Origin of the sequence: Solirubrobacter phytolaccae, assembly GCF_027587195.1 — a bacterium.
In the GTDB taxonomy this organism is placed as follows: domain Bacteria; phylum Actinomycetota; class Thermoleophilia; order Solirubrobacterales; family Solirubrobacteraceae; genus Solirubrobacter; species Solirubrobacter phytolaccae.
Genome location: NZ_JAPDDP010000042.1, coordinates 1 through 57,671 on the forward strand (window position 1 = coordinate 1; position 57,671 = coordinate 57,671).

The 57,671-nt window shown below is 72.1% G+C and carries 47 protein-coding genes (1 of these 47 running past the window's edge); 22 read left to right on the forward strand and 25 right to left on the reverse strand.

Features of this window, described 5'->3' with window-relative positions:
* Positions 1-1,516 (forward strand): LuxR family transcriptional regulator (locus OJ997_RS21100; protein WP_270027212.1); only part of this gene is annotated, 1,516 nt, incomplete at its 5' end.
* Here the strand turns inward: OJ997_RS21100 and OJ997_RS21105 are convergent.
* Positions 1,484-2,032 (reverse strand): RNA polymerase sigma factor, encoded by a 549-nt coding sequence (locus OJ997_RS21105; RefSeq protein ID WP_270027213.1) that lies wholly within the window; start codon positions 2,030-2,032, stop codon positions 1,484-1,486. The genes OJ997_RS21100 and OJ997_RS21105 overlap by 33 nt on opposite strands.
* Positions 2,033-2,174: 142 nt before the next feature.
* Here OJ997_RS21105 and OJ997_RS21110 point away from each other — a divergent pair, with 142 nt between their 5' ends.
* From OJ997_RS21110 to OJ997_RS21135, 6 genes are all read left to right on the forward strand, one after another.
* Positions 2,175-2,540, forward strand: coding sequence for a hypothetical protein (locus tag OJ997_RS21110; protein ID WP_270027214.1), 366 nt, complete (start codon positions 2,175-2,177; stop codon positions 2,538-2,540).
* 198 nt (positions 2,541-2,738) lie between these two features.
* Complete coding sequence (locus OJ997_RS21115; protein WP_270027215.1) at positions 2,739-6,881, forward strand: ThuA domain-containing protein; 4,143 nt, start codon at positions 2,739-2,741, stop codon at positions 6,879-6,881.
* A gap of 103 nt (positions 6,882-6,984) precedes the next feature.
* Positions 6,985-7,851 (forward strand): helix-turn-helix transcriptional regulator, encoded by an 867-nt coding sequence (locus OJ997_RS21120; RefSeq protein ID WP_270027216.1) that lies wholly within the window; start codon positions 6,985-6,987, stop codon positions 7,849-7,851.
* Between the two features lie 50 nt (positions 7,852-7,901).
* Positions 7,902-8,888, forward strand: coding sequence for an SDR family oxidoreductase (locus OJ997_RS21125; RefSeq protein ID WP_270027217.1), 987 nt, complete (start codon positions 7,902-7,904; stop codon positions 8,886-8,888).
* A 52-nt stretch (positions 8,889-8,940) separates the two neighbouring features.
* Positions 8,941-9,933, forward strand: a complete 993-nt coding sequence (locus OJ997_RS21130; protein WP_270027218.1) for an SPFH domain-containing protein — start codon at positions 8,941-8,943, stop codon at positions 9,931-9,933.
* Complete coding sequence (locus OJ997_RS21135; protein ID WP_270027219.1) at positions 9,930-10,811, forward strand: NAD(+)/NADH kinase; 882 nt, start codon at positions 9,930-9,932, stop codon at positions 10,809-10,811. Before OJ997_RS21130 ends, OJ997_RS21135 begins: the two co-directional genes overlap by 4 nt.
* A 55-nt stretch (positions 10,812-10,866) precedes the next feature.
* Here OJ997_RS21135 and OJ997_RS21140 read toward each other — a convergent pair whose 3' ends face one another.
* Genes OJ997_RS21140 through OJ997_RS21150 form a run of 3 tightly spaced genes read right to left on the reverse strand, consistent with a single transcriptional unit; the run spans position 10,867 to position 13,905 of the window.
* Entirely contained in the window at positions 10,867-12,099 is a 1,233-nt protein-coding gene (locus OJ997_RS21140) for a hypothetical protein (RefSeq protein WP_270027220.1), read from the reverse strand.
* Positions 12,092-12,766, reverse strand: a complete 675-nt coding sequence (locus OJ997_RS21145) for a hypothetical protein (protein WP_270027221.1) — start codon at positions 12,764-12,766, stop codon at positions 12,092-12,094. Before OJ997_RS21145 ends, OJ997_RS21140 begins: the two co-directional genes overlap by 8 nt.
* Complete coding sequence (locus tag OJ997_RS21150; RefSeq protein ID WP_270027222.1) at positions 12,763-13,905, reverse strand: hypothetical protein; 1,143 nt, start codon at positions 13,903-13,905, stop codon at positions 12,763-12,765. The genes OJ997_RS21145 and OJ997_RS21150 overlap by 4 nt, the downstream gene beginning before the upstream one ends.
* A 94-nt stretch (positions 13,906-13,999) precedes the next feature.
* On the opposite strand from OJ997_RS21150, the gene OJ997_RS21155 reads away from it, so the two are divergent.
* Positions 14,000-14,701 (forward strand): DMP19 family protein, encoded by a 702-nt coding sequence (locus tag OJ997_RS21155; RefSeq protein ID WP_270027223.1) that lies wholly within the window; start codon positions 14,000-14,002, stop codon positions 14,699-14,701.
* Here the strand turns inward: OJ997_RS21155 and OJ997_RS21160 are convergent.
* On the reverse strand, positions 14,691-15,083 hold the full coding sequence (locus OJ997_RS21160) for a RidA family protein (RefSeq protein ID WP_270027224.1): 393 nt from the start codon (positions 15,081-15,083) through the stop codon (positions 14,691-14,693). The two genes, OJ997_RS21155 and OJ997_RS21160, sit on opposite strands and share 11 nt — an antisense overlap.
* A gap of 21 nt (positions 15,084-15,104) precedes the next feature.
* Entirely contained in the window at positions 15,105-15,902 is a 798-nt protein-coding gene (locus OJ997_RS21165; RefSeq protein WP_270027225.1) for a DUF427 domain-containing protein, read from the reverse strand.
* A gap of 38 nt (positions 15,903-15,940) precedes the next feature.
* Here OJ997_RS21165 and OJ997_RS21170 point away from each other — a divergent pair, with 38 nt between their 5' ends.
* The 3 genes from OJ997_RS21170 to OJ997_RS21180 are packed head-to-tail and all read left to right on the forward strand — an operon-like array spanning position 15,941 to position 21,896.
* Complete coding sequence (locus OJ997_RS21170) at positions 15,941-17,290, forward strand: nitroreductase family protein (protein ID WP_270027226.1); 1,350 nt, start codon at positions 15,941-15,943, stop codon at positions 17,288-17,290.
* Positions 17,291-17,341: 51 nt separating this feature from the next.
* Positions 17,342-18,925 (forward strand): alkaline phosphatase PhoX, encoded by a 1,584-nt coding sequence (locus tag OJ997_RS21175; RefSeq protein ID WP_270027227.1) that lies wholly within the window; start codon positions 17,342-17,344, stop codon positions 18,923-18,925.
* A 4-nt stretch (positions 18,926-18,929) separates the two neighbouring features.
* Positions 18,930-21,896, forward strand: coding sequence for an AfsR/SARP family transcriptional regulator (locus OJ997_RS21180; RefSeq protein WP_270027228.1), 2,967 nt, complete (start codon positions 18,930-18,932; stop codon positions 21,894-21,896).
* On the opposite strand, the gene OJ997_RS21185 is transcribed toward OJ997_RS21180, so the two are convergent.
* On the reverse strand, positions 21,870-22,640 hold the full coding sequence (locus OJ997_RS21185) for an ABC transporter permease (protein WP_270027229.1): 771 nt from the start codon (positions 22,638-22,640) through the stop codon (positions 21,870-21,872). The genes OJ997_RS21180 and OJ997_RS21185 overlap by 27 nt on opposite strands.
* Positions 22,637-23,599 (reverse strand): ATP-binding cassette domain-containing protein, encoded by a 963-nt coding sequence (locus OJ997_RS21190; RefSeq protein ID WP_270027230.1) that lies wholly within the window; start codon positions 23,597-23,599, stop codon positions 22,637-22,639. Before OJ997_RS21190 ends, OJ997_RS21185 begins: the two co-directional genes overlap by 4 nt.
* Positions 23,600-23,743: 144 nt before the next feature.
* On the opposite strand from OJ997_RS21190, the gene OJ997_RS21195 reads away from it, so the two are divergent.
* The 3 genes from OJ997_RS21195 to OJ997_RS37705 are packed head-to-tail and all read left to right on the forward strand — an operon-like array spanning position 23,744 to position 26,989.
* Entirely contained in the window at positions 23,744-24,085 is a 342-nt protein-coding gene (locus OJ997_RS21195) for a VOC family protein (RefSeq protein WP_270027231.1), read from the forward strand.
* Between the two features lie 60 nt (positions 24,086-24,145).
* Entirely contained in the window at positions 24,146-26,638 is a 2,493-nt protein-coding gene (locus OJ997_RS21200) for an ATP-dependent helicase (protein WP_270027232.1), read from the forward strand.
* An 18-nt stretch (positions 26,639-26,656) separates the two neighbouring features.
* On the forward strand, positions 26,657-26,989 hold the full coding sequence (locus tag OJ997_RS37705) for a TraR/DksA family transcriptional regulator (protein WP_270027233.1): 333 nt from the start codon (positions 26,657-26,659) through the stop codon (positions 26,987-26,989).
* Between the two features lies 1 nt (position 26,990).
* Here the strand turns inward: OJ997_RS37705 and OJ997_RS21210 are convergent, their stop codons facing one another.
* Entirely contained in the window at positions 26,991-27,455 is a 465-nt protein-coding gene (locus tag OJ997_RS21210) for a hypothetical protein (RefSeq protein ID WP_270027234.1), read from the reverse strand.
* A gap of 54 nt (positions 27,456-27,509) precedes the next feature.
* Positions 27,510-28,061, reverse strand: a complete 552-nt coding sequence (locus OJ997_RS21215; protein WP_270027235.1) for a helix-turn-helix domain-containing protein — start codon at positions 28,059-28,061, stop codon at positions 27,510-27,512.
* Between the two features lie 31 nt (positions 28,062-28,092).
* Here OJ997_RS21215 and OJ997_RS21220 point away from each other — a divergent pair, with 31 nt between their 5' ends.
* Positions 28,093-28,611 carry a GNAT family N-acetyltransferase gene (locus OJ997_RS21220; protein ID WP_270027236.1) on the forward strand — a complete coding sequence of 173 codons (519 nt, stop codon included), beginning with the start codon at positions 28,093-28,095 and terminating at the stop codon, positions 28,609-28,611.
* Here OJ997_RS21220 and OJ997_RS21225 read toward each other — a convergent pair.
* Genes OJ997_RS21225 through OJ997_RS21235 form a run of 3 tightly spaced genes read right to left on the reverse strand, consistent with a single transcriptional unit; the run spans position 28,579 to position 30,706 of the window.
* The gene (locus OJ997_RS21225; RefSeq protein ID WP_270027237.1) at positions 28,579-29,325 is read right to left on the reverse strand and encodes an FkbM family methyltransferase; all 747 of its coding nucleotides are present in this window, start codon (positions 29,323-29,325) and stop codon (positions 28,579-28,581) included. The two genes, OJ997_RS21220 and OJ997_RS21225, sit on opposite strands and share 33 nt — an antisense overlap.
* Positions 29,322-30,185 carry a beta-1,6-N-acetylglucosaminyltransferase gene (locus tag OJ997_RS21230; protein WP_270027238.1) on the reverse strand — a complete coding sequence of 288 codons (864 nt, stop codon included), beginning with the start codon at positions 30,183-30,185 and terminating at the stop codon, positions 29,322-29,324. Before OJ997_RS21230 ends, OJ997_RS21225 begins: the two co-directional genes overlap by 4 nt.
* Entirely contained in the window at positions 30,182-30,706 is a 525-nt protein-coding gene (locus OJ997_RS21235) for a GNAT family N-acetyltransferase (protein WP_270027239.1), read from the reverse strand. Before OJ997_RS21235 ends, OJ997_RS21230 begins: the two co-directional genes overlap by 4 nt.
* A gap of 117 nt (positions 30,707-30,823) precedes the next feature.
* On the opposite strand from OJ997_RS21235, the gene OJ997_RS21240 reads away from it, so the two are divergent.
* A complete protein-coding gene (locus OJ997_RS21240; RefSeq protein WP_270027240.1) occupies positions 30,824-32,233 on the forward strand; it encodes a PKD domain-containing protein in 1,410 nt (469 codons plus the stop codon).
* A 232-nt stretch (positions 32,234-32,465) separates the two neighbouring features.
* Here the strand turns inward: OJ997_RS21240 and OJ997_RS21245 are convergent, their stop codons facing one another.
* Genes OJ997_RS21245 through OJ997_RS21255 form a run of 3 tightly spaced genes read right to left on the reverse strand, consistent with a single transcriptional unit; the run spans position 32,466 to position 35,043 of the window.
* On the reverse strand, positions 32,466-33,356 hold the full coding sequence (locus tag OJ997_RS21245; protein WP_270027241.1) for an ADP-ribosylglycohydrolase family protein: 891 nt from the start codon (positions 33,354-33,356) through the stop codon (positions 32,466-32,468).
* Complete coding sequence (locus OJ997_RS21250) at positions 33,353-34,126, reverse strand: ABC transporter permease (RefSeq protein ID WP_270027242.1); 774 nt, start codon at positions 34,124-34,126, stop codon at positions 33,353-33,355. Before OJ997_RS21250 ends, OJ997_RS21245 begins: the two co-directional genes overlap by 4 nt.
* Complete coding sequence (locus tag OJ997_RS21255) at positions 34,123-35,043, reverse strand: ATP-binding cassette domain-containing protein (RefSeq protein WP_270027243.1); 921 nt, start codon at positions 35,041-35,043, stop codon at positions 34,123-34,125. The genes OJ997_RS21250 and OJ997_RS21255 overlap by 4 nt, the downstream gene beginning before the upstream one ends.
* A 34-nt stretch (positions 35,044-35,077) precedes the next feature.
* Here OJ997_RS21255 and OJ997_RS21260 point away from each other — a divergent pair, with 34 nt between their 5' ends.
* Positions 35,078-35,839 carry a TetR/AcrR family transcriptional regulator gene (locus tag OJ997_RS21260; RefSeq protein ID WP_270027244.1) on the forward strand — a complete coding sequence of 254 codons (762 nt, stop codon included), beginning with the start codon at positions 35,078-35,080 and terminating at the stop codon, positions 35,837-35,839.
* Positions 35,840-35,944: 105 nt separating this feature from the next.
* Entirely contained in the window at positions 35,945-43,996 is an 8,052-nt protein-coding gene (locus OJ997_RS21265; protein WP_270027245.1) for a ThuA domain-containing protein, read from the forward strand.
* Between the two features lie 148 nt (positions 43,997-44,144).
* Here OJ997_RS21265 and OJ997_RS21270 read toward each other — a convergent pair whose 3' ends face one another.
* The 4 genes from OJ997_RS21270 to OJ997_RS21285 are packed head-to-tail and all read right to left on the reverse strand — an operon-like array spanning position 44,145 to position 47,344.
* Entirely contained in the window at positions 44,145-45,119 is a 975-nt protein-coding gene (locus tag OJ997_RS21270; protein WP_270027246.1) for an esterase/lipase family protein, read from the reverse strand.
* The gene (locus OJ997_RS21275; RefSeq protein WP_270027247.1) at positions 45,116-45,523 is read right to left on the reverse strand and encodes a PaaI family thioesterase; all 408 of its coding nucleotides are present in this window, start codon (positions 45,521-45,523) and stop codon (positions 45,116-45,118) included. The genes OJ997_RS21270 and OJ997_RS21275 overlap by 4 nt, the downstream gene beginning before the upstream one ends.
* Complete coding sequence (gene mgrA, locus OJ997_RS21280) at positions 45,520-46,545, reverse strand: L-glyceraldehyde 3-phosphate reductase (RefSeq protein WP_270027248.1); 1,026 nt, start codon at positions 46,543-46,545, stop codon at positions 45,520-45,522. The genes OJ997_RS21275 and mgrA overlap by 4 nt, the downstream gene beginning before the upstream one ends.
* Positions 46,526-47,344: a DNA-3-methyladenine glycosylase family protein gene (locus OJ997_RS21285; protein WP_270027249.1), complete on the reverse strand. Its 819-nt coding sequence runs from the start codon at positions 47,342-47,344 to the stop codon at positions 46,526-46,528. The genes mgrA and OJ997_RS21285 overlap by 20 nt, the downstream gene beginning before the upstream one ends.
* A 12-nt stretch (positions 47,345-47,356) precedes the next feature.
* On the opposite strand from OJ997_RS21285, the gene OJ997_RS21290 reads away from it, so the two are divergent.
* Positions 47,357-48,598: an acyl-CoA dehydrogenase family protein gene (locus OJ997_RS21290; RefSeq protein ID WP_270027250.1), complete on the forward strand. Its 1,242-nt coding sequence runs from the start codon at positions 47,357-47,359 to the stop codon at positions 48,596-48,598.
* Positions 48,599-49,270, forward strand: a complete 672-nt coding sequence (locus OJ997_RS21295; RefSeq protein WP_270027251.1) for a YceH family protein — start codon at positions 48,599-48,601, stop codon at positions 49,268-49,270.
* A 138-nt stretch (positions 49,271-49,408) separates the two neighbouring features.
* Here OJ997_RS21295 and OJ997_RS21300 read toward each other — a convergent pair whose 3' ends face one another.
* Genes OJ997_RS21300 through OJ997_RS21310 form a run of 3 tightly spaced genes read right to left on the reverse strand, consistent with a single transcriptional unit; the run spans position 49,409 to position 51,756 of the window.
* Positions 49,409-50,140, reverse strand: a complete 732-nt coding sequence (locus OJ997_RS21300) for a hypothetical protein (RefSeq protein ID WP_270027252.1) — start codon at positions 50,138-50,140, stop codon at positions 49,409-49,411.
* Positions 50,141-50,143: 3 nt separating this feature from the next.
* Complete coding sequence (locus OJ997_RS21305) at positions 50,144-51,514, reverse strand: UTP--glucose-1-phosphate uridylyltransferase (protein ID WP_270027253.1); 1,371 nt, start codon at positions 51,512-51,514, stop codon at positions 50,144-50,146.
* Entirely contained in the window at positions 51,511-51,756 is a 246-nt protein-coding gene (locus OJ997_RS21310) for a DUF188 domain-containing protein (RefSeq protein WP_270027254.1), read from the reverse strand. The genes OJ997_RS21305 and OJ997_RS21310 overlap by 4 nt, the downstream gene beginning before the upstream one ends.
* Positions 51,757-51,817: 61 nt before the next feature.
* Between OJ997_RS21310 and OJ997_RS21315 the strand changes: the two genes are divergently transcribed.
* On the forward strand, positions 51,818-52,528 hold the full coding sequence (locus OJ997_RS21315) for a hypothetical protein (RefSeq protein WP_270027255.1): 711 nt from the start codon (positions 51,818-51,820) through the stop codon (positions 52,526-52,528).
* Here OJ997_RS21315 and OJ997_RS21320 read toward each other — a convergent pair.
* Both OJ997_RS21320 and mobA read right to left on the reverse strand, forming a co-directional pair.
* Positions 52,506-53,486: an NAD(P)/FAD-dependent oxidoreductase gene (locus OJ997_RS21320; protein ID WP_270027256.1), complete on the reverse strand. Its 981-nt coding sequence runs from the start codon at positions 53,484-53,486 to the stop codon at positions 52,506-52,508. The genes OJ997_RS21315 and OJ997_RS21320 overlap by 23 nt on opposite strands.
* On the reverse strand, positions 53,483-54,019 hold the full coding sequence (mobA, locus tag OJ997_RS21325) for a molybdenum cofactor guanylyltransferase (protein WP_308213581.1): 537 nt from the start codon (positions 54,017-54,019) through the stop codon (positions 53,483-53,485). Before mobA ends, OJ997_RS21320 begins: the two co-directional genes overlap by 4 nt.
* A gap of 77 nt (positions 54,020-54,096) precedes the next feature.
* On the opposite strand from mobA, the gene OJ997_RS21330 reads away from it, so the two are divergent.
* Positions 54,097-57,671 carry the 5' portion of an OmpL47-type beta-barrel domain-containing protein gene (locus OJ997_RS21330; RefSeq protein ID WP_270027257.1) on the forward strand. 253 nt of this gene lie beyond the right edge of the window, so 3,575 of the gene's 3,828 nt are visible here — the first part of the coding sequence; the start codon lies at positions 54,097-54,099; the stop codon falls past the right edge of the window.

Below are 57,671 nucleotides of genomic sequence, written 5' to 3' on the forward strand. Positions count from 1 at the left end.
GGCCTTAATCTTCGCCGAGGCACCCCGAGGGTTGCGCGGGGCCGGCCCGGGACCGCTCGAGGGTGCCGACCGGGACGATCCGGCAGCCGCGGCCGGCCGCGAGCCAGGACGGCTCGACGACGCCGACGCGGCGCGCGGCGCGCCCGGGGCCGCGCCGGGACCGCTCGACGACGCCGACGCCGCGCTCGTCGAGCAGCTCGAAGTGGAGTTGATCGGCTCGGCGTACATCTCGATCGCCGCGCGCAAGCTGCTCGCGCCGCGGCTCGCCGCGCTGCCGACGCCGCCGGAGGTGCCCGCGACGTACTTCGACCGCTTCCGGCTGACCGGGCTCGCGTTCGACGCGTTCGCGGCGGGGCGGCCCGCGGACGAGGTGGCGGAGCTCGCGACGCGCGGGCTCGCGTACGGGGCGATGGCCACCGACCCGACCGCGGGCGGGCACGCGTTCGTCTCCGGCGCGATCGCGCTGATGTTCGCGGAGCGCTACGACGAGGCGGATCGCCTGTACTCGGGCGCGCTGGAGGACGCGCGTCGGCGCGGCTCCGGGATCGCGTTCGCGACCGCTTCGAGCCTGCGCTCGCTCGTCGCGTTCCGGCGCGGGCGGCTCTCGGACGCGCTGGCCGACGCGTCCGCCGCGCTCGAGCTGGCGCGGGACGTGCACGGCTCGCAGGGCTTCCTCGCGGCGGCGCTCGGGACGCTCGTCTACACCGCGCTCGACCAGGGCACGGTCGACGCGGACCTGGAGGCGTTCGCGGATCGCTTCGTCCGCGAGCAGGCCGCCGACAACCTCCCGTACAGCCACGCGATGCACGCCCGCGCCTGCCTGCGCGTGCATCGCGGCGAGCTCGAGGCCGCCTACCAGGAGCTGCTGGCGACCGGGCGCCGGGAGCTGGAGTGGGGCGCGCGCAACCCTGCGGTGACGCCGTGGCGCTCGAGCGCCGCGCTCGTCGCGCACACGCTGGGCGATACCCGGTCCGCGCGGGAGCTGGCGTTCGAGGAGGTCGAGCTGGCGCGGGCGTTCGGCGCGCCGCGCGCGCTCGGGGTGGCGCTGCGCGCGGCGGGCCTCGTCGCCGAGCAGGAGCAGGGCCTCTCGCTGCTGGCCGAGGCCGTCGCGGTGCTCGCGCGCTCACTCGGCGCGCTCGAGCACGCCCGCGCGCTGATCGACCACGGCCTGGCCCTGCACGCGGTCGGCGCGCATCCGCAGGCGGAGCCGCGGCTGGCCGACGGCCACGCGCTGGCGATCCGCTGCGGCGCGCCCGCGCTCGCCGCCCGCGCCGGCGTCACGGCCCCGTCCGTCCCGACCGTGCCGTCGGCGCTCGGCGTGCTCACCCCCTCCGAAGCGCGGGTCGCGCGGATGGCCGCCGAGGGCATGACCAACCGCGACATCGCGCAGGCGCTGTTCGTGACGCAGAAGACGGTCGAGATGCACCTCGGCAGTGTCTACCGCAAGCTCGGGGTGCGCTCGCGCCGGGAGCTGCCAACGGCTCTAGAGCGCGGCAGCGGGGATGGCGAGCTGTAGGGCGCGACGGGCGCGGTGCAGCAGCTGCGCGACGGCGTTCGCGTTCATGCCGAGGCGGTCGCCGACCTCGTCGTAGGAGAGCTCACCCAGCTCGCGCAGGACGAAGGCCTGGCGCTGGCGCTCGGGGACGGAGGCGAGTGCGCCGTAGACCGCGTCGCGGGTCACGCCGTCCAGCGCGGCCTGCTCGGGACCGGAGCGCGGGTCCGGGCGTTCGACGGGGACGCCGGCGTCCTGGAGCGCGTCCAGCGAGGGCTCGTCACGGCGCCGGCGCTGCAGGTCGAAGCACGCGTTGCGGGCGGCCGCGAACACGTAGAAGCGCAGCCGGCTCGCGTCACCGCCGGTGTCGACGCCGCGCCGGGCGAGGTTGAGGAACGTGTCCTGCAGGGCGTCGGCGGCGTCGTGCTCGTTGCCGAGCATCCGGACGCAGTACGCGTACACGCGGTCGCCGTGCTCCGCGAAGAGGCGGGCGAGCGCGTCGTGGTCCAAGGGCTGAGCTTCCGTGCGGTCGGTGAACACGAAGCGAATGGTCCGCCCGCAGCGCCGCGCGGTCATGAGGAGCCGGTCCTCATCTTTGACCCCAGGGATCCTGGGGCACCCTGGGGTGAGGCGTAAGCACTCGAGCCCGGAGCCCGTCTTGCTCCATGGGATGATCGCCACCGTGGACACCGCACTGCCCGGGCCTGAGCGCGAGGTGCTCGCGCTGCTCGCCGAGAGCGGGCTCGGCTACGACGGCATCGCCGAGCTGCTCGGGGTCACGCGGCTCGACGTCGCCACCCTGGCCGCCACCGCGCGGCTCCGGCTCGCGCGCGCCACCCCGGTGCCCGAGGCGTGCCGCGCGCAACTCCCCCACCTCGCGAGCCGCATCGACGACGAGCGGATCGACCAGCCGGCGCATCCCGACGGCTGCGCCAGCTGCGCCGCCGCGCTCGCGGCCATGCGCGCGGCGGACGCGGCCTACCGGGCCGACCGACCGCCGCTGATGCCCGACGCGGTCCGGCATCGCCTGAACGGCTTGTCATATTGACAGACAATCCCTGTCTCCGTTAGTTTCGCGTTTCCTACAACTAATCCGGGACGAACGGTCCGGGTAGGGAACCGAGGGGGAGAGGGAATGAGACGGAGATGCGCGGGCCTGGCGTTGCTGGGCCTTGCTTTCGCGCTGCCTGAAACGGCAGCGGCAGCAGCAGCACCACAGCCGGCCGCGGCGCCGAAGGTGCTCGTCGTGACGAGCACCAGCGACGCGCTGACGACCGCCGGCCTGGACGCGATCAACCAGGCGTCGTCCGGCGACGCCTTCACCGTGACGGCGCCGGCGCCGGCCGCGGTGGGCGCGCAGTTCACGCCTGAGGCCTTGGAGACGTATCGCGCGGTCGTGTTCCTGAACACGGGGCAGACGAGCCCGCTGACCGACGCCCAGAAGGCGAACTTCGAGGCGTACTTCCGCAAGGGCGGCGGCTTCGTCGGCATCGGGTCGGCGATCGAGACGGACACGTCCTGGTCGTTCCTGACGAACGTGCTCGGCACGCGTTCGTCGTCGCGCACGATCGCCCAGTCCGGCACGGTGAAGGTGTTCGACCGCGTTCATGACGCGAGCAAGAACCTCCCGTCCTACTGGGATCGCACGGACCATTGGTACAACCTCGCAACGAACGTCCGCGGCGTCTCACACGTGCTGGCGAGCGTCGTCGAGGACCCGTTCGGCCCGCAGCCGCAGGGCCAGACGCTGGACGGCATCGAGGGCGGCACGATGGGCTCCCAGCACCCGGTCTCCTTCTGCAAGGACTACCAGGGCGGCCGCTCGTTCTACACCGCGCTCGGCAACACGCCGGCCGCGTTCGACGCCACGCTGACCACGCACCTGAAGGGCGCGATCAGCTGGGCGACGGGCACGAGCGACCCGGTCTACAGCGACTGCGGCGCGACCGTCCTGCGCAACTACCAGCAGACGAAGATCGGCTCGCCGCCGAACCTGCAGGAGCCGGTCGGCTTCGACCAGCTGCCGGACGGCCGCGTCCTCCAGACCGACCGCCTCGGCTCGCTGCGCCTGCACGACGCCACCACCGGCGTCACCAAGGTGATCGCCAACTTCAACGACCCGGCGCTCCCGCTCACGCAGCGGATCTACTCGGCGGGCGAGGACGGCCTGTACGGCCCGGCGGTCGACGCGAACTTCGCAACGAACAAGTGGGTCTACCTCTTCTACTCGCCGCAGACGGTCACCGACGTCAAGCTCTCCACGGGCCAGATCGTCACGCAGACCACGCCGAACACGACGCCGCCGGACTTCGCGGAGTCCAAGACGGCCTGGGATCCCTACGTCGGCTACCACCAGCTCAGCCGCTTCAAGTTCGTCGAGGACGCCAACGGCCCGCGACTCGACCTGACGACGGAGCAGCAGATCATCCGCGTGCCGATGAACCGGCAGGAGTGCTGCCACGTCGCGGGTGACATCGACTTCGACAAGCATGGGAACCTGTGGTTCGTCACGGGCGACGACACGCCGGCCGGCGGCATCAACGCCAACCCCGGCTACGGCCCGTTCAACAGCCAGAAGACCGACGAGCAGCAGACCGTGCGCGTCACCGGCGCGACGGCCGGCACGTTCACGCTGACCTTCAACGGCCAGACGACGGCACCGATCGCCTACAACGCGGCCGGCCCGGCCATCGACGCGGCGCTCGAGGCGCTGCCGAACATCGAGGCCGACGAGATCCAGGTGAGCCCGCTGCCGACGCAGCAGGCGGCGAACACCGTGAACACGACGACCATCACCGTGTTCTTCCGCCGCGGCAAGCAGCAGACCGACCAGCCGCAGATCACCGCCGACGGCGCCGCCCTGACGGCCGGCACCGTCGCGACGGCCACCACACGGCAGGGCAACTGGTACCAGCGGCTGACCGGCGACTCGCGCCGCAGCGCGCTCAACACCAACGACCTGCGCGGCAAGGTGCTGCGCATCAAGGTCAAGGACACGATCGGCGCCGCGGACGCCAACAAGGCGGACTTCACCGGCAGCGGCACCGGCGCGTACACGATCCCGGCCGGCAACCTGTACCCGCTCGTCGCGGGCGCGCCGCAGGACAGGACGCGCGCCGAGGTCTACGCGATGGGCTTCCGCAACCCGTTCCGGATCCAGGTCGACGAGAACGACGTCGCGTACGTGAGCGACTACTCGCCCGACGCGCAGACGCCGCAGCGCGGGCGTGGCCCGGGCGGCACGGGCCGCTACGAGATCGTGCGCAAGCCGTCCAACTACGGCTGGCCCACGTGCTATAAGCGCGACCTCGCGTACTACGAGTGGAACTACCACGAGTTCGCGCCCGGCACGATCACCGCCGGCGTGCCCGCGCAGGACCCGCCGCGGCTGCACCAGTGCGACGGCCCGACGCAGCGCAACGACTCGCTGTGGAACATCGAGGGCGGTCCGACGGTCGAGCCCGGCCTGCGTGAGGTCCCGCCCGTCACCAACCCGGACATCTGGTACTCGTACCGCGACAACAACACCGCGTCGCCGCTCGGCACCCCGTGCCTGGCGAACTACGCCCCGACGCCGGGCCCGATCGCGCCCGGCTCGACCACCGAATGCCCGCGGCTGTTCCCGGAGCTCTACACCGGTGGCGTCGGCCCGCACGGCATGACGAAGTACAACTACGAAGCGAGCAACCCGAACCCGAAGAAGTTCCCGCCGTACTACGACGACTCGGTGATCATCGGCGAGTGGACGCAGGACACCCTGCGGGAGATCAAGCTCGACGACCAGAACCGGATCCAGAAGATCAACGGCTTCCTGGACTGCGGCAGCCGGGCCAACACCGCGTCGGGCACGTTCCAGTTCGAGTGCGACAACCCGATGGACATGCAGTGGGGCGCGGACGGCGCGTTCTACCTGCTGACGTACGGCAACGGCTTCAACGTCATCAGCCCGGACGCCGGCATGTACAAGTGGGAGTACGTGAAGGGCAAGCGGCCGCCGAAGGCCGTGCTTACCACGGACAAGACCGACGGCGCCTCGCCGCTGACGGTCAACTTCTCCAGCGCCGGCTCGCTGGACGAGGACCCGGGCGACTCGCTCCGGTACGAGTGGGACTTCGGTGACGGCTCAGCGATCTCGACCGAGCCCAACCCGGCGCACACCTACACGCAGCGCGGCCGCTTCACGGCCAAGCTGACGGTGATCGACTCCTCGGGCGAGCGCACGTCGACGAGCACGCTCATCACGAGCGGCAACACCACGGCGACGATCAAGGTCGAGGCGCCGCTCGACGGGGGCCTGTTCTCGTTCGGCGACGAGCTGCAGTACAAGGTCACGGTCACCGATCCGGAAGAGCCGTCGATCGACTGCAAGGACGTCGTGGTCAAGTACGTCCTCGGTCACGACACGCACGGTCACGAGCTGGTCAGCCGCAACGGCTGCACCGGCTTCCTCAAGACCGACGAGAACGACCAGGCGCACGGCGGCAACGTGTTCGGCGTGATCAGCGCCGAGTACGAGGACAAGGGCTCCACGGGCGGCGTCCCGTCGCTGAAGGCGGTCAGCCAGGTGCAGGTCCGCCAGAAGCGCCAGGAGGTCGAGCACGTCGTCAGCCAGTCCGGCACGACGACGGCCGCGAACACCGACAGCGGCGTGAGCGGGCTCCACCGCAACAGCCTGGCCTCGGGCGACTGGATCCAGCTCAACGGCCCGTTCAACCTGCACCAGATCGACTCGGTCACCGTCCGCTACACGGACAACGCGGGTGGCCGCACGGTCGGGTCGCCACTGGGCGCGATCGAGGTGCGGACGGGCTCGCAGACGGGTCCGATCGTCACCACGCTCCCGTTGACGTCGACGGGTGGCACTGCGGCCTGGAACAGCCTCACCTTCCCGATCTCGGTGTCGGGCAAGAACGAGCTGTTCCTGGTGTTCCGCAACGTCACCGGCGGCGTCGCGGCCGGGCAGGCGATGTTCCTGCTCAACTGGGTGCACTTCAATGGCAACGGCGTCACCGTTCAGAAGGTGGAGACGCCGGGCGCGGCGGGCGGCAACGTTCCGGCGACCCTTTCGTTGTCGCTCGGCGCGCCGGCCACGTTCGGGGCGTTCGTCCCGGGCGTCGCCAAGACGTACGAGGCGAGCACGTATGCCGACGTGATCTCGACGGCCGGTGACGCGACGTTGAGCGTCTCCGACCCCGGCCACCTCGCCAACGGGACGTTCACCCTGCCGCAGCCGCTGCAGGTCGCGTTCTCGAAGTCGGCGTGGACCGCACCGGTGTCCAACGACCGCGTGAACATCACGTTCAAGCAGCCGATCGCGGCGACGGACGCGCTCCGCACCGGGTCGTACTCGAGGACGCTGACGTTCACCCTGTCCACCACGAACCCGTGAGCTGAGCGGTCGCGGCGGCCCCTTAGTTGGGGTCGCCGCGACCGTCGCGGGTGTGAGTGGCAGGGGCACCTTGCGCCGGAAGGCATGGGCTAGCTTCCAAGGCATGGATGACGGCAACCGCCTCGGTGAGTTCCTCCGGGCCCGACGTGAGCGGGTCCTGCCCGGCGACGTCGGCCTGCGTGAGGACGACGGTACGCGGCGGGTGCCCGGGCTGCGCCGCGAAGAGCTCGCGCAGCTCGCCGGCGTGAGCACGAACTACGTCGTCCGGCTCGAGCAGGGCCGCGACCGGCATCCCTCGCCCTCGGTGTTGGACGCGCTGGCCAAGGCGCTGCAGCTCGACGAGGCCGCGACCGCGCACCTGCACCAGCTCGGCACGCCCGCCGCGGAGCGTCCGCGCGCTCGTGGCCGCGCGCCGCGCGAGGACGCGGTCGCACCCGGCGTCCAGTTGCTGCTCGAGCGCCTGGCGGACCAGCCCGTCTCCGTCATGAACCGCTTCGGCGACATCCTCGCGACGACGCCGCTCGCCGCCGCGCTGATGCCCGGCCTCACGACGGGCACCAACGCCTACCGCGCGACCTTCCTGGACCCCGCCGTGCGTGAGCTGTTCGGCGACGGCTGGGACCGGATCGCCCGCAGCGTCGTCGCCGGGCTGCGCGCGGTGAGCGCCGACGCCGCCGGCGATCCGCGCCTGGTCGCGCTGGTCGGCGAGCTCGCGCTCGAGAGCGACGTCTTCCGGCGGCTGTGGGCTCGCCATGACGTGCGCCCGCGCGTCGGGCGCGGCACGACCGTGCTTCAGCACCCGCAGGTCGGCGCCGTCGAGCTCGGCTGGGAGAAGCTGGAGATCAGCGGCTCGCCCGGCCAGACCCTCGTGATCCATCACGCCGAGCCCGGGAGCGCGTCCGAGCACGCGCTCGCGCTGCTCGCCTCGCTGGCGGCCAAGGCGCCGCCGCACACGCACGTTTCCGCCTGAGCTTCGCGCTCAGCCCTCCGCAACGACCCATCTCGAAGGGAGAACCTCCCATGTCCACCGTGCTCCTCACCGGGGGCTCCGGCTTCCTCGGCCTGCACACCACCATCCAGCTGCTCGAGCGCGGGTACGACGTCCGCGCGACCGTGCGGTCGGCCAAGCGCGCGGAGCGGGTCCGCGCCACGCTCGGCGATCCCGCGCGCCTGCAGCTCGTCATCGCCGACCTGCTGTCCGACGACGGCTGGGCGGAGGCGGCCGCCGGCGCCGACTATGTCCTCCATACCGCTTCGCCGTTCCCGGCGGGCGCGCCCGACCACGAGGACGACCTGATCGTCCCCGCGCGCGACGGCACCCTGCGCGTGCTGCGCGCGGCGCTCGACGCCGGCGTGCGCCGGGTCGTGGTCACGTCGTCGTTCGCGGCGGTCGGCTACGGCCGCGAGCCCGGCGACCACGTGTTCACCGAGGCCGACTGGACGGACCCGACCGCGGACATCGGCGCCTACATCAAGTCCAAGGCGATCGCGGAGCGCGCGGCGTGGGACTTCGCGCGTGAGACCGGGCTCGAGCTGGCGGTGGTCAACCCCGTCGGGATATTCGGGCCGGTGCTCGGCAGCGACCGCTCGGCCTCGATCGGGATGGTCTCCGGGCTGCTCGACGGGACGTTCGCGAGCGGGATGCCACGGCTGGCGTTCTCCGTCGTCGACGTGCGCGACGCCGCCGACCTGCACCTGCGCGCGATGACCGACCCGGCGGCCGCGGGTGAGCGCTTCATCGCCGCGAGTGGGGACGGCGTGTGGCTCGCCGACCTCGCGCGGATCCTGCGCGAGCGGCTCGGAGCGGACGTCCCGACGGCCGAGATCCCCGACGACGTGCTGCGCGAGGCGGCGAAGACGAACCCGGCGCTCGACTCGATCGCGCGGGAGGTCGGCAACTTCCGCCACCTGAGCGCGGAGAAGGCGCGCCGCGTGCTCGGCTGGGCGCCGCGTCCGCTCGAGGAGACCGTCGTCGACACGGCCGAGAGCCTGAATAGGTCAACCTGACCAAAACCTTGCTATCGTCCTTCTGGTCAAGCAGACCAGAAGGACGTCCACAATGGCTGAGATCAAGCGCTACCCATTCATCCGCCACCTCCGCGCCGAGCCGACCAACCACGTGCTCGGCTACCGCAACGGCACGCTGCGCCGTGAGGGCGCGGGCCAGGCGTTCTGGTTCCGCGCGATCAACACCGCGATCGCGGAGGTGCCGATCGACGACCGCGAGCTGCCGTTTCTGTTCCACGTGCGCAGCACGGACTTCCAGGAGCTGATCGTGCAGGGCGTGATCACCTTCCGGGTCGTCGATCCGCAGCGGGTCGCGCGCCGGATCGACTTCGCCGTCGACCTGAACACCGGGCGCTGGACGCAGACGCCGCTCGAGCAGCTCGCCGGGCTCGTCATGCAGCTCGCGCAGCAGTTCGTGATCGACGAACTGGTCAAGCGCGACGTGCGCCAGATCCTCGCCGACGGCGTCGCGCCGATCCGGGCGCACATCGCCGCGGGGCTCGCGGCGGAGGTCGCGCTGCAGGAGCTCGGCATCGAGGTCGTGGCGGTGCGCGTGGCCGCGGTCGCGCCGACGGCCGAGCTGGAGAAGGCGCTGCAGCAGCCCACGCGTGAGGCGATCCAGCAGGACGCCGACCAGGCCACGTTCCAGCGGCGCGCGCAGGCGGTGCAGAAGGAGCGGGCGATCGCCGAGAACGAGTTGCAGAACCGGATCGAGCTCGCCCGGCGCGAGGAGGAGCTCGTCGGCCGTGAGGGCGCGAACCAGCGCAAGCGGGCGGAGGAGCAGGCGGCCGCGGCGATGGTCGAGGCGACCGCCGCCGACGAGCGGCACGCGTTGGCCGCGGCGCGCAAGGCGACGACGATCGACGCGGTCCAGGGCGCGCAGCTGCGGATCGACGCCGAGCGCGCGAAGGTCGACGCGGCGATGCCGCCCGACGTCCTGCTCGCGCTCGCCCTGCGTGAGCTGGCCGAGAACCTCGGCAAGATCGAGCACCTGACGATCACGCCCGACATGCTCACCCCGGTCCTGGCGAAGCTGAACCGATGAGCCTCGTCCCGCGCTGCGTCCTGGTCGAGCGTCCGACCGAGTTCCGCGACTTGCTCGCGCGTCACGGCACGCGCGAGCAGGCGCGGTTCTTCCTGGGTCAGCGCGGCCTGGACATCGCCGAGGTCGAGGAGCGCCACCTGCGCTACGAGGAGACGCGGGCGCGCGTGCTCGGGGCGGTGCCGCCGAGCTGGCGCAGCGCGACCGTGGCGCGCGAGGACCTCGACCGCTTCCTGTTCGCGGAGGACGACGTGATCGTCGTGCTCGGGCAGGACGGGCTGGTCGCGAACGTCTCCAAGTACCTGGGCGGGCAGCCGGTCATTGGTTTGAATCCGGAGCCGGAGCGGTTCCCGGGCGTGCTCGTGACCCATCGTCCGGACGCGCTCGCGGATCTCTGCGCCGACCTGGCGGCGGGCCGCGCCGCGATCGAGCCGCGCACGATGGTCCGCGCGGCACTCGACGACGGCCAGGAGCTGCGCGCTTTGAACGAGGTGTTCCTCGGCCACCGCACGCACCAGTCGGCGCGGTACGCGCTCACGGTGGGGGATGTGAGCGAGCACCAGTCCTCGTCGGGCCTCATCGTCGCCACGGGAACGGGCGCGACCGGCTGGGCGAAGAGCATCAACCAGGGCCGGCTCGCGCTGCCGGCGCCGGTCGCGCCGGAGCTCGCGTGGTTCGTCCGCGAGGCCTGGGAGAGCCCGACGACCGGCGCGTCCCTGACCGCGGGCGTGCTGGCGAGCGGGGCCGCGCTGACGGTGACGAGCGAGATCGAGGGCGTCGTGTTCGGCGACGGCATCGAGGCCGACCACCTCGCGCTCGACTGGGGCCAGCGCGTGACAATCGGCGCGGCCGACCAGCGCCTCGCCCTCGTGCGCGGCTAGCGCGAGCACGCTGGCCGCGGCCGGCGACGGCGTGGGCGGCCGACGCCGCGCCGGGCTACTCGCGCTCCACGCGGTCGCGGACGACTTCGGTCGGCAGGTCCGAGACGAGCGCGCCGAACGCCGTGCGGGCCCAGACGGTGTCGCGCTCCAGGTACGGGCGGCCGCCGTCGTCGAGCACGTCCGGGGCGTGCTTGGCGCGCAGGTCGCGGCGGCAGGCCTTGCACACCGGGAGCTTCGGGCTCGCGCCCCAGCGGCCCGTGTCGACGCTGCGGCCGTGCGTGGGGTTGAGCGCGCACAGCGGCGCCGGGTCCGTGATCGGGCGGCCGTGGGTGAGCGCGCGGGCGTGGCCGAGCGCGGTCTGGGCGAGGTCCTCGAGCACGAGCGCGCCGACCAGGTCCGCGTCCGTCGCGTCCTCGTCGGCGAGCAAGCGGCCGGCGGTGTCGCGTGCGTCCAACGCCCGTTGGTACTGCTCCTGCGCGCGGGCCTCGCGCGGCACGGGCTCCGCGTCGAGCTGATCCGCAAGGTCTGTCAGCTCGCGCTCCACGGTCTGGCGCAGCTCCCGGCGGCGGGCGCCGTGCGCGGCCTCGAAGACGTGGTCGGGAAGGACGAGCGGGCCGCTACCCGGGCGGGCCCCGCGCCGGCGGCGGAGCGTCAGCACCAGCAGGCCGACGACCACGATGATGGCCAGCGAGATGAACGGCGCGAGCCCGACCCCGTCGCCGTCATCGTCCGCGCGCTCGGTGCCGCCGCTCGTCGCCGGCCGGGACGGCGCGGAGTCCTGGTCCTGCCGGTCGCGCAGCGCCTCCGCCTCCTTGAAGACGTCCGGGTCTGCCAGCGCGTCGAGGAAGCGGTTGAGCGTGGTCGCGATCCGCTCGTCGTACTCGCGATCCTCCGCGAGTAGCGCGACGGTCGCCGCGGCGCGGACCGGGTCCTCCTCGGCCGTCGGCGTCGGGGTGTCCGCGTAGAGGATGTTGTCGTGGACGGTCACGATCGCCGCGTCGTCGCGGCCCGTGCGGCGGCGCAGCACGGTCAGCAGCTGGCGCGGCTTGCCGTCCACCGAGTCGCCCGAGACGAGCGGGACGAGCGCGACCAGCACGGGCGGCTTGGTGTTCGCCAGCCGCGCCGCCAGGTCGGTGCGCTCCTGGTCGGTGAGCGCCGACCGCAGGGACGGGTCCACGTGCAGCGGGCCCTGGCCCAGCCCGGTCGCGGCGGCGCCGATCTCCTGCGCGGCGGCCGTCGCCGGCAGCAACGCGAGCAGCACGAGGGCGAGCAGCAGCCGCCTAGGCACGGCGGAAATCCCGGAAGAGGAACGAGCCGGCCCAGCAGACGGCGCCGGTGAACAGGCCCGCGATCGCGCAGGCGAGGACGATGAGCCAGTCCGGCGTGCCGTCGTCGCCGATGTCGTCCAGGTAGTCGTCGGGGCGGTTCTCGGGGAGCGGGTCGAGCGGCTCGGTCGGACGGTCACGTTGATAGGAATAGCCGTCGTCCTCCGCGGTCGCGGCGATCTGGAACACGCCCCGCAGCCGCGGGACGATCGTCGTGGGCCCGTCCTCGCCGGTCGCGCCGTACTCGAGCTCGAACGGCACGTCGACGTTCCGGCTGAGGTTGACCTTCAAGAGCTCGAAGTTGCCGCGCTGGTCGACGCCGATCAGCAGCCGCTTGACCTTCGGCAGCCGGTCGTTGAGCGCCCACAGCATGCGGTCGGCCTCGCCGCCGCTCTCGTCCGCCTCGACCGACGGCATCACGACGACCTTGACGTCGAACGGCAGATAGGCGTCGCGCAGCGCGGTGAGGATGAGCGTCCGGTCGCGCTCCGGGATCAGGAAGTCCAGCTCCGGATGCACGTACAGGGGAGCGGCCTTCAGGCCCGTCGCCGCGCGGTCCAGCCGGTCCTCCGCGCGAGCAGGCGCCGCGAGCAGCAGCATCGCGAGCAGCGTGATCAGCGCCGCCCTCACCGCCGGTCCTCCGCGAGCGCGCGGCGCATGTCGCGCCGCAACGTGCCGAAGCCCGTGCGCGCCCAGACCGTGTCGCGCTGCCAGTACGGCCGGTCGCCGTCCCACGCCGACTCGGGTGCGCGACCCGCGGCGACCGCCTGCGCACACCGCTTGCAGGCCGGCACCTCGACCATCGCGCGGTCGCTTTGCCAACGCGTCGGCTTCGCCCAGCCGCTGTGGCGCGGGTCGAAGAAGCAGCGCTCGCGCTCCTTCCCCGCCAACGCCTCGCGCCCCCGTTGGGCGAGCACGAGCGCGCCGAGGTCGTCGATCGGCTTGCCCTGGCGATCGAGCGCCATCGACGCTGCGACCTCGAGATCCACCGCACGCTCGTCCGGCGCTCGCTTGCGCGCGATCTCGCGCGCCAGCTTGGCGTGTGTGTCCACCGCCCGCGTGCGGGTGTCCGCGGCGGGCGTCGCGTGCTTGCCGCGCCGCCCGCGTGCGCGGCGACGGCGGTAGCGCCGCTCCAGCCCGGTCGCCGACAACGCCACGCCGGCGAAGAACGCGCCGAGGATCGAGAACCCGAGCGCGGCCGAGGACGTGCGCTCGTCGTCCTCCTCCGGCTCGCGGTACGGGGTCGGCACCGGGCCGCCCTCGTCGGGCGGGATCACGGCGCGCTCGGAGCGGGGCATGCGCGCCTCGCCGCGGGCCAGCGCGAGCGCGTACCGGAGCTTGTCGATCCCCGGGTCGTCGCGGTCGTAGTCGTTGTACGTGGCCTGCTCGATGTCGTGATCGCGCATCGGCAGCTGCACCCCGTACGCGCTCAGGTAGACCAGCGAGCCGCGGTCGTCGCTGACCACGTAGAGCCCGTCGCGGCCGAGGCCGTCGCGCAGCAGCGCGAGCCGGTCGTCGCCGTAGATGGTCTCGCTGCTCAGGTCGGGTGCGACGACGACGAACGTGGGGAACGGCATCCGCTCGACGTCGCGGAGGAGCGCCTCGCGGTCGGCGTCGTCGATCCGGCGCGAGACCGAGTCGCTGACGTACACCGGCGACTCCTTCAGCGCGGCGACGAACAGGTCGGTGCGATCCGCGGCGAGCGCGTTCCCGCCGCCGGAGCACACGAGCGCGAGCGCGATCGCGGGCACGACGAGACGGCGGGGCACCCCGACACTATGCCCACGACGAACCACCCAAAACCCGGCTGCCTGGACAACTGGCCGATGAGCATCGGCTGAACGCCGTGCCAGACTCGCGCCGATGAAACGCGCGCTCGTGCTCCTGGTCCTCCTGGCCGCCCTGGGTGGGTGCGGCGGCATCCCCGAGCCGGCCGTCGAGGAAGGCGCGGCCGCCGAGGCCTCGGGCTGGCCGGCCGAGATGACGCCCGAGCCCGGGTTCGATCCCGACGATCCCGCTCTGGACACGATCCCCGACGACGGCGCGCACGGCGAGGAGATCACGCGCAAGGCGGGCACGCGCAAGGACTTCAAGGTCCCGCCCGCGGCGGTGGCAGGGCTCGACAACGGCCCGCTCGTGCGCGCCGTCGTCACCCGCCCGTTCTACGAGCTGGACCCCGAGGACGCCGTCGACCGCCTGAACGCGGCGCAGCTCGCCGTGTACGCGTTCTACTACGCCGACTTCGAGATCCTCAACGGCGGCTTCACGCAGTTCTGGTCCAACCCCTCGGGCGCCGTGGCCGCGGACCTGCAGTCGGCGGCGGAGCGCGTCGGCTCGCCCGAGTTCGCCGCGATCTTCCGCGACGCCGCCGCGCTCTGGCCCGGCGGGAAGATCCCGCGCGACGCCGAGCAGCGCGGCGCGCTGGTCGACCAGCTCGACGCCACGAAGGTCGCGGAGCTCGACGAGATCTACGCCGCGACGCAGTACCGGCGCAACACCGCGCTGGCCAACGTCCTCGGGCCGTTCATCCGCGCGAACACGGACCAGTTCGTCGCTAGTCGGTGACGGCGACCGCCTCGATCTCGATCCGGTAGCCGGGCTCGAACAGGATCGAGACGCCGATCAGCGACGCGGGCACGCGCGGGACGTCCTCGACCGCGGCGAGGCCCGCGCCGAGCTCGCCCAGCTGGTCCGGCGTCCAGTCGGTGACGTACATCGTCAGCTTCACGAGGTCCGCGGCGGTCGCGCCCGCGGCCTCGACGGCAGCGACGACGTTGCGCAGCGCCCGCTCGGCCTGGGCGGCGAGCCCACCCTCGACGAGCTGGAGGTCGTCGTCGGAGCCGACCTGGCCCGCGATGTGGATGATCCGCCGGCCCGTGGCGACCGACACGTGGTGGTAGAAGGGCGTCGTCTGACGGCCCGGGACGTTGAGGAGTTCGACGCTCATGAGGCTCCCATGTATACGCGGCTAGAGGTCGAACTCGTCGCGCATGGCGTCGGCCACCGCGCCCCGCGGTGCGCCGCGCAGCTCGCCGTCGACGAACACGTCCACGCGCTCGTCCCAGAAGGCGACCAGCCCGGCGATCACCGTCAGGTCGGGCAGCGGCGTCTCGTAGCTCCAGGCGATGTCCGCGTGCGCGCCGGCCGACCAGTAGGACGCCTCGCCCTTGTACGGGCAGTAGCTGTGCCGCGCGCTCGGCTGGAGCGGGAGGCGCACGTCCTCGCGCGGGAGGTAGAAGCGCGTGGGTACGAGCGTCTCGAACAGCAGTCGCGCGCGCGTGGACTCGGCGAGCACGGTGCCGTCGAGCGCGATCCGGACGGGGCGCGCGCTCACGCGGACGTCCACGCGTGCGAACGGGTCGCGCGGGTGGCCGTGGATCGGCTCGTCCTCCTCGCGCCAGGCGTCGAAGGCGTCGAAGTCGAGCAGGACGTAGCCGTCGAGGTCGGGATCGGTGAGCCGGAAGCCCGCGTGCTCGCGGCCGCCGAGCGTGAGCGGCTCCCCCGGTGCCGTGTGCGCCGCGAACGGGATGCCGGGGTGGAGCAGGCCGTCCGGGACGTCGGCCGAGCCGGGCGCGATCGCCACCGCCAGCGCGAGGTCCGCCGCGGGGACGGCGTAGGACGGCACGACGCGACGCGGCTCCCAGACGAGCAGCGCGTCGGTGCTGTCGACGACCGTGGCCCCGTCGAGCTCGGCCCGCACGCGCTTGGCGGTCGGCTCGTGGCGGAGGCCCGCTTCGAACAGCAGATCACGGGTGCGGATGCTCATGGTCGTCAGGACGGTACGCCGTGCGCCACTATTCCCGCATGGTCTCGGGCGATGTGGCGCGGCTCTATCACGCGCTGACCTCCTACAAGGCGGGCGACGACTTCCCGGCCCCGCCGGCGGATCACCCGCTCGTGCTCCAGGACCTCGTCGCGAACGACTTCGCGACCTGGCCGTACCCGTACAAGCGCTATCCGGCCGATCTCCCCCGGGTCGAGCTCACCCGCACACTGGACGAGGACCCGCTGGCGCGCCTGCTGTTCCTCTCGGCCGGCGTCGTCCGCACCGCTGAGCGCGAAGGCCGCCCGCGGCAGCTGTTCCGCGCCGCGGGGTCGGCGGGCGGGCGCTTCCCGCTCGAGCTCTACGTGTCCGGGGCCGACGGCGTCCGCTGGTACGACCCGGAGGCGCACGCGCTGGTGCGGATCGCTCCGGCGGCGGGCGGCGAGGCGACGACGGTGATCCTCACCGGCGTCCCGTGGCGGACCGCCTGGCGCTACGCCGAACGCGGCTTCCGGCACCTGTACTGGGACGCAGGAACGATGCTCGCCCAGACGCTCGCGCTCGCCCCCGGCGCACGGCTCCACACGCGCTTCGACGACGCCGCGGTCACGCGCCTGGTGGGCGCGGACGGCGTGCACGAGTTCCCGCTCGCGCTCGTCACGCTCGAGGACGGCGCACCGCGGCTGGATCCGGGTGGCGCCGCCGCGACCGGCGCGGTGGACCACACACCGCGTGAGCTGCCGCTGATCACGCAGACCCAGCGCGCGGGCGACGGCACGGGCGCGCTCGGCGAGCCGTGGCCCGCGGCGCCCCCGCTCCCGACCGACGACCTGGAGGGCGTGATCCTCAAGCGCGGCTCCACGCGCCGGATGGACGCGAGCGCGACGGTGTCGAAGGCGCATTTCGAGGCCGCGCTCGAGTACGCGCTCACAAGCGTGCGCGAGCCGCATTTCATCGCCGTCCACGGCGTCGACGACGTCGAGCCGGGCCTCTACCGCTGGCCCGACCTCGCGCAGCCGCTCCGCACCGGCGACCTGCGCGAGGAGCTCCTGCGCCTGTGCTGGGACCAGGACCTCGGGCGCGACGCGGCGTTCGTGGTGATGGGCGCGACGCACCTGGACCGCCTCGACGAACGCGCCTACCGCGACGCCCAGCTCGACGCCGGCCTCGTCGAAGGCCGGCTGCACCTTGCGGCCTACGCGCTCGGGTTCGGCGCGAGCGGCATGACGTTCGTCGACACGCTGTTCCCGGACACGGTCGGCGAGCCGCTGGCGGCGCTGCTGTTCACGTGTGTCGGCGTGCCGACCTACCGCAGCAAGGGCGGCGGTGGCCCGGGAGCGCCGGTGTCCGTCGTCGTCCCGGCGGCCGGCCTCACCCTGCCGACCCCTTAGACCGGAAGATCGCCCTTTGCGGGCCGGCGCACTCACCTGTAGACATTGCGCATGCTCACCCGCCGCCGACTGATCCAGTCAGGGCTGACCACTGCCGCGGCGGTGTCGTTCGGTCCCGCGTTCTGGCGCGACGCGTTCGCCGCGCCGCCGGCCACGCTCGCTCCCTACGGGCCGTACGGTCCGCTGCAGCCGGCCGACGCCAACGGGCTGCAGCTTCCGCCCGGCTTCAGCTCGCGCGTGATCGCCCAGTCCGGCCAGCCCGTCGCGAGCACCGGGTACGTGTTCCCGATCTATCCCGACGGCGCGGCCACGATCCGGATGCCGTCCGACGGCGGTTGGATCCTCGCGATCAACTCGGAGGTCCCCGGCGGCGCGGGCGGCGCGTCGGCGATCCGCTTCGACGCGCGCGGCGGGATCACGAACGCCTACCGGATCCTCGGCGGGACGAGCACGAACTGCGCGGGCGGCGGGACGCCGTGGGGCACATGGCTCTCGTGCGAAGAGGTCCCGCGCGGGATGGTCTGGGAGTGCGACGTGACCACGAACGCGCCGACCGCGCACCCCGCGCTGGGCGTCTTCCAGCACGAGGCGGCGTGCGTGGACCCCGTGCGCCAGCAGGTGTATCTGAGCGAGGACGTCGACGGTGGTGGGCTCTATCGCTTCACGCCGGCCGCGTACCCGGACCTCAGCGCGGGGGTGCTCGAGATCGCGTGCGCGGGCGTCGGCACCGGCGTGGTCTGGAAGGTGCTGCCCGACCCGACGTTCCTGGGCGCGACCCCGACCCGCAGCCAGCACGCGGACTCGATCAAGTTCCGCCGCGGCGAGGGCATCTGGTACGACACCGGCCGCGTGTACTTGACGACGACGACCGACGAGACCGTCCACGTCTACGACACGAACGCCGCCACCGTCGAGGTGCTCTACCGCGCGGGCGACCTGCCGGGCACGCCGCTGAAGGGCATCGACAACATCCTCGCCACCAGGTCCGGCGATCTGATGGTCGCCGAGGACTCCTACGACAACGACCCCGACGCGATGGACGTCTGCCTCCTCACGCAGGCCAACCAGGTGTCGCGGTTCCTGAAGATCACGGGCGACGCCCACTTCAAGCCAGTGCAGTCCGAGGTCGTCTCGATCGCGTTCAACCCCGACGGCACGCGCATGTACGTCGCGTCACAGCGCCACAACTCCGTGGGCATCCTCTACGAGATCAGCGGTCCGTTCCGCGCCGACCAGGCGACGGTCTGGACCCCGCCGCCCACGCCGACGCCACCCACGCCTCCGGCGCCGCCCGCCCCGCCGACGCCGGGGGTCCCGATCGGCCTGGACATCGCCAAGCGGGTGAGCGAGAAGAGCTTCATCCGCAGCGGGCTCGCGGTCGGCTTCTCGCTCGAGAAGGCCGCGTCCGTGCGCATCCGGGTGACCGCGAAGATCGGCAACCGCACGAAGACGCTCGCCTCGACGACGCGGAGCGCCAAGGCGGGCCGGAACGTGCTCCGGGTCAAGGCCTCCAAGAGCGGCGCCAAGCTGCTCAAGGGCCGCCGCCGGGACGTGAAGGCGACGGTCGAGATCCGCGTCACCACGCCGGGCGCGCCGGTTCGCACCTTCAAGCGGACCGTCACCGTGCGACAGTAGGGGCATGCGCGTAGGCCTGCTCGGGCCCCTGGAGATCGAACACGAGGGAGCGCCGGTGGCCGTCGGTGGTGGACGCCTGCGCGCGCTGCTCGCCCGCCTTGCGCTGGACGCCGGCCGGCCCGTGACCGTCGGCGCGCTCGTCGACGCGCTGTGGGAGGACGACCTCCCGGCCGACCAGGTGCACGCGCTCCAGTCGCTCGTGTCGCGGCTGCGGCGGGCGCTCGGCGACCCCGCGCTCGTCTCGCCCGCACCCGGCGGCTACCGGCTGGAGGACACGCAGACCGACGTCCAGGAGTTCGAGCGCGAGCCCCAGCACGGGCTGCGGTTGTGGCGCGGCCCGGCACTCGCGGACCTGCGCGAGTACCGCTTCGCGCAGCAGGCCGCCGCGCGGCTGGAGGAGCAGCGGGTCACCGCGCTGATCGAGACGGGCGACGTCACCGCGCTCGAGGCGCTGCACGGCGAGCACCCGCTGCACGAGCGGCTCGCGGCGCGGCTGATCGGCGCGCTGTTCGCAACCGGCCGCCAGGCCGACGCGCTCGCCGTCTACGAGCGCACGCGCCGCCGCCTGGACGAGGAGCTCGGCGTGTTGCCCTCGCCCGAGCTGCAGCAGGCGCACCTGGCCGTGCTCCAGGCCGAGCCGACGGCCGCGAAGCGCACGAACCTGCCGGCGCCGGTCACGAGCTTCGTCGGGCGTGAGCGCGAGCTGGCGCAGATCGACGAGCTGCTGCAGCGCTCCCGGCTCGTGACGCTGCTCGGGCCGGGCGGCGCGGGCAAGACGCGGCTCGCGCGGGAGTCCGTGGCTCGCCACGTGGACGACGTCGAGGACGGCGTCTGGCAGGTCGAGCTCGCGCCCGTCACCGCCGACTCGGAGATCGTCCCCGCCACGCTCGGCGCGCTCGGCCTGCGTGAGGCGGTGCTCCCGGGCATGGCGCCGCGCGACACGCTTCGGCACCTGCTCGGCGTGCTCGCCGAGCGCGACGCGATCATCATCCTCGACAACTGCGAGCACGTGATCGCGGCCGCGGCCGACCTCGCCGACCAGCTGCTCGCGGGCTGCCCGCGGCTGAAGATCGTGGCCACCTCACGGGAGGCGCTCGCGATCGACGGTGAGGCGCTCGTCGCCGTCCCGCCACTCCCCGAGACCCCGGCACTGACGCTGTTCACCGACCGCGCGACCGCGGCCCGGCCGGGCTTCGTGGTCGACGACGCCGCGCGCGAGATCTGCCGCCGCCTCGACGGCCTGCCGCTCGCGCTCGAGCTCGCCGCCGCGCGCCTGCGCACGCTCACCGCGCGCGAGCTGGCCGAGCGCCTGGACGACCGCTTCCGCCTGCTCACCGGCGGCAGCCGCACCGCGCTCCCGCGCCACCGCACGCTGCGCGCGGTCGTCGACTGGAGCTGGGAGCTGCTCGACGAGCCCGAGCGCGTGCTCGCCCGCCGGCTCGCGATCTTCACCGCCGGCGCGACCGTCGCGTCCGCCAGCGCGGTCTACGGCGACGACGCGTTCGACGGCCTCGCCGCGCTCGCCGAGCGCTCGCTGCTGCAGGTGATCCCCGACGCCGAGCCGACGCGCTACCGGATGCTCGAGACGATCCGCGAGTACGGCCTGGAGAAGCTCGAGGAGGCGGGCGAGCTCGACGCCACCCGCGCCGCGCACGCGCGCTACTTCGCCGATCTGGTCGCGGAGGCCGAGCCGAAGCTCCGCGGGCACGAGCAGGCCCGCTGGTACGCGCTCCTGGACGCCGAGCGCGAGCACATCATCGCCGCGCTGCGTCACTTCGGCGAGGTCGAGGACGCACGGTCCGGGGTTCGGCTCGCCGTCCAGCTGTTCTGGCTGTGGCTCCTGTCGGGCAGCCAGCACGAGGCCAAGACGTGGACCTCGTTCGCGGTCGCGATCCCGGGCGAGGCCGACCCCGCCGACCGCACGATCGCCGAAGGCGTGCTGCAGCTCGCCGAGCTTGAGGACCACCCCTACCAGGAGGACGCGCAGGCGCTCATCCGCGCGATGTACGACCGCGTCGGGGAGCTGGAAGACGCCGACCGGCCGCTGGTGGCGCTCGCCAAGGTCGTGCTCGAGCTGTTCGCCGGCGTGGAGGAGAACACGCAGGAGCAGGCGGCGCGCGAGCATCCGGACCCGTGGGTGCGCGCCGTCGTGCGGCTGTTCCTCGCCGGCAAGGCCGAGAACGACGGCGAGATCGAGGCGATGGGCGAGCACCTGGCGACCGCGCGGGTGCAGCTGACCGAGCTCGGCGACTCGTTCGCGCTCGGCATGGCGCTGTTCCTCGAGAGCGGCCGGCTGATGCTGCTGGCACGGCTGGACGAGGCCGAGCAGACGCTCGAGCAGGTGCGCGAGGCGTTCTCGGCGCTCAACCCGGACGCCCTGGCGGGCATGCTCGACATGCGGATCTCGGACTTCCGTCTGCGGGCCGGCAACCTCGACGGCGCGCGCGAGTACGCGCTCCGCTCACGTCACCGGCGGGACATCGGCCGCGACGACCTCGCGTTCGTCCAGGCGCTGCAGGCCCGGATCGAGTGGATCGCGGGGAACCTGGACGCGGCGGAGGCGGTGCTGGCCGACGCGCTCTCGCGCCTGGAGCACCTCCCGCCGGCGATGCCGGGCACCCACGGCCACGCGCTGGTGCACGCGGTGGCGGCGTCGCTCGCCGCTGAGCAGGGGGACTTCGAGCGCGCCGGGGCCTACCTGGCGATCGCGCACGCGGCGGCGGTCAACACGAAGGACATGCCGATGCACGCGGCGGTCGCGGTCAGCGCGGCGGCGGTCGCGGCGGCGCAGGGGGATCGCGACGGCGCCGCCGAGCTGCTGGCGGCGGCGACGGCGATCCGCGGCGTGGACGATCCCACCAACCCGGAGATCACCCGCCTCGCGCTCACGCCGCCTCCGCCGCCGACCCGTGCGGTCGGGCTGGAGCAGCTGGCCGCGTTCGCCTCACGCCCGGCGCCCGTAACCCCGTAGCGCGAGCGGGACGAAGATCACCAGCAGCGCCGCCATCGAGACGAAGGTCCAGAGGAGGTGGTTGCCCATCGGCTGGTCGAGCAGGAGCGCGCGCAGCGTGCCGATCAGGTGCGTGAGCGGGTTGATGTCGGTGAAGGACTGCAGCCAGCCCGGCATCGTGTCGACCGGGACGAACGTGCTCGTGCCGAACGTCAGCGGGAACATGATCAGGAAGACGATGCCCTGCACGGCGCCCGGGGTGCGGGCGATCGTGCCGATGAACACCGACGCCCAGGCCAGGCAGAGCGCGAACGCGATCACGATCCCGCAGGCGGCGAGCACCTCGAGCGGGCCGGTCGCGGCGCGGAAGCCGAGGATGTAGCCGAAGCCGATCGTCACCACGCACAGGAGCGTGAAGCGCACGATGTCCGCCAACACCGCGCCGATCAAGGGTGCGGAGCGGGAGATGGGGAGGCTGCGGAAGCGGTCGAAGACGCCCTTCTCGATATCGGTGTTGAGGTTCACGCCGATCGCGACCGCGCCGAACGCGACCGTCTGCGCGAGCACGCCGGGCAGCAGGAACTGCAGGTAGTCCTGCTGGGAGCCGCCGGCGATCGCGCCGCCGAAGATGTACGTGAACAGCGCGAGGAAGATCATCGGCTGCACGGTCACGTCGATCAGCGCCTCGGGGTTGCGCAGCACCCCGATCAGGTTGCGCTTGGCCAGCACGAGGCTGTGCCGGGGGAGTGCGAGTGCCGCGCTCATGCGTGCACCTCCTGGGTGATGGCGGCCGCTTCGGTGCGGCCGGTCAGGGTGAAGAAGACCTCGTCGAGGCTGGGCAGGTGGAGCGAGAGCTCGGTGACCGCGATGCCGGCCTCGTTGAGGCGGTAGACCGCGTCGCCGAGCACCTCGTCGCCGCTGACGGGGACGGAGACGACGCCGCGGTCGGTGCGCTCGGCGCGCGTGCCGGCGAGGTCGCTGATCAGCGCCTCGGCGTCGTCGAGGCGGGTCGGGTCGGTCGGGCGCACGGTCAGGCGCTGGCCGCCGACGACGCGCTTGAGCCCGTCGGGCGTGTCGTGGGCGATCACGGCGCCCTTGTCGATCACGGTGATCTCGTCGGCGAGCGCGTCGGCCTCTTCCAGGTACTGCGTGGTGAGCAGGACGGTCGAGCCGTCGTGGACGAGAGAGCGCACGACGCCCCACATGTCCTCGCGCTTGCTCGGGTCCAGGCCCGTGGTCGGCTCGTCGAGGAAGATCACGGACGGGCGGCCGACGAGGCTGGCCGCGAGGTCCAGCCGGCGGCGCATGCCGCCCGAGTACGTCTTGGCGGGGCGCTTGGCGGCGTCCGTGAGGTCGAACCAGGCGAGCAGCTCCTTCGCGCGGGCGCGCGCCTGCTTGCCGCTGAGGTTCAGCAGCTGGCCGATCATCACGAGGTTCTGCTCGCCGGTGAGCAGCTCGTCCACGGACGCGTACTGGCCGGTGAGGCCGATCGTCTCACGGACCTTGCCCGGCTCGCGGGCGACGTCGATCCCGTTGATGCGGGAGGTTCCCTCGTCCGCCTGGATGAGGGTGGCGAGGATGCGGACAGCGGTCGTCTTGCCCGCCCCGTTGGGGCCGAGCACGCCGAGCACGCTGCCGCGGCGGGCAGCGAGGCTGACGCCGTCGAGCGCCTGGGTATCTCCGAAGCGCTTGCGCAGCCCTTCGGCTTCGATTGCGTAGTCCATGCCACCAGCATCGGCGTGGGCGCTCGCAGCGTCCGCGCAGATCGCTCGCAGCCGTGCGCGCGGCTGTGAGCGGGCGTAATCCGGTACGCGAGCGACGGCCGTACCCCTGGGGAAAACGACTGGGAGGTTCCGATGATCAAGGGAGTGGCAGCCGTCTGGCTGCCCGTCACCGACATGTCGCGCGCCGTGGCGTTCTACGGCGAGACGCTCGGCCTGGACGTGACCGAGCACGACGGCGACTGGAGCGAGGTCGACGCCAACGGCCTGCGGATCGGCCTGAACAGCAGCGAGTCCCCGGCGGGTGACGGCGGCGCGGCCGTCGCGTTCCAGCCGGACGGCGACATCGAGGGCGAGGTCGAACGGCTCAAGGGTGCCGGCGTCGAGTTCCCGACCGACATCTCCGACCACCCGTGGGGCCGGATCGTGACGTTCAAGGATCCCGACGGCAACGACCTGCAGCTCTACTCGCCGCCGAACCAGGGGTAACCTGACCGCGCTCTAATGGAGCGCGGTCTGTTGTCCTGGCGTCGTGAGGCGCCGCCCCAGTTGCCTGCGCGCGGCGTTCGCGTCGTGCGCTGGGAGGCGGCGCCCGAGCGGTTCGCCGGGACCGAGCCGGTCGCGCTGCTGGGCGTGCGGCTGGAGACGCTCGCCGACGTCCGGCGTCTGCACGAGACGTTTTTGGTGTCGGCGCTGCGGAGCGGCGTGCCGGTGCTCGTCGAGTGCGACGTGACGCCGGACGAGTTGGAGGACGCGGCGTTCGTGGAGCCCGGCTTCGAGCACGCGCACACGCTCGAGCGGCTGCGCTGGCTGTACGCGCGGGCGATCGACGGCGATCCGCGCTTCGCCGGGGCTTCGGGGATCGCGCCGCACCGTCCGCTGGACGCGTCGCAGCTGGCGGCGGCGCGGGCGCCCGGCGGCGTCGTGCAGGTGATCGCGCCCGCCGGCTCCGGCAAGACGACGGTCCTGGTCGAGCGGGTGCGCGAGCTGCTGGCCCGCGGCGCCGACGCCGAGCGGGTCCTGTGCATGACCTTCAACGACCCGGCGGCGGCGGAGCTGCGCGAGCGGCTGGGCGCGGCCGGAGCCGGGCGGGTGGCGGCGCGCACGTTCCACTCGGTCGGGCGCCGGATCATCGCCGAGGCGGGGATGTTGGAGGGGCGCGAGCTCCACCACGGCTGGACCGTGCCGCAGTGGGCGCGGTTCGCCCGCCAGGCCGCGGCGGAGGTCGGTGGCGCGGTGCCCGAGCCGGCCGAGCTGCCGGGGCTGATCAGCGCGATCCGGCTCGGCGAGCTGATGAGCCCGGACGAGTGGGAGGCGGCGTGCCCGCAGGACGAGCCCAGCCGCGTGGTCGCGCGCGCGTACGCGCTCGTGGAGCGCGAGAAGGCCCGCGGGCGGCTCTACGACTTCGACGACATGATCGTCCACGCCGTGCGCCTGCTGCGCGCCAACCGCGGGGTGCGGCAGCGCTGGCAGGCCGCGTTCGAGCACGTGCTGGTCGACGAGTACCAGGACATCGAGCCCGCGCAGGAGTTGCTCGTGCGGATGCTCGCCGCGCCGCACGACGAGCTGTTCGTGGTCGGCGACGAGGACCAGACGCTGTACGGCTGGCGGCGCGCGAGCGTGAAGACGATGCTCGAGCTCTCGACGGCCTTCCCGGCCTTGACGCGGGTGGCTCTGCGCCACAACTACCGCTGCACGCCGGAGGTGGTGCGGGCGAGCGCCGCGCTGATCGCCCGCAACCGCCGGCGGTTCGCGAAGCCGATCGAGCCGGCGCCCGGGCGCGAGGACGGGGGTGAGCGCGCGATCCGCGTCGCCCGTTACCCCGAGTCCACGCCGGGCGCGGCGCCGCGGCTGCTCGCGCGTAAGCTCGCCGCGTACGGGCGTGGCGAGATCGTCGTGCTGGGGCGCACGATCAATGCCCTCCGGCCGTTCGCGCTCGCCGCGGCGGACGCGGGCGTGCGGATCGCCGGGCCGGAGGAGCTGTTCGAGTCCGCGGGCGCGCAGGAGACGCTCGAGGCGTACTTCGCGGTGCTGGCCGCGCCGCGCGCGGCGACCGAGGTGGACGTGCGCGTGATCCTGCGCCGGCCTTCCCGCGGGTTCGGGCTGGACGCGGCGGCGCGCGTGGTGGGTGCGCTGGCGCGGGGCGTGTCGTTGCCGGCGGCGGTCGAGCAGCTTCCGGACGAGGGCTGGAAGGTCACGCGCGCGGCCGAGCAGCTGGCGGCGCTCGTCACTCGCCGCGACGCCGCCGCGGTCATCCGCCAGCTCCGCGCCGACGGCCTGGATCGCTACTTCGACGAGGTCGCCCGCGCGTCGGCGCGGCCGGACCGCGACGACCGCAAGGTGCTCGACGAGGCCGAGGAGGAGGCGCGTGGCCAGTCGGTGGCGGACTACGCGGCGGTGCTCGACTCACGCCGGCTGTCGCTCCGGCGGGCACGCGATGAGCGCGGCGGCATCGAGCTCACCACCGTGCACCGCGCCAAGGGCCGCCAGTGGCCGCGCGTGGTCGTGGTCGCGTGCGACGAGGGCGTGCTCCCGCACCGCAACGCGTTGAACGCGCCGCCGGACCTCGTCGCCGCGGGCGAGGGCGTCGAGGCCGAGCGCCGGATCGCGTACGTGGCCTTCACCCGCGCCACGGAGGAGCTCTCGATCCTCCACACCGAGGGTCGCCACAGCCGCTTCCTGCACGACGCGGGGATCGTCAGCGAACCGGCGACGATCGCGGCGGCCACGAAGCCGAAGCCGGAGGCGCCGCCTTCACGCGCGGGGTTCTGGGAGCCGCCGCCGCTGCCCGCGGTCGGCAAGCCGGCGAGCACCGACGACGGCAAGGCGATCGAGCTGGCCGCGGCCGCCCTCAAGGACGGCACGGCCACCGACGGCACGGTCGGCGAGTTCCTCAGTGCGATCGACGTGCTGACGGACAAGCAACGCGACCGGCTTTTGCGCGCGGTGCCCGGCCTCGGCCCCGACCAGGACCTGACGGCGCTGCCCGCGAAGACCCGCCGCTCCCTTGCCGCGACGCTGCGAGTGCTGGCCCGGCGCTGAATTGGGTAGATCTGCGTCGTGGATCACGACGCCGTACGTGCAGAGCTCGAAGGGCGGCGCGACAACGCCCGCGCCCGCGTGGCCACGCTCGCCAAGCGCCCCGAGCGCGGCGCCTCTCAGGGCTTCGGCAAGCGCATCGGCGACGGCACCGTCGAGGCGATCTCGCGCTTCAACGACATCGGCGTCGGCACGACCGTCGAGGCCGGCCTCGAACGCACCGAGCGCGCGCTCGCGAAGCTCGACGAGGGCACCTACGGCCTGTGCGACTCCTGCGGCAAGCCGATCGCCGAGAAGCGGCTGCGCGCGATGCCGGACGTCGTGCTCTGCATCGAGTGCGCGGCCAAGCGCTGACTCACGCCGGCTCGGCGTTCGGGTCGTAGGCGAACGGGTCGTACGGCAGGTCGCCGTGCTCGCCAGGCGTGGCCAGGTCGTAGCTGCGCACCGCACCGGACGCCTCGTCGAACGCGACCGCGCGCTGGAGCGTGAACGGCGGATGGTCGTCCGCGTCGCACAGCGCCGACAGCTGCTCGGACACGAGCTTCATCGCGCTCATCGCCCGCATGCGCGCGGCGAACAGGTCCCGCCCGACGTGCAGCGCGTTGTCGCGCATGGCCTCGGCGAGCACGGGCCCCGCGTCCGCGATGTCCCCGATGTCGTCCTTGGCCCACCGCGCGAGCTCGTGCGTGGTGCGGTCGATGATCGCGATCCGCGAGTAGAACCCGTAGAAGAGCTGGTGCAACGCGTCCGGCCGCTCGCCCGCCGGGACCGCGTCCGTGTATTCCTTGAGGCTCTCGGCGAGCGTCGTCGGTTGGGTCATCTCTGAAGCCTGCGCCCGTTGTCAAGAACGGGGCCGTGCGTCCAGGAACGTGGGTCAGCGGCGCGTGAGCGCCACCAGGTAGCGGCACGCCGTCCGCGCCACGAACACGCGCGCCGAGGGCGCGCCGAACTCCAGGCAGTCTCCGTGCGAAAGCGCATGCTCGACGCCGTCCTCGCGGATCGTCAACGCGCCCTCGAGCACCCAGATCTGCTGGTGGATGAACGCGTAGCTGTCGGCCGGGTACGCGATCTCGACGGCTTCCGGCAGTTCCACTTCGACCAGCTCCAGGGGGCCGCCGCTGACCGGGGAGACGGCCCGGCGCCGGTAGCCCGTCTCCGGGTCGGTCCAGACCGGTTGCTCGGCGGCGCGGACGAGCCGGCGGTCCGACTGCTCCGCGCGCGCGACCAGCTCGGACAGGGTCAGGCCGAGCGCCGCGGACAGGCGACCGAGCAGCGCGGCGGTGGGCTGCGCCTCGGCGCGTTCGACCTTCGCGATCATGGCTCGGGAGACGCCGGAGCGCTCCGCCAGGGCGGCCGCGGACAGGCCGTGCGCCTCGCGCGCGGCGCGGACGGTCTCGGCGATCGAGGTCGTGAGATCAGCTGACACGATAGTGGACAGTAGCGCTACTATCGGCGACATGGTTGTTCGGCCCGCCACCCCTGAAGACGCCCCCGCCTGCGCTGCGATCTACGCGCCCTACGTGACGGACACGGCCGTGTCGTTCGAGCTCGAGCCGCCCGACGCCGCCGAGATGGCGCGCCGGATGGCCGCCGCGCACGCGTGGCTGGTGCTCGAGGACGAAGGGGAGGTCGTGGGCTACGCGTACGCGGGCACGTTCCACCCGCGGGTCGCGTACCGGTGGGCGACCGAGACGAGCGTCTACCTGCGCCAGGGCTTCGCGCGCCGCGGCGGTGGGCGCGCGCTCTACGAGGTCCTGCTCCCGCTGCTCAAAGCGCGCGGGTTCACGGCGGCGATCGCCGGGATGACGCTCCCCAACGACGGCAGCGAAGGCCTGCACCGCGCGTTCGGCTTCGAGCCCGTCGGCACCTACCGGCGGATCGGCTGGAAGCTCGGCGCGTGGCACGACGTCGCCTGGGCGCAGCTGATGCTCGCCGACGACGACTCAGCCCCGGACGAGCAGGCAGTCCAGCTCTAGGAGCCCGAGCGCGTCGTCGCGGCCGACGCTGGTGAGCTGCGCGGGTCGGAAGCCGAGCTCGCCGAGCCGCGCGAGCACTTCGAGCCAGCTCGTCGAGTCCTCGTAGATCGGGCGCACGGACAGCTCGGCCTGCAGCGCGACCACGTGCTCGAGCACGCCGGCGGCACCCTCGATGACCTCGAGGTCCCAGCCTTGCGTGTCGGTCTTGAGCAGCGCGCGCGGCGCGGGCACGTGCGCGGCGGCGCGCTCGAAGACGGCATCGAGCCGTGCGACCTCGACGGTCTCGTGATGATCGACCGCGCTGCCGCCGAAGCGTTCGACGGAGAAGGCGTTGGGCTCCAGGAACGAGGTGAAGTTGGACTCGCGCGCGACGTTCAGCGTCGCCTCGCCGGCTTCACGCCCGAGCGCGAGGTGCTGGACGCGCCACGCGGGATCGTCGGCCGCGCGCGCCTGCAGCGCGGCGAACGACGCGCCGACCGGCTCGAAGGACACGATCTCGCCGTCGTAGCCGCTCGCGCGCAGCAGGTCGCGGTAGCCGCCGCGGTGCGCGCCGACGTCCAGCACCAGGTTCACGTCCGCGCGCTGGAGGACCGCCCGCAGCAGCGCGGAGTGCGCGGCGAGCTCCACGCCGAGCGGGTTCGCGAGGTCCCGCGGCGCGTCGCGATAGAGCGTGTAGCCCGCGCGCTTGAGCGCGCGCTGCAGCAGCGCCTTCATCCGAGCACCACCCGGTCGAGCGCGTCGAGCACGCGCGGGTCCTCGAACTTGCGCGCGAAGTCGGCCCCGGAGGCCAGGACGGCGTCGAGGTCGTCCATCCCGAGCACGGCGGGATGGAGCGAGCCGGGCACCCACTTCGAGAAGCGGCGCGTGTCGCCGCTCAACCGCAGCGACGGGTCGGCGTAGAGGACGGTGTGGGGGAGGGACTCGGTGGGCGACACGGTGCGTCGATAGTGGCGGATGACCTCGGGCGCGGCGCCCGCCACCACCTCGACGGCACGCCGCGAGAGCGTCAGCCAGTCCGAGCCGCGACGCACCGGCAGCCCCGGCCCGCCGCTCCGCACGCCGAGCACGGCGCCCCACGGCATGTCGCGCAGCGTGACCAACGGCCGCGCCGCGGACACCGCGCGCCGCAGCGCCGGGCCGGGCGGGCGCACGGCGCGGTAGCGGTAGAAGTAGCGCCGCGCGAACTCGTCGCCCGCGTCCCGCGACCACCCCGGCGGCGCGACCGGCACGCCCTCGACGTAGCCGTCGAACCCACCGTCGCGCAACGCGGCGTCGATGTCGGCGAGCGGCCGGATCGGATAGTCCTGCCCGGAGAGCACGACGAGCCAGTCGAAGTCGACGCGGTCGAGCGCGTGGCGCAGGCAGCGCAGCAGCGCGTCGAGCTGCGACGCCCAGCCCCACGCCACCGGGGTCGGCGGCAGCACGCGCTCGACCCCGGCCAGCGCGCGGTCGTCGAGCGCGCCCTGACGATCGTCGTGGTGCAGCACGACCGAGCCGGCCGTGCGCAGGAGCCGCACCAGCCGCAGCACCTGCTCGGGGTCGCGGTGCGAGAGAACGACGTAGGCGGTTTTCACCAGACGTCGCCGTCGCGCCAGCCGCAGACCAGCTCGCCGTCGAGGTCCAGCCCGTCGCCGTGCACGAGGATCCAGCCGCGCTCCTCCTCCGTGTGGTCGACCATCCCGTCGGGCGTGAACGCGTGCAGCGTCCCCGTCCACGCGCGCCAGCCACGACCGAGGTAGAACGGCAGCCCTTCGTCGCTCGAGCCGAGCGCGCCGAGGTCGTACGCGCGCGCGATGATCGACTCCACCTCATCCATCAGCGTGCTCGCGACGCCCTGCCGCCGGTGGTCGGCGCGCACGCCGACGCCCTCCACGTAGCCCGCACGCAGCGCGCGGCCGGCGTGCAGGAGCCGGCGCTGGACGACCGCCGCGTGACCGATCAGCTCGGCCCCGTCGTAGGCCAGCACGTGCAGTCCGCCGAGGCAGTGCTCCCAGTCCTCGGCGGTCAGCTCACCGTCGAACGCGCCCTCGAGCAGCTCGCGCGCCGAGGCCAGCGTCGCGTCGTCGAGCGCCGACGTGTGCACGGTCCGGATCACGCCAGCGAGAGTACCCGTAGGGGTGTGGGAGCCTCTCCACGCGCTGGGGAGGCAGCACTCCGCGCCGCTAGAGGTTCCTCTGATGTTGCGGACCGCTCGTCCCGGTGAGATGGAGGCATGCTTCGTCTCTGCCTCACCGCCGCGCTGCTCACGCTCACGCTGACCGCCTCCGCCCAGGCGGAAGTCGTCGTGGCGGGCACCGGCGAGCCCGCGTTCACCAACAGCGCGAACAACACCCAATGGGTGGAGTGGAGCAACAACGGCAACTACCGCGTCGAGTTCCAGCACATCGTCAACGGCGGGCCCGCGCTCGTCGACGGCCCGTACGGCGTGGCGCAGAAGGGCACGACGTCGGTCAACTGGACCGGCATCCCGGGTGTGGCGACGCCGCTGCAGGAAGGCAGCACCTACGGCATCTGCGGGTTCGGCCGCTGGCAGGACGCCTACGGCATGTGGTACCCGGACTTCCAGACCTCGTGCGCGAACGGCAAGCGCACGGCGACCACGATCGACCGCACGAAGCCGACGATCGCGCTCGTCGCCCCGGCCTTCGCGCGTGAGGCGAAGTCGCCGCTGACGATCAACTACGAGGACAACCTCGCGTACCCGTTCGGCGTCGCGTTCGTGTCCGTCGACACGCCGCAGCTGACCGTGCTGCCCGGCTGCGCGCCCATCGCGCAGACCAAGGTCACGAAGTTCGAGTGCGTGGCGACGCTGCCCGACGCCGACGGCCCGCACCAGGTGTGCGCCGCCGTGCCCGACGCGGCAGTGCCGGACAACCCGAACTCGTCGGATCAGAGCGGCACGGCCACCTCGGCCAACCGCTCGGACACCAAGTGCGCGACGGTCACGCTGGACCGTGCCGCGCCGGTGGTCAAGCTGGCCGGCCCGGACGAGCTGCAGGTCGGCCACGCCGGCCTGTTCACGGCGCAGGCCACGGACGCGACGAGCGGCATCGCCACCACGTCGGGCTTCGGCTGGGGTGACGGCTCGAGCACGGCCGGCCTCGACGCCAGCCACGCGTTCGCGAACCCCGGCACCTACCGGCTGCGCTTCAGCGCGACCGACGCGGCGGGCAACACGACCGAGGTGACCAAGGACGTGAAGGTCACGGCGGCGCCGTCGACGCCGACGATCCCGACGACGCCGCCGGTGCCCACGGGCTCCCCGTCCCCAGGCGCCACGCCGGTGCCGGGCACGCCGACGCCGGCGCCGGTCCCGTCGAAGCTCACCGTCAAAGTCGGCAAGGTCACCAAGACCGCCCTGCGCGCCCAGATCACCGGCGCCACCGGCAGCGTGCGCGTGACCCTGCGCCGCGGGCGCACCGTGGTCGCCACCAAGCGCCTGACGATCGCGAACGGGCAGGTGAACCTCAAGCTCCCGCGCTCGCTCGTGGCCGGCAAGCACGCGCTCGAGGTCGTCGCCGGCGACCGCATCGCCACCACCTCCATCAAGCTTGCGGGCAAGAAGGCCGGCGCGAAGGGTTCCCGCGTCGACCCGCAGGGGCAGCGGCCCAAGCTGCCCTAGGAGCCCGCTGAAGGATTCCGGCACGCCTGCTGCAGCACATCCGCGGCGCCTCGCGCCACCCACGGGACTCGACGTGCTGACGCACGCCTTCGCCCGCGGGCGGCCCGAGGCATCCACGGCTGCGCCGCATCAGCCGCACCGCCCATCCTTCAGCGAACTCCTGCCAGGCCCGGGGGAACTCGGAGGCGGCGGCGCGCGTTCGCCGCCTCCGAGTGGGCCGAACGTTGCTCAGTCAATAAACGTCCAGGACGTTTAACTTGTCCGCGAAGGCCAGGATCGCGTCGCGCATGAGCACGCGCTCGCGCCAGTGGGCGGGGATGCCCTCCAGGCCATAGAGCGCGCCGGCGAGCTGGCCGGCGATCGCCGCGGTCGTGTCGGCGTCGTCGCCGAGGTTGACCGCCGCGAGGATCGCCGCCTCGAAGGTGTCGGTGGAGGCGACCGCCCACAGCGCCGCCTCCAGCGCGTCGAGGATGTAGCCGCCGCCGCGGATCTCCGGCGGCGTCTGCTCGCGGAACGAGCCGGCGAGGATCGCCGCGAGCCGGGGATCACCGAGGTCCTCGCGCGGCCGCAGCACCTCGTCCTTGCTCGCGCAGTTGAGCGCTTCGACGAGCAGGATCGCGAACCAGCACGTCGCGTCGATCGCCTCGGGCGCGCCGTGCGTGGTGCGCGCGCTCTCGGCCGCGAACCGCACCGCCGCGTCGACGTCATTCGCGTAGGCGATCGCGACCGGCGCGAGCTTCATCAACGGCCCGTTCCCCGCCGCGTCGGGCGCCGCGTCACCGGGGAACCGCTCGCCCGTGGCCTCGAACCGGGCGAGCGCGGCGGCCGTCGCGTTGCCGATGTCGAAGCACTCGCCCGTCGAGGACCAGTGCCCCTCGCGCCACCAGCGCACGTAGCGCTGGAGCTGGTCGACCGGGTCGAACCCGCCGCGTTCCACCAGGCTCTCCGCGAGGCACAGCGCCATCGACGTGTCGTCCGTCCACGCGCCCGCGGGCAACGCGAACGGTCCGCCACCGACCATGTCGGTCACGGGCGGGAAGCTCCCCGGCGGCGAGAACTCGACGGTGGTCCCGACGGCGTCACCCACCGCCAGCCCGAGCAGGCATCCCCGGAATCGATTCACGCGGCCGAACGGTACCTGGCCACCGCGAGCGGGAAGAAGATCGCCGTCAGCACGAGCGGCCAGACCACGGCCATCAGCACCGCGTGCTCCGCGACCCACGACTGGCTCTCCCAGCCCGGGTTGCCGAACAGCTCACGCGTCGCGGCGACCGTCGAGGAGAGCGGGTTCCACTCCGCGACCGTGCCGAGCCAGCCTGGCATCGAGCCCGGGTCGGTGAAGGCGATCGACAGGAACCCGAGCGGCCACACGAGGATCTGCACCGCCGACACCGCCTCGGGACGCCCGGCGACCAGCCCGAGGAACACGCCCATCCAGATCAGCGAGAAGCGCAGCAGCACGAGCAGGCCGACCGCCGCCAGCGCGTCGAGCACGCCGCCGTGGACCCGCCAGCCGATCGCCCACCCGCACGCCATCAGCACCACCAGCCCGAGGACCGCGTGCAGCAGGTCCGCGACCGCACGGCCGGAGACCACCGCCGCGCCCGCCATCGGCAGCGACCGGAACCGATCCGTGATGCCCCGCTGCGCGTCGGTGACGACGGCCGTCATCGTCGTCTCCAGGCCGAAGACCGTGGTCAGCGCGAGCATCCCAGGCACCAGCAGCTCGGGGTAGTCGTCGCCGTACCCGCCGCGCAGCAGGTAGGCGAACATCACCAGCACGAGCACGGGGAAGAGGAACCCGACGAGCGCGACGAACGGTTGGCGCGCCCAGTGCGACAACGCGCGCAGGGTCAGCGTCCACGTGTCGGCGAACACCCAGCGCAGGCTCATCGCGTCAGCTCCAGGAAGACCTCGTCGAGGGTGGGGCGTCGCAACGACACATCCTCGGCGTCGAGCTCGCCGATCACCGCCGCCAGCGCACCCATGCGGTCGCGGACGGGCGCGCTGACCCGCAACGTGTCGACTTCCGGCGCGACCCCGGAGATCCGCGCGAGCAACGCGGCCGCCGCGACCACGTCGTCGGCGTCGCGCACGACGACCTCGATCCAATCGCCGGCCAGCGCGTCCTTGAGCTCGGCGGGCGTGCCCTCCGCGACCACGCGCCCGCCGTCGACGACCGCGATCCGGTCGGCCAGCCGGTCCGCCTCCTCCAGGTACTGCGTCGTGAGGAGCACCGTCGTCCCCTCGGCGGCCAGCCCGCGCACGGCCTCCCACACCTCCAGCCGCGAACGCGGGTCCAGCCCCGTCGTCGGCTCGTCGAGGAACAGCACGTCCGGCGCCACCATCAGCCCGGCGGCCAGGTCCAGCCGTCGCCGCATCCCGCCCGAGTAGCCGCTGACGGACCGGTCCGCGGCGTCCTCCAGGTCGAAGCGCTCCAGCAGCTCTTCCGCGCGCGCTCGCGCGCGTGAGACGCCCAGGTGCAGCAACCGACCGAAGAGCACCAGGTTCGCGCGCCCGCTCAGCGCCTCGTCGACCGCGGCGTGCTGGCCGACGAGCCCGATCCGCCGCCGCACGCCCGCCGGGTCGCGCCCCACGTCCACGCCCGCGACGACCGCGCGGCCGGCGTCCACCCGCGCGAGCGTCGCCAGCACGCGCACGGCGGTCGTCTTGCCCGCGCCGTTCGGTCCCAGCACCCCGCACACCGACCCCGCGGGCACGGCGAGGTCGAGCCCGTCGAGCGCGACCGTCTCGCCGTAGCGCTTGCGCAGTCCGTCCGCTTCGATCGCCATCTTCTCTCCGTACGCCATACGGAGTACCGTACACCATACGGAGTTAAACGCCATGACCGAATTCAGCGGCAGCGGTGATCCCGTTCGCAGCCTCGAGCTGCTGTGGCGGGTCCAACCGGCACCCAAGCGCGGCCCCAAGCAGCGCCTCGACCTCGACCAGGTGATCGAGGCGGCGATCGCGCTCGCCGGTGAAGTCGGCCTCGCGGCGCTCTCGATGCGCAAGGTCGCCGAGCGGCTCGGCGTCGGGACGATGTCGCTGTACACCTATGTCCCCGGCAAGCCGGAGCTCCTGGACCTGATGCTCGACACCGCGGTCGACCCGCCCACGCCGCTCCCGGACGGCGGTTGGCGCGCCAGGCTCGAGCACCTCGCACGCGAGAACTGGGATCGCTTCCACCGTCATCCGTGGTTGCTCGAGGTCACGCCGCTCCGTCCCGTGCTCGGCCCGAACACGATCGCCCGCTACGAGCACGAGCTCTCCGTGCTCGAAGGCATCGGGTTGACCGACATCGAGATGGACTCGGCGCTCGTCCTGGTCAGCGCGCACGTCGAGTCCTCCGCCCGTCGCGCGCTCGAGGCCAAGCAGGCCGAGCAGCGCTCAGGCCTGACCGACGAGGAGTGGTGGAACGCTCGGGCGCCGGTGCTCGAGCGCGTGCTGGAGCCTGAGCGCTACCCGATCGCCAGCCGTGTCGGGGCGGCCGCCGGCGAGGCCCACAACGCGGCGTTCGCGCCCGAGCATGCGTTCGTGTTCGGACTGTCAACCGTGCTCGACGGGATCGAATTCCTCATACAAGCCAGGGCTTCCGACGCCTGAGTTCGGATGTTCTCCCAACTTTTACCGAAGCGGCTGGACTTCTACCTGCGCATTTGAAATAAGTCGTCGTTCAGGAGAGTGGAGTTCAACGGAGGAGAGCCGTTAATGCGCAGGATGCGGTACGCGCTGCTCGCGGTCGTCGCTGCCATCGCGTGGGCGATGTCAGCTTCACCAGTCCGGGCAGCTGAGACGGTCGTCATCGATGCCGTCGACTCGCCGGCCCAGGTCTGGAGCCCGGCCAACAGGACGATCAAGGTGGGCGACACCGTCCGCTGGGAGTTCGACCAGGCGCAGGCAACGCACAGCCTGAAGTCGCAGGGAGCGAACTGGACCGCGCCGATCAATGAGATCCGCGAGGTCAACGGAGCGCCGATCAGCCGGACGTTCACCGCGACCGGCACGTACGACTTCCTGTGCGATCTGCATCCCGGGATGACGGGCAAGATCACGGTCGAGGCCGCGAACTCGCTCAGCAAGGTCCTCGTCTTCTCGAAGACCGGCGGCTTCCGCCACGACTCGATCCCGCAGGGCATCGCGGCGGTCCAGGCGCTCGGCGCGGCCAACGGCTTCACGGTCGACGCGACCGAGGACGCGGCCGCGTTCACCGCCGCCAACCTCGCGCAGTACGACGTCGTCGTCTTCATGTCGACGACCGGCGAGATCCTCAATGACGCGCAGCAGACCGCGTTCGAGGGCTACATCAAGGCCGGCGGCGGCTTCGCCGGCGTCCACGCCGCCTCCGACACCGAGTACAGCTGGCCGTGGTTCGGCGAGCTCGTCGGCGGCTACTTCCGCAACCACCCGCCCGGAACGCCCACGGCGGCGGTCGACATCGAGGACGGCGACGAGCCCTCCACGACCGGCCTCCCGACGCGCTGGACGCGCACGGACGAGTGGTACAACTTCCAGCACCCGGTCACGCCCGCGATCAACGGCAACACCACCGTTGCCGACTACAGCCCGCGCGCCCGCCAGGTGAAGGTCCTCGCCACGGTCGACGAGTCGACCTACGACGAGCAGGACGGCAACACGATCGACGACGACCATCCCGTCGCGTGGTGCTCGAACTTCGACGGTGGCATCTCGTGGTACACGGCCATGGGGCACACCCAGGCCTCGTTCACGGACACGCAGTTCCGCCAGCACCTGCTCGGCGGCCTGCGCACCGCGGCCGGCGTCGCGGGCGACTGCGGTGAGCAGCGCACGCCGCCGCCGACGTCCGAGGACTTCGAGAAGATCACGATCAACAACGACACGAACGCGCCGATGGAGATCGACATCGCCAACGACGGGCGAGCGTTCTACATCGAGCTCGACGGTCGTGTCCAGATGTGGAACCCGACGACGCAGGTCACCACCACCGTCGGCACGATCCCGGTCACGCTCAGCCATGAGAACGGCCTGCTCGGCATCCAGCTCGCCGAGAACTTCGATCAGACCGGTCACATCTACCTCGCCTACTCCGCCCTGCCGGACGCCAGCGGCCAGAACCGCGTCTCGCGCTTCACGCTGACCGGCAACGTGCTCGGCAGCGAGCAGATCATCTACACCTGGCAGCATCAGCGCCAGGAGTGCTGCCACACCGGCGGCTCGCTCGAGTGGGGCGCCAACGGCGACCTCTACATCTCCACGGGCGACAACACCAACCCGTTCGCGCACGGCTTCAACCCGACCGACGAGCGGGCGGGCCGGCAGATCTGGGACGCGCAGCGCACCTCGGGCAACACCAACAACCCGAACGGCAAGATCCTGCGCATCCGGCCGATCCCGAACGCCACCGGCACCGCCGGGCTCGGGACGACCTACACGATCCCGCAGGGCAACCTCTTCGACGAGGCCGCCGACACCACCAACCGGACCCTGCCCGAGATCTACGCGATGGGCTTCCGGAACCCGTTCCGGATCCACTACGACAAGAAGACCGGCTGGATCCTGATGGGCGACTACGGCCCGGACGCCGGCTCCACGGACCCGAACCGCGGTCCGCAGGGCTCCGTCGAGTGGAACGTGGTCAAGCAGCCCGGCAACTACGGCTGGCCTTACTGCATCCGCGAGAACGTCGCCTACAAGGACATCACGTACACGTCCGACTCGGGCGGCACGGTCAAGGGCGACTACAGCTGCTCGAACCCCGTCAACGACTCGCCCAACAACACGGGCCTGACGAACCTCCCGCCGGCGATTCCCGCGTCGATGTGGATGGGCTACTCCGAGACCGACACCCGCTTCCCGGATCTGGGCGGCGGCGGTGCCCCGATGGGCGGCACGCGGTACTACTTCGACGAGGACTCGGACTCGGACACCAAGTTCCCGCGGTTCTACGACGGCCAGTGGTTCATCGGCGAGTGGAACAACGACTGGATCAAGACGGCCGACCTGAACAACCAGGGCCTCGTCACCGGCGTCTCCAACTGGGCGCGCACCACGGGCTACATCAGCCCGATGGACATGGAGTTCGGCCCTGACGGCTCGCTGTACGTCGTCGAGTGGGGCCAGGGCTTCGCGGAGAACAACGCGGACTCGGGCGTCTACCGCGTCGACTACATCAGCGGCTCGCGCACACCGATCGCCGCCGCGGCCGTGAACAACGACGCGGTGCCGGTCGGCACCACGGTCCAGTTCTCGTCCGCCGGCTCCAACGACCCGGACGGCACGGCGCTCACGTACCTGTGGAACTTCGGGGACGGCACGCCGACCTCGACCGCGCCCAACCCGAGCCACCAGTACACGGCGGCCGGCACCTATGACGCGACGCTGACGGTCACGGACGAGTCCGGCGCCACGGCGGTGGACACGGTCCGCGTCGTCGTCGGCAACCAGCGGCCGGTCGTCACGATCGAGCTGCCCGAGAACGGCAAGATCGCCGACTTCGGGGACAAGATCCCGTACAAGGTCTCCGTCACCGACCCGGACGGCGGCTCGACCGGCGCCGGCACGATCCCCTGCAGCGCCATCCGCATCGAGGTCAAGCTCGGGCACGACACGCACGCGCACGAGCTCTCGACGCTGAACAACTGCGAGGGCACGTTCACGGTCACGAGCGTGGACGGCCACGGCGTGAACGCCAACGTGTTCACGGTCGTCACCGCGAGCTACACGGACGCGGGCAACGGCCCGGCCGCCGGTGTCACCGGCTCCGCCGAGGCGATCCTGCAGCCCAAGCTCAAGCAGGCCGAGTACTACCTGACCACCGGCCGCACGGCCGACGGTCGGGGCACGGGTGACCCGGGCGTGACCCAGGAAGCCACGACGGACGTCGGCGGCGGCAACGCGGCCGCGTTCATCGAGGACGGCGACTGGATCTCGTTCAACCCGTACAACCTCGAGGACCTCACGAAGGCGACGTTCCGCGTGGCCTCGGCCGGTGCGGGCGGCATCATCGAGCTGCGCTACGACGCAGCCGACGGCCCGCTCGTCGCGGCGACCCCGCTCATCGCGCCCACGGGCGGCTGGCAGACGTGGCAGGACGTCACGATCAACCTGCCCACCACCATCCCGCAGGGCACGCACCGCCTGTTCATCGTGTTCCGTCACCCGACGAACACGGGCTCGCTGATGAACCTGAACTACTTCAAGTTCACCGGCAAGGGCGCGGCGATCACGGCACCGCCGGAGGTCAACGCCACGGCCGAGCCCGTCAGCGGGGAGGCGCCGCTCAACGTCGCCTTCAACGCCGACGCGACCGACGCCGAGGGCGAGGCGCTGACGTACGCGTGGGACTTCGGCGTGCCCGGCACGGACGCTGACAAGTCCACCGAGAAGGCGCCGAACTACACCTACACGACGCCGGGCAACTACACGGCGACCGTGACGGTGACCGACGCGTCCGGCGGCAAGTCCTCGGACACGGTCGAGGTCCGCGTGACGCGGCCGCTCGACGAGTGCCCGACGGGCCCGGTCCGCTCGGACGAGTTCGACGGCAACGCGCTGGACGGCAAGTGGACCGTCACGCGGCCGGACGCGGCGAACCCGCTCAGCGTCTCGGGCGGCGTGCTGAACCTGCCGATCTCACCCGGCTCGATGTACGGGGCCGGCACGACGGCGAAGAACATCGTCACCCAGGACCTGCCCGACGGCGCGTTCACGGCCACGGCGAAGATCTCGGCGAGCGCGCTCACCGAGAACTACCACCAGGCCGGCCTGCGCGTGTGGGCGGGCGACGACAACTGGGCGTCCGTGCACATGATCTACGCGGGCTCGGGTCGTGACATCGAGTTCATCACCGAGACCAACGGCAACCCGCGCAACGAGGCCACCGACAAGCTCGGCGGCATCCCGGCCGACGCTCCGCTCGACTACTACGTGCGGATCATCTCCGACGGCTCGAACCTGACGGCGGCGTACTCGTACGACGGCACCACGTTCACCCCCGTCGGTCGCCCGGTCTCGCTGGCGACGTTCACCGACGCGAAGATCGGCCCGGCGGCGCTGTCCGACCAGGCCGTGACCACCCCGGTGGCGCGCTTCGACTGGGTCCGGTTCGATCCGGACGGCTCCGGTGGCGGCGGGTCCGAGGGGATCGTCGACGACTTCGACGGCACCGAGCTCGACGCCGCGTGGTCGCGGGTCCGAGCGACTCAGGCCGCGGTCGTCGGCAGCGGCACCCTGCAGATCCCGGCTCGCCCGGGCGACATCTACCAGACCCGCAACGACGCGCAGGACCTGATCGTCCGCGACGCGCCCGACGGTGCTTGGCAGGCCATCACGAAGATCAACTTCGAGGGCACCGCCCAGTACCAGCAGGCCGGGATCATGGTCTACGGCAACGACGACAACTTCACGAAGTTCGGCCGCATCGCGCACAGCACGGCCGGCGACGAGAAGTTCGAGTTCATCAACGAGGTCAACGCGGTCGCACGCAACGAGGCCGCCGACTCGACGGCCAACATCCCGGCCACCTTCCCCGACGACTTCTGGCTGCGCCTGACGTCGGACGGGACCAACGTGGTCGGCCACTACTCGACCGACGGCACCACGTGGACCGCGGCCGGGCGACCGGCAGTGCTCCCGGCGGACGCGAAGATCGGCCTGTTCGCGTTCTCCAACGACGGTGTCGGCAACCCCGTGGCGGCCTTCGACTCCTTCACCCTCACCGGTGACGAGGTCGGCGGTGGCGGCGGTGGCGGCGGTACGCCGTCCGGCCCGAGCTACGACGACCAGTTCGACGGCGCCTCGCTCGACAAGACGCGCTGGGACGCCATCGTGCGTGACAACCCGGCCGAGTACAACCTGGCCGGCGGCGAGTTCAACCTCACGCTGACCCAGGGCGACATCTACACGGGCGACACCACGCCGCCGCCGAACGGCTTCATCCTCCAGGACGCCTCGCACGCCGGCGCGGACTGGGTGATCGAGACCAAGATCAGCGACTACACCAACGACGGTGGCTACGCCCAGGGCGGCCTCTTGGCCTACCTCAACGGCGACAACTACGTGAAGTTCGACGTCATCACCGACCCGAACAACACGCGCGCGAACCGGATCGAGCTCCGCTCGGAGGTCGCCGGTGCGATCCAGCAGCCCGAGACGAACGCGAACCTCACGGGTACCCAGGTCAACGGGCCGTTCTGGCTGCGGCTGACCAAGGCGGGCAACAACTACTCGGGCGAGTACTCGTTCGACGGTGTGGCCTGGACGCCGTTCCCCGGCGGTCCCGTGGTGAATCCGATGGCCTCGCCGGACTTCGGCATCTTCGGGTTCAGCCCGCAGGCAGCCGGTGTCGGTGACGTCGTCTCGTTCGACTACTTCACCCTCAACGGTCCGGACCCGAGCAGCTGCGAGCAGTGCGACGGCCCGGGTGACGCGTTCGACGGCGACACGCTGAACGCGGAGCGGTGGAACGCCAACGCCCACGACGACCCGACGAAGTACGCGGTCGCCGACGGCGCGCTGAAGGTCACCACGACCGCCGGCGAGATCTACCAGGGCTCGACCGGTGGCGGCCCGCTGCTGCTGCAGGCCGCTGACCACGCGGGCGCCGACTGGGTGTTGGAGACCAAGCTCACCAACACGCTGGACGGCGGGTACTCGCAGGGCGGCATCCTGGCCTACGGCGACGACAACAACTACGTCAAGATCAACGCGATCTCCGACGAGAACAACGCTCAGGTCAACCGCCTGGAGCTGCGTTCGGAAGTCGGCGGCACGGTGAGCGCGACGCCGACCGACCCGGCGGTCACGGCCGCCCAGGGCCACGGTCCGATCTGGCTCAAGCTGACCAAGTCCGGCAACACGTACTCGGGTCAGTACAAGTTCACGGAGACCGGGGAGTGGCTGAACTTCTCCGGCACCGTGACCAACGCGATGGTCGCGCCGAAGTTCGGCCTCTACACGCAGGGCGTGCAGCAGGCCGGCGACACGGTGACGTTCGAGTACTTCTCGGTCGACGGGGACGCCACCGGCTGCCCGCCCACCGACGAGAACGAGCCGCCGACCATCGAGTCCGCCACCGCGACGCCGACGTCCGGCTTCGCCCCGCTCGAGGTCAAGTTCGACGTCACCGCCTCTGACGAGGACGACGACGACCTGACCTACAGCTGGGACTTCGACGGCGACGGCGACTCGGACTCCACCACGGAGGATCCGACGCACACCTACACCGCGGCCGGCACGTACGAGGCCGAGGTGACGGTGAGCGACGGTGAGGACGAGCGCACGCGCACGGTGACGGTCACCGTGTTCGGCGCGGACGATCCCGAGGCACGCTTCCGCGTGCTGGTGTTCTCGAAGACGACGGGCTTCCGCCACGACTCGATCGACGAGGGCATCGCGGCCGTCCGGGCCCTCGGCACGGCGAACGACTTCCAGGTCGACGCCACCGAGGACGCGGGCGTGTTCAACGCCGCCGCGCTCGCGCACTACGACGCGGTGATCTTCATGTCCACCACGGGCGACCCGCTCAACGCCGCGCAGCAGACGGCGTTCGAGAACTACATCAAGGGCGGCGGTGGCTACGTGGGTGTCCACGCGGCGGCCGACACCGAGTACGAGTGGCCGTTCTACGGGCAGCTCGTGGGCGCGTACTTCCAGAGCCATCCGGCCGGTACGCCCACCGCGACGGTCCGTGTGGACGACCTGGATCACCACTCGACCCTGGGTCTCCCGAACCCGTGGCCGCGTGTTGACGAGTGGTACAACTACCAGTCGCCGGTGAACCCGGTGGTTGGCGGCGGCGGGGCGGACTACAGCCCGCGCGGCCAGGTCCACGTGCTGTTGACGGTGGACGAGACGACGTACGAGGAAGGCGACGGCAACACGACGGATGACGACCATCCGATCTCGTGGTGCCAGCGCTACCAGGGTGGCCGCTCGTGGTACACGGGCCTCGGTCACACGGCCGCGACGTTCAGCGAAGCGGACTTCCTCAAGCACTTCCTCGGCGGCATCGAGGTCGCGGCCGGCGCCGTGGCCGACGCCGACTGCGGCAAGCAGGGTGGCAACCAGCCGCCGGCGGTGAGCATCCAGCGCAATCCGGCTGGCGACGTCTTCCCGGGTGACCCGGTGGCCTTCACGGCGACCGCGACCGATCCGGACGGCGACACGCTCACCTACGAGTGGGACTTCGGCGACGGCGGCACCGCGACCACCAAGGACGCGATGCACACCTACACCGAGCCCGGCGTCTGGTACGCCAAGCTCACCGTCCGCGACGGCCGCGGGGGCAGGGATCAGGCGCTGATCCCGGTCAACGTCCAGCCGTACGGCGGCGAGAACGAGGAAGAGGTCGGCGTCGGCGGGCTCGTCCCGGGCACGCTCGCCCTCGACATCAAGGGCTCGGCCAACCTCGGCGTGTTCACCCCGGGTGTCGCCCGGGACTACACGGCGAGCCTGGCCGCCACCGCGACTTCGTCCGCCACGGCGGCCGAGCTGACGGTGCGCGACCCGAGCGCGAACGCTCCGGGTCACCTGGTCAACGGCAGCAGCTCGCTGCCGCAGGCCCTGCAGATCCGCGCGACGGACGCGGCCAACCCGAGCACGGCGTTCGCGCCGCTGCCGGGCACCGCCAACGCCCGCCTGCGCCTCCTGTCGTTCCCGACCCCGGTCAGCGGTCACGAGCTGGAGATCGACTTCAAGCAGTCGATCGCGGCGAACGACCAGCTGGTGACGGGCGGCTACGGCAAGGTGCTGGTGTTCGCGCTGTCGGCGACGACGCCGTAGGCGTGTGAAGAACGGCCGGGGCGGGCTCCCATTGACCCGCCCCGGCCGCTTCACCCTCCCCTAACGGGGTTGTCGTCGAGAGGGCGAAGTTGTGCCCTGAGGGTACGCTAAATGAGACGAAGGCGCCGCTGAATGCGGCGCCTTTCGTTTAGTTGGCGGCAGAAAGCCAGCGTTCGAGCTGGCGGTGCACCGCCGGGTGGCGCAAAAGCGCCAGGTGGTGCGTACTGCCGAGATCCAGTAGGTCGCCCTCGCCGCGGGCGCTCGCGGTGCGCACGAGCGCGTCGCCGAGCAGATGGCCGACGACGTGCGTGTCGCGCGCGGTGACGGTCGCGGCGACGAAGCCGTGGCGCGCGCCCGGCAGGAGTGGGTCACGGACACCGCGGCGCAGGTCGCGGATGCCGGCGCTGCGCCGCCCGAGGAAGCGGGCGAACGGGCGCGTCTCCGGGGCGCGCTCCAGTACGCCGACCATCGCGTGGACGGCCTGCTCGAGCGGCGCGCCGTCGTGCGGCGTGCCGAGCGAGATCGTGTGTGAGACGCGCGACGTCCACTCGCCGCCGTGCGCGCAGGCGCTGCGCGCGACGAGCCCACCCATCGAGTGCCCGACGAGCGCGATCCGCTCGACGTCCCAGTCCAGCGCCTCGATCAACTCGCCCAGCGCGACGCCGTTGTCGGCGATCGGCAGGCCCGTGTTGTACCGGACGTACACCGGCGTCCAGCCCGGCAGCCGATCGCCGTACGGCTCGGCGCCCCAGGCCAGCTCGGTCTCGCCCAGCCCGTGCACGAACACGACGACGTCCGGCGTGCGCGGTGACCCGATCCGCTCCGCCGCCATCGAAATCGCCAGCGGGCTGCCCTCCGCCGCCAACGCGTCGCCGAACAGCCCGTTCAGCGCGCCCAGGACGACGGGCGAGGGCTCCAGCGGCAGCGCGCGGGCACCCGCCCACAACCCGCCGCTCACGGCGGTGTACGTCCCGCGCGTGATCAGGTCGTGCAGCACCCGCACCGGCAGGGCCGGGGGCCCGAGCGCGCGGAACACGCGCCCGGAGATCGCGGCGTGCACCTCGCCGATCCCGCGCGGGACCGCCGAGAGCTCGTCGGCGAGCAGCCGGCCCAGCGCGGTCACGAGCCCAGCGTCACCACCGCGGCGCCGGTCGCGACGAGCCGGTCGTCCGGCTCCGTCACGCGCACGTCGACGAACACGAGGTTGCGCCCGCGCTTGCTCACGACCCCGACGGCCGTCAGATCCTTCCCGCGGGCTGCGGCCACGTAGGACACGGTGAGGGACACCGTAGCGCCCTCCATCGACCGCGGCTCGGCATCGTCGGCCCAGGCCGCCGACACCGCCGCCATATCGATCAGCGACGCCAGCGCGCCCCCGTGGACGACGTCGGCGATCGTCGTCAGCTCCGGCCGGAAGGGCAGACGCACCGCAGCGCGATCGACGCCCACCTCGACGAGCTCGATGCCGAGCAGCGCCACGAACGGCGAGCTCGGCAGGAACTGCGCGATCAGCTCGCGGCGCTTCACGCGAAGCTGGACTGATCCCAGATGTTGATGCCGGCGTCGACCGCGTGGCGGTCGATCTCCGCCAGCTCGTCCTCGCTGAACTCCAGGTTCTCCAACGCGGCCACGTTCGTCTCGAGCTGCTTTACCGACGACGCGCCGATCAGGGCGGACGTCACGCGCGGGTCGCGCAGCACCCAGGCGATCGCCATCTGCGCGAGCGCCTGCCCGCGCCGCGCCGCGATCTCGTTCAGCGCGCGCACGTGGCGCATGTTGTCCTCGGAGATGAAGTCCTTCTTGAGGAACCCGTCCTGCGCGGCACGTGAGTCGTCCGGGATGCCGCCGAGGTAGCGGTCGGTCAGCATGCCCTGGGCGAGCGGCGAGAAGGCGATGATGCCCAGGCCGGACGCCTCGCACGTGTCCAGCACCTCGGGCTCGATCCAGCGGTTGAGCAGCGAGTAGGACGGCTGGTGGATCAGCAGCGGCGTGCCGAGCCGGTTCGCGATCGACACGGCCGCGGCGGTGCGCTCGGCAGAGTAGGACGAGATCCCGGCGTACAGCGCGCGACCGGAGCGGACGGCGGTGTCCAGCGCGCCGATCGTCTCCTCCAGCGGCGTGTGCGGGTCGTAGCGGTGCGAGTAGAAGATGTCGACGTACTCGAGCCCCATCCGCTCCAGCGACTGGTCCAGCGACGCGAGCAGGTACTTGCGCGAGCCCCACTCGCCGTACGGGCCGGGCCACATGTCGTAGCCGGCCTTGGTGGAGATGATCAGCTCGTCGCGGTACGGGCGCAGGTCCTCGCGCAGGATCCGGCCGAAGTTGATCTCGGCGGACCCGGCCGGCGGGCCGTAGTTGTTGGCGAGGTCGATGTGCGTGATGCCGAGGTCGAACGCGCGGCGGATGATGTCGCGCTGGTTCTGCAGCGGCGTGTCGTCGCCGAACCGGTTCCAGAGCCCGAGGCTGATCGGGGGCAGCTGGATGCCGCTGCGTCCACAGCGGCGGTAGGTCATCGAGTCGTATCGGTCTTCAGCGGGGGCGAAGGGCATGCACTGATTCATATCGCGCGCCGCTCCTCCAACCGATCGCGATCATGTACTGCGCAGCAAGTCCTTGCCACGGCGCGTAGCGGTCCAGCGCCTCCCGGAACGCGTCCTCGCTGACGCTGCCGGTGCGCACGCCGATCATCCGCGCGTAGGCGTTGCGGATGCCGACGTCCCGCGCGAGGGCCACGTCGTAGCGCCCTTCGCCGAAGAGCTGCAGCTGCGCGAGGGTCCACTCGCCGACGCCGCTCACGGTCCCGGCGCGCTCGATCGGCACCCGCGCGACCCGCGCCAGCGTGCGGGCCTGCGTCGGCGCGAGCCCGCACGCCTCCAGCGCGGCGGCGTTCTCGAAGGCGGCGCGCGGCGGCGCCGTCCACAGCCCCGATTCGTGCTGGACCCCGTGCGCGCGCGTGAATGCCCACGCGATCTGCCCGGCGCGCTGCACGTCGATCAGCTGGAAGATCACGCCCCAGGCCAGCGCCTCGAACGGGTCCGGGACGCGCAGGACCCGCAGCTTCGGCAGCCCGCGCATGACCCGGCCGAGCAGCGGATCGCTCCGAAACGCGCGGTGGAACGGCGCGAGGTCGTCGTCGAGCGCGAGCATGAACCGCAGCCGCTCGACCGCGCGCTCGTGGGAGCCGCGCAGGTGGACGCGGTCCCCCTGCCAGGCCGCCTCGGCCAGGTGGGGCTCGCCGTCGATCACCATCGCCCGCCGCGCGATCCCGCGCTCCACCCGCAGCAGGCTTCCGTAGCCGACGCCACGTGGTGGTTCGCTGGGCCACAACGGCTTGACCACGACTTCCATAGGCTCCGCAGCATGGAAGCAGTCACGGAGACGCTCAACCAGGGCGCGTTCTCGCTCGAGCTCAGCGAAGACCAGCGCGACGTACGCGACTGGGTGCACGGGTTCGCGGAGAACGTCGTCCGGCCCGCGGCGGCCGAGTGGGACGAGCGCGAGGAGACGCCGTGGCCGCTGATCCAGGAGGCGGCGAAGATCGGGCTCTACTCGTTCGAGGCGCTCGCGCAGTTCTACGCCGACGAGACCGGGCTGCTGCTCCCGATCGTCAACGAGGAGCTGTTCTGGGGCGACGCGGGGATCGGCATGTCGATCATGGGCACGACGCTCGCGGTCGCCGGCATCTTCTCGTCGGGCACGGGTGAGCAGCTGGGGGAGTGGGTGCCGCAGTGCTACGGGACGCCGGACGACCCGAAGGTCGGCGCGTTCTGCGTCTCAGAACCGGACGCGGGCTCGGACGTCTCTTCGCTGCGCACCCGCGCCAAGTACGACGAGGCGAAGGACGAGTGGGTGCTCAACGGCCAGAAGGCGTGGGTGACCAACGGCGGCATCGCCAACGTCCACGTCGTGATCGCGTCCGTCGAGCCCGAGCTGAAGGCGCGCGGCCAGGCCGGCTTCATCATCCCGCCCGACACGCCCGGCCTGAGCATGGGCACCAAGGTCAAGAAGCACGGCCTGCGCGCCTCGCACACGGCCGACGTCTTCCTCGACGACGTCCGCATTCCCGGCCGCAACGTGCTGGGCGGCAAGGAGAAGCTCGACGAACGTCTCGCCCGCGCGCGCGAGGGCACGCGCTCCAAGCGCCAGGCCGCGATGCAGACGTTCGAGAACACCCGTCCCGCGGTCGGCGCGCAGGCCATCGGGATCGCCCGCGCCGCCTACGAGTACGCGCTCGGCTACGCCAAGGAGCGCCAGCAGTTCGGCCGGCCGATCATCGAGAACCAGGCGATCGCCTTCGCGCTCGCGGACATGGCGATGGAGATCGACGCCGCGCGCCTGCTCGTCTGGCGCGCCTCCTGGATGGGCCGCACGGGCCGCAAGTTCGAGCACGCCGAGGGCTCGATGAGCAAGCTCAAGGCAGGCGAGGTGGCGGTCTGGGCGACCGAGCGCGCGATCCAGATCCTCGGCGGCAACGGCTACACGCGGGAGTTCCCGGTGGAGCGCATGCACCGCGACGCGAAGATCTACACGATCTTCGAGGGCACGAGCGAGATCCAGCGACTCGTCATCAGCCGCGCGATCTCGGGCATGATGATCCGCTAGATGGATCGCGATCTCGACCCTGTGGAGGTCCGCGTCCTCGGCTGCCTGATCGAGAAGCAGCGGACGACGCCGGACCAGTACCCGCTCAGCCTGAACGCGCTGCGCAGCGCGTGCAACCAGACGACGAACCGCAACCCGATCGTCTCCTACGACGAGGAGATGCTGCGCCACGCGCTGCAGAAGCTCGGTCGTCGCCGCTACTCCCGGCTCACCACCGGCCACACGAGCCGCGCTGCCAAGTACCGCCACCTGCTCGACGAGGCGCTCCCGCTGGACGCCGCGGAGCAGGCGGTGCTCGCGGTGCTCTTCCTCCGTGGCGAGCAGACCCCCGGCGAGCTCAAGCAGCGCACGGAGCGCATGCAGGCGTTCGACGGCGTGGCCGGGCTGCAGGACTGCCTGACCGGCCTGATCGACAAGGGCTTCGTGTCCGAGCTGGCGCGCCGGCCGGGGCAGAAGGAAGAGCGCTTCCGTCACAACCTGTCCGAGGACCTGGACCCCGCCGACGTGCCCGAGGGCGCGGACCTGCCGGCCCAGTCGGCGACGGTCGTGCCGCCGCCGCCCCGGCGCGACGAGCGGATGGACAAGCTCGAGGCCGAGGTGCTCGCGCTGCGGACGGAGTTGTCCGCGCTGCGCGAGGAGCTCACCACCCTTCGGGCCGAACTTGGGGCCTAACTAGACGCACGTTCAGCTCACCGGGGCGCTACGGGCGCGTAGGCTGCCCGCTTTATGGCGCAGTGGATTCCGATCGCGGTGATCACCCTGCTGGTGCTCGCGCTGGTCGTCGCGCTCGCGCGCCGCGCGTAGGGTGTCCTAGGGGGCGATCCCGATCACCAGCGCGAGCAGCTGATCGCTCGCGGACCGGACGGCCCGGACCGGGAACCCGGCGGCGCCGGCGAGGACGCGGCAGCCCAGCGCCCGCGTGCCGGCCAGCTCGAACGCCGCGAAGCCGTGCTCGCGCACCCCGCCGCCGTCGCGCTTCCACAGGGCCTCGTGGTCCCAGGACCGGAGCGCCTCGGCGTCGGCGAACAGGAAGAAGCGGCTGGCGAGGCTGATCATGCCGAACTCCGTCTCGCCCTCCGGCTCTTCCTCGGTGAGGTAGATCAGCACGTGGGTCCAGCGACGGTCGTCGTGCTCGTCGGGCATGGCCAGGACCCGCAGCTCGCGGTCGGCCGGGACCCGCGCGACGACCGACTCGGCGCCCTTGACGTCGAACACGCCGACGTCGTTGCGCGCCGCGAACGCGGGCCGCTCGATCGCGGGGACGCGCTCTTCGAGCTCCCGGATCGTCACGTCGAAGTCCGTGGTGAGCTCCTCGGCGCGCCCGCGCACCGTGTCCACGAGGCGGCGTGGGAGGTCGTGGTTGCGCCCGTCGTTCCAGCCCCACTGCTCGACGTGCAGGTGCGCCGCCGCGCGCTCGGCGTCGGGCCCTTCGAGCTCCAGGTCGACGTGGTCGTCCTCCGGCTCGTCCCAGGTCTTCACCAACGTCATGTCGGTGAGCACGAGCAGGCCCGACGGCGCGGTCACGGTGCCGAGCTCGATCACGCGCTAGCCCTCGAGCACGGTGCCGTCGTCGACCGTGGCCGGCCCCTCGACCTTCACGGAGCCGCGCGCGACGACGTTCGCGCCGAACGTCACGTCGCCCTCGACCTCGAAGCGGTCGGCCTCGGCGAGTGAGACGGGGCCTTCCGGGAAGCGCGCGTCGAAGTCGCGCATGAGCTTGTAGTAGTCGGGGTCGAGCGTGACGATCGGGACGTTCTCGCGCACGAGCTCCACGCGTGAGTCGTCCGTCAGGCGGTAGGCGTCCGAGCGCAGCGCGAGCAGGTCGTCGGTGGTCTTGACGGGCGCGAACCGCGTGCGCGGGACGACCAGCGCGCGGGCGCCCTCGAAGACCTCGATCGCCGCGCCCATCGCGGTCTCGATCTGGAACACCTCGGGCGAGGCCTTGTCGCCCGGGTCGACGGTCTTCTGGTTGCGGATCATCGGCAGGCCGAGCACGCCTTCGCGCTCGCGCATCGCCGCGTCCAGCGCGCGCAGGCTCACCCACAGGTTGTTGGTGTTGGCGTAGCGGTGCTTGCCGAGGTCCTGCAGCGCTTCCTTGTCCTCGTCGGGCGTCTGGGCGGTCTCGCGCAGCACGAGCCGGCCGTCCTCGATGCGCCTGGCGAGGTGGCCGCCCTTGCGGTCGGCCTCCGTGCGCTCGGTGACCTCCATGGCGAACGGGATGTCGTTGGCGCGCAGCCAGGTGAGGATGCGCGGCTCGAGCACCGCGCCGAGGTTGTCCGAGTTGGCGACGAACGCGTACTCGAAGCCCCGCTCGAGCAGGTCGGCGAGCATGCCCGAGGTCACGAGCGCCGTGTACAGGTCGCCGTGACCGGGCGGGCACCACTCGAGCGCCGGGTTGTCCGGCCACTCGACCGGCGTCAGGTCCTCGACGAGGAGCTTGGGCTCCTTGTTCTGGAGGAAGTCGAGCGGGAGCCCGATGTCGAGGTCGGCGTAGTCGCGTAGGGCGGCGACCGAGTCGTCGCGCGTCGAGAACGAGTCCATCAGCACAAGCGGCAGCTCGCAGTCGTGCCGGGCGCGCAGCGCGAGCACCTGGCGGGCGATGATGTCGAGGAAGCTGAGCCCGTCCTTGGCCTCCAGCAGCGACTTCGCGCCGGTCAGGCCCATGCTCGTGCCGAGCCCGCCGTTGAGGCGCAGGACGATCGCCTTCCCGAGCGCCTCGTGCTCGGCATCGGCGTCGGCGGGGAGGTCGTCGAGGTGCGGCAGGTCGCTCACCGGCTCGATCGAGCCCTCGGGCAGCAGGCCCGTCTCGCCCGCCTCCAGTTGGCGGTAGTAGTGCTCGAAGGCGTTGATGGCGGCGTCCGCCACGCCCTCCTCGCGCATCTTCTGGACAGCGGCGCGCAGGCCTTCTTCGCTCACTGGGCTGAATCTAGCCGACGCCTGAACGTCCCTGCGCCCTCAACGTCAGCGCCCTGCTCGCGAACCCGGGCGGCGAGGGTGGCGTCGCTCGTGATGACGCGGTCGCCGGGCGCGACGCGGCGCACGATCTCGTCGTCGGCGGCGTCGCGGCCCCGCCGCGGCGCGCGCACGACCGTCACGCTGCCGGCGGTCCCGATCAAGTCCTCGGGCCCCGAGTCGAGTACCACGGTGACGTTACGCACCGTCCTATTCCTTACCCGGCTAAAGGGTGATCGACAAACGGCCGATGCGGAGAGCAACCCAATGCGCGTCGATACCTCCCTCCTCCAAGGCATCACGGCTGCGAACCACGCGGCGGTCAAGGCCAAGTCCTCCTCGCTGACGTCGACGGGGACCACCACTTCTTTCTCGAGCGCCCTCAAGTCGGCGTCCACCGAGAAGGAGACCACCAAGCCCGTCGAGGGCCAGAACTACGCCGAGATCCTCACGGGTCCGCGTGCCGGCATGTACGTCAACACGTCGGAGAACGCCCGCAAGGGCGAAGCGTTCATCCTCGTCAAGGGCAAGGACGGCTCCGAGCAGCACATCTACGGCACCGGCAAGGACCGCAAGGTCGTCTCCAGCGGCAGCGATTCGTCTTCGTCGTCGTCCACGGACAAGACGGTGTCCGACAAGTCCGGCTCGACCAGCAAGGCGCCCGCGAACGAGACTTCCAAGCCGGTCGAGGGTCGTGGCTACGCCGACATCCTCACGGGCACGCGCAACGGCCTGTACCTGAACACGAGCGGCAACGCGCGTGACGGCCAGGTCTTCTCGCTCGTCAAGCGTGAAGGCCGCGAGTACCACATCTACGGCACCGGCAAGGACCGCCTGGTCGTCGGCCTGCGTCCGAAGCCGGAGACGACGACGGAAGAGACGCCGTCGACGACCGACAAGGCGCCGACCACCGACACGACGAAGACCACCGGGACCGGGACGACCGGATCCGGCATCACCGACGCGGCGACGACGTAAAGCGCGTCACGTCGAGGGCCGGCGGGATCTCCGCCGGCCTCCCGAGCATGAGATCCGCGACGAGCCGTGCCGACGCCGGCCCGAGCGTGATCCCCCATGCCCCGTGGCCGCTCGCCACGTAGACCTCCTCGCCGATGCGTCCCAGCATCGGCCGTCCGTCGGCCGAGCCCGGCCGCGCGCACGCCCGCAGACCGCGCATTGGGTGCCGGTCCAGGCCGGGCAGGAAGCGCGTGGCGTGGGCGACGATGCTCGGCGCCTTGGCCTCCGGGGCGGGCCTCTCCGGCTCGAACGTGGACCCGATCGCGCTGATCCCGCGCGCGGTCACGGCGCTGAACAGCGTCTCCGGCACGGCGTCTGACGTCAGCGCGTCGATGCCCGCCTCCTCCAGGACATGCGTGGGCGCGTCCGGCAGCTCGAACTCCACCACCACGCCCCAGACCGGCGTGATCGGGAGCGGGAGCAGCTCGCCCGTCCACGGGCCGGCGGCGATCACGCGCGGGCCGTCGGTCGGACCCGGCTCGCCGATCACGAAGCGTGCGCCGGCCGCTTTCGCGCGGTCCGCCCATGCGTGCGCCGCGGCGGCGGGCGGGACCGGGCGGCCGGTGTCGATGCGCCGCGCGAACAGGCCGTGGGCGAGCGCGGGCTCGAGCCGGTGCGGGTCCTCGATCAGCTCCGCGCCCGGATGCTCGAACGGCTGCTCGCTGACCAGCAGCAGCCCGACGGGGTCGGCGGGGAAGGTGAAGCCCTCGAGCGCGCGGTAGTGCGCGAGCGACTCCTCATAGAGGCCGGTGAGCGCCGGGTCGAGCGGGTCCTGCACGACGCCCGAGTTGCGCCCGGACGCGCCGGCGGCGATCGCCTCGCGCTCGTGGACGACGACGCGTGCGCCGCCCTCGGCAAGGAACGCGGCGAGCGCGCAGCCGACGATCCCGCCGCCGACGACCGCGAAGTCCGCGCTCATGGGCGCGCCGCCTCGTCGAGCGCGCGCTCGGCCGCGGCGAGCTCCTCGGGCGTGTTCAGGCTCCGCACGAGCGCGGCGGGCGCGCCCAGCACGGCGGGGGCGAGCTGCGCCAGCGTCCGGCGCAGGGAAGCCTCCTCGGCCAGCGCGGCGCGCAGGACCGGCAGCTGCGACGGCTCGTAGCGGCCGGGGAAGGGCTCGTCGGCCACGGCGATCGCCGGGCCGTCGTGCTCGGCCAGCGCGCGCAGCAGCTCGGGCGTGACCCACGGCTGGTCGCAGGCGACGGCGACGAGCGCGCCGTGGTGCTCGAGCGCGGCCACGACTCCTACCAACGGGTGCGTGGGCTCCGCGGGCTCCACCAGAACGGGGAGGTCGGGCAGCGCCGTGTCGGGTTTCGCGACGACTACCGCGTCGAGGCCGGCGGCGCGCGCGGCCGCCAACGGGCGCTTGATCAACGGCTCGCCAGAGAACGTTGCCAGCGCTTTCGCACCCCCGAGCCGGCGTCCCCGGCCCCCCGCCAACACGGCCACGATCACGCGCCAAGTATGGCTCTGGTCCGAAAAGTGTCCAGCTCCGGCTCCAGATCCTCACTGCTCTGCCGATCAACGGGAACGTGAAGCCTCGGATTCGCACATTTGTCCTCCTGTTCGTTTTCGCGCTGGCGCTGCCCGCGACCGCGTCCGCGAATCCGTGGGCCTCGATCGCCGCCACGCCCCCGCTGTGCATCACCGACCCGGGTCCATGGGCGGGGCTGGCCACGGACACGACCGTCTCCCCGAGCGGCTGGACCAACAACCCGGTCGTCGCGCTCTCGGGCACGGACGTGCAGGGCTACGAGTGGCGGATCGACTGCGACCCGGTGCAGACCACCGGCAGCGCGAACCTCCCCGACGGCGCGCACACCTTCTCGCACCGCGCCCAGGAGAACGTCACGGGCGACTGGACGCCGTGGGTCACCGACGCCGTCGAGATCGACACCGGCCTCCCGGTCAACAGCACGAGCGTCTCCTCCGGCTGGCAGCAGGGCCCGGTCAACGTCAACCTCAACGTCTCCGACGCGACCTCGCCCGTGCACGGCGAGTGGCGCTTGGACCCGGCCGACCCGTACACGGTCTCCAACACCGCCGCGGTCAGCGGCACCGGCACGCACACGCTCTACACGTCGGCCGTCGACGCCGCCGGCAACCGGCACGACCGCTCGCACACCGTGCGCGTCGACAACGTGGCGCCGACCAACGACACCGTCGTCGATCCCGGCTGGTACACGAACAAGGCCGTCATCCCGCTGGTCGCCTCCGACGCCGACTCCGGCGTGGAGCGCATCGTCTACCAGCTCGACGGCGCCGCCGGCGTGCCCGTGTTCGTCAACGGCACCAACCTCGAGGTCACCGGCAACGGCATCCACGCGCTGCGCGTCTACGTCTTCGACCACGCCGGCAACCAGAGCGGCTACACCGACTACGTCGTGCGGGTCGACGCCGCCGGCCCGGTCGACAACACGACCGTCCCCTCCGGCTGGGTCACCAACAGCCCGTCCGTCGACGTCCACATCACCGGCAGCGACAGCGCCGGCAGCGGCGTGACCGAGATCCGCTGGGAGCTCATCGAGGACGCGCGCTCGGGCACCGTCATGAGCGCCGGCCCGGTCGACATCACCGTCACCGGCGAGGGCGTCCACACGCTGCGCACCCGCTTCTTCGACGGCGACGGCCACGACTCGGGCTGGAAGACCCAGTACGTCCGGATCGACACGGCCGTCCCCGTGGACACCACCACGGTCTCCCCGGTGTGGCTCTCCCGCAACTCCCTCGACGTCAACCTGACCGCCACCGACGCGAGCCCCGGCTCCACCGTGTCGCGGATCGAGTACCGCCTCGACGGCGTGCCCGGCACCGTGAACGGCCCCAGCGGCATCGTCCCGGTCACCGGCGCGGGCGAGCACGAGCTCGAGACACGCGCCTTCGACGTCGCCGGCAACACGTCCGGCTGGTTCTCGCGCGTCGTCCGCCTCGACCCGGACGCGCCGACCAACACGACGCCGCTCGCCGACACGGGCTGGCGCCAGAACGCCTACGGCGTGCGCCTCAACGGCACCGACTCCAACTCCGGCGTCGCCTCGCTGGACTGGCGCGTCGACGGCGGCGCCTGGAACAGCGGCGGCATCAACGCCACCAACGCCTACGTCAGCGGCGACGGCTCCCACACGCTCACGACGCGGGTGAAGGACGTCGCGGGCAACATGTCCGCCCCGCGCGACGAGACGATCCGCATCGACTCCGTCAAGCCGACCGACACCACCACCGTCCCGGGGACCGTCGGCAACGGCCGCAAGATCAACGTCACCGCGACCGACGCGCTGTCCGGCCCGTCCGGCTCCGTCGAGTGGCAGCTCGACAACGGCGCCGTCAAGAGCTCGCTCCAGGCCACGATCACCGGCATCGGCCCGCACGTGCTCAAGACGCGCGTGCAGGACAACGCGGGCAACTGGAGCGACTGGAAGAGCTTCAACGTGACCGTCAGCGGCGCCCTCCCGCAGGAGGACAGCGACGCGCCGATCGACACCACGACGGTCCCGCTCAACTGGCGCACCGGTCCCGTGGGCGTGACGGTCACGGCCGACGACAACGGCGGCACGGGCGTGGACTACGTCGAGTACCGCGTCGACGGCAACGCGATCGTCTCCGGCCCGGTCAACACCACCTTCACGGTCACCGACGACGGCACGCACACGATCGAGACGCGCGCGACCGACTTCGCCGGAAACGTCGGCGTCTGGCGCTCGCAGACGCTCAAGATCGACAGGACGCTCCCGGTGGACACGTCCGCGCTCACGGCCGGCTGGGTCAACACCCGTGCGGTCGTGCTGACCGCGACCGACGCGACCTCCGGCGTGGCCAAGATCGAGTACCGCGTCAACGGCGGCACGGTCACGACGGTCAACGCGGCCACCGCGAACTTCACGCTTCCCGCCGACGGCACGTTCACGGTCGATCGCCGGATCACCGACGTCGCCGGGCAGGCGACGGGGTGGAAGAGCACCGAGCTCAAGGTCGACACCGTCGTCCCGACGCTCACGAGCGCGGTCGCGCCGGCCACCTGGCAGATCACGCCGCTGTCCGTGGACATCACCGGCAACGACGTGGGCTCGGGCGTCGATCACGCCGAGTGGCGGATCGGCTCGACCGGCACGATCAAGACGGGCACCCCGGCGGTCGTCACGACCGAGGGTGTGCAGACGCTGGAGTCGCGCGTCGTCGACAAGGCCGGCAACGTGTCGACCTGGCGCTCGGAGCCGATCCGCGTCGACCTCACCAAGCCCACCAACACCACCCCGGCCGTCCCGGCGGGTTGGCGCAAGTCCAGCTTCACGACGACGGTCACCGGCACCGACGCGACGTCCGGCGTGCTCCGCATCGAGTGGAAGCTCGACACGGCCCCGTCCGCGACGCTGACGCCCGCCGTCTCGATCACGCAGGAGGGTTCCTACAAGCTCTTCTCACGTGTGCTCGACAACGCCGGCAACGCCTCGGACTGGCGTGAGGACACCGTCGCGATCGACAAGACCGCGCCGACGCTCGCCGCCGACTGTGGCGCCGCGACCTGGCGCAACGCCGCGGCGACGTGCACGGTGTCGGCGTCCGGCGGGATCTCCGGCCTGGCGGTCGTGTCCGGCGCGCGGGGCGGCGAGGGTGCCGTCGACGTGTCCGGCGGCGTCTACACCGTCGACGCCGAGGGCACGTCCTCCATCGTCTTCCGGGCCGTCGACGGCGCGGGCAACGAGGTCACCAAGCAGGGCTCGGTCAAGGTCGACCGCACCGCGCCGGCGACCACGCTGACCTGCACGCCGGACCCGAAGTCTTTGAACTACGTCTGCACCGGCGGCGGCACCGACGGCCTGTCCGGGATCGCCTCGGTCAAGTGGTCGGTCAGCGGCGGCGCCGCGACGCCGATCGCCGCGGGCGCCCCGTTCACCGTGGCCAAGGGCAAGGTCGTCGTCACCGCGACGGACACCGCCGGCAACGTCGGCACCTCGCAGGCCGTGACGCTCGCCGAGCGCAAGGCCGACGCGGGCCACAGCGACACCGGCGAGGAGACGGGGGTCACCCCGCGCTCCACGAGCGAGGCGGTGCTGCTGAAGGGCGGCAAGGCCTCTTCGTCCTCGCGGCTCGTCGGCCAGCTCGCGCTGTC

What these genes read in the sequence shown, in the direction of transcription:
- OJ997_RS21120 (WP_270027216.1), top strand. Translation starts at nt 6,985, where the DNA reads ATGGATGACGGCAACCGCCTCGGTGAGTTCCTCCGGGCCCGACGTGAG.
- OJ997_RS21125 (WP_270027217.1), top strand. Translation starts at nt 7,902, where the DNA reads ATGTCCACCGTGCTCCTCACCGGGGGCTCCGGCTTCCTCGGCCTGCAC.
- OJ997_RS21130 (WP_270027218.1), top strand. Translation starts at nt 8,941, where the DNA reads ATGGCTGAGATCAAGCGCTACCCATTCATCCGCCACCTCCGCGCCGAG.
- OJ997_RS21135 (WP_270027219.1), top strand. Translation starts at nt 9,930, where the DNA reads ATGAGCCTCGTCCCGCGCTGCGTCCTGGTCGAGCGTCCGACCGAGTTC.
- OJ997_RS21155 (WP_270027223.1), top strand. Translation starts at nt 14,000, where the DNA reads ATGAAACGCGCGCTCGTGCTCCTGGTCCTCCTGGCCGCCCTGGGTGGG.
- OJ997_RS21160 (WP_270027224.1), bottom strand. Translation starts at nt 15,083, where the DNA reads ATGAGCGTCGAACTCCTCAACGTCCCGGGCCGTCAGACGACGCCCTTC.
- OJ997_RS21165 (WP_270027225.1), bottom strand. Translation starts at nt 15,902, where the DNA reads ATGAGCATCCGCACCCGTGATCTGCTGTTCGAAGCGGGCCTCCGCCAC.
- OJ997_RS21170 (WP_270027226.1), top strand. Translation starts at nt 15,941, where the DNA reads ATGGTCTCGGGCGATGTGGCGCGGCTCTATCACGCGCTGACCTCCTAC.
- OJ997_RS21175 (WP_270027227.1), top strand. Translation starts at nt 17,342, where the DNA reads ATGCTCACCCGCCGCCGACTGATCCAGTCAGGGCTGACCACTGCCGCG.
- OJ997_RS21180 (WP_270027228.1), top strand. Translation starts at nt 18,930, where the DNA reads ATGCGCGTAGGCCTGCTCGGGCCCCTGGAGATCGAACACGAGGGAGCG.
- OJ997_RS21185 (WP_270027229.1), bottom strand. Translation starts at nt 22,640, where the DNA reads ATGAGCGCGGCACTCGCACTCCCCCGGCACAGCCTCGTGCTGGCCAAG.
- OJ997_RS21190 (WP_270027230.1), bottom strand. Translation starts at nt 23,599, where the DNA reads ATGGACTACGCAATCGAAGCCGAAGGGCTGCGCAAGCGCTTCGGAGAT.
- OJ997_RS21210 (WP_270027234.1), bottom strand. Translation starts at nt 27,455, where the DNA reads ATGACCCAACCGACGACGCTCGCCGAGAGCCTCAAGGAATACACGGAC.
- OJ997_RS21220 (WP_270027236.1), top strand. Translation starts at nt 28,093, where the DNA reads ATGGTTGTTCGGCCCGCCACCCCTGAAGACGCCCCCGCCTGCGCTGCG.
- OJ997_RS21225 (WP_270027237.1), bottom strand. Translation starts at nt 29,325, where the DNA reads ATGAAGGCGCTGCTGCAGCGCGCGCTCAAGCGCGCGGGCTACACGCTC.
- OJ997_RS21240 (WP_270027240.1), top strand. Translation starts at nt 30,824, where the DNA reads ATGCTTCGTCTCTGCCTCACCGCCGCGCTGCTCACGCTCACGCTGACC.
- OJ997_RS21250 (WP_270027242.1), bottom strand. Translation starts at nt 34,126, where the DNA reads ATGAGCCTGCGCTGGGTGTTCGCCGACACGTGGACGCTGACCCTGCGC.
- OJ997_RS21255 (WP_270027243.1), bottom strand. Translation starts at nt 35,043, where the DNA reads ATGGCGTACGGAGAGAAGATGGCGATCGAAGCGGACGGACTGCGCAAG.
- OJ997_RS21260 (WP_270027244.1), top strand. Translation starts at nt 35,078, where the DNA reads ATGACCGAATTCAGCGGCAGCGGTGATCCCGTTCGCAGCCTCGAGCTG.
- OJ997_RS21265 (WP_270027245.1), top strand. Translation starts at nt 35,945, where the DNA reads ATGCGCAGGATGCGGTACGCGCTGCTCGCGGTCGTCGCTGCCATCGCG.
- mgrA (WP_270027248.1), bottom strand. Translation starts at nt 46,545, where the DNA reads ATGCCCTTCGCCCCCGCTGAAGACCGATACGACTCGATGACCTACCGC.
- OJ997_RS21285 (WP_270027249.1), bottom strand. Translation starts at nt 47,344, where the DNA reads ATGGAAGTCGTGGTCAAGCCGTTGTGGCCCAGCGAACCACCACGTGGC.
- OJ997_RS21290 (WP_270027250.1), top strand. Translation starts at nt 47,357, where the DNA reads ATGGAAGCAGTCACGGAGACGCTCAACCAGGGCGCGTTCTCGCTCGAG.
- OJ997_RS21295 (WP_270027251.1), top strand. Translation starts at nt 48,599, where the DNA reads ATGGATCGCGATCTCGACCCTGTGGAGGTCCGCGTCCTCGGCTGCCTG.
- OJ997_RS21315 (WP_270027255.1), top strand. Translation starts at nt 51,818, where the DNA reads ATGCGCGTCGATACCTCCCTCCTCCAAGGCATCACGGCTGCGAACCAC.
- OJ997_RS21320 (WP_270027256.1), bottom strand. Translation starts at nt 53,486, where the DNA reads ATGAGCGCGGACTTCGCGGTCGTCGGCGGCGGGATCGTCGGCTGCGCG.